The sequence below is a fragment of the Pseudomonadales bacterium genome (genome assembly GCA_024234215.1).
Taxonomy (GTDB): Bacteria; Pseudomonadota; Gammaproteobacteria; order Pseudomonadales; family UBA5862; genus JACKOQ01.
Genome location: JACKOQ010000005.1, coordinates 114,813 through 171,819 on the forward strand (window position 1 = coordinate 114,813; position 57,007 = coordinate 171,819).

57 protein-coding genes and 1 tRNA gene (1 of these 58 running past the window's edge) are annotated in these 57,007 nt (G+C 63.2%); 29 read left to right on the forward strand and 29 right to left on the reverse strand.

What is annotated here, in order from left to right; genetic code table 11:
- Positions 1-189 carry the 3' end of a phosphatidylserine decarboxylase gene (gene psd, locus H7A13_10065; protein ID MCP5333679.1) on the forward strand. It extends 657 nt beyond the left edge of the window, so the window shows 189 of its 846 coding nt (coding positions 658-846); its start codon lies beyond the left edge, outside the window; the stop codon is at positions 187-189.
- A gap of 13 nt (positions 190-202) precedes the next feature.
- Here the strand turns inward: psd and genX are convergent, their stop codons facing one another.
- Together genX and efp are read right to left on the reverse strand one after the other, a co-directional pair.
- A complete protein-coding gene (gene genX / locus H7A13_10070) occupies positions 203-1,180 on the reverse strand; it encodes an EF-P lysine aminoacylase GenX (GenBank protein MCP5333680.1) in 978 nt (325 codons plus the stop codon).
- Positions 1,177-1,746 (reverse strand): elongation factor P, encoded by a 570-nt coding sequence (gene efp, locus H7A13_10075; GenBank protein MCP5333681.1) that lies wholly within the window; start codon positions 1,744-1,746, stop codon positions 1,177-1,179. Before efp ends, genX begins: the two co-directional genes overlap by 4 nt.
- A gap of 40 nt (positions 1,747-1,786) precedes the next feature.
- On the opposite strand from efp, the gene epmB reads away from it, so the two are divergent.
- The 13 genes from epmB (at position 1,787) to H7A13_10140 (ending at position 21,534) form a co-directional block, all read left to right on the forward strand.
- Positions 1,787-2,848: an EF-P beta-lysylation protein EpmB gene (epmB, locus tag H7A13_10080; protein MCP5333682.1), complete on the forward strand. Its 1,062-nt coding sequence runs from the start codon at positions 1,787-1,789 to the stop codon at positions 2,846-2,848.
- Positions 2,849-2,997: 149 nt separating this feature from the next.
- Entirely contained in the window at positions 2,998-4,830 is a 1,833-nt protein-coding gene (locus tag H7A13_10085; protein MCP5333683.1) for a hypothetical protein, read from the forward strand.
- A 65-nt stretch (positions 4,831-4,895) separates the two neighbouring features.
- Positions 4,896-6,491 carry an EAL domain-containing protein gene (locus H7A13_10090; protein ID MCP5333684.1) on the forward strand — a complete coding sequence of 532 codons (1,596 nt, stop codon included), beginning with the start codon at positions 4,896-4,898 and terminating at the stop codon, positions 6,489-6,491.
- Positions 6,492-6,701: 210 nt separating this feature from the next.
- Entirely contained in the window at positions 6,702-7,295 is a 594-nt protein-coding gene (locus H7A13_10095) for an ANTAR domain-containing protein (GenBank protein MCP5333685.1), read from the forward strand.
- 313 nt (positions 7,296-7,608) lie between these two features.
- Positions 7,609-8,922 carry an ABC transporter substrate-binding protein gene (locus tag H7A13_10100; protein MCP5333686.1) on the forward strand — a complete coding sequence of 438 codons (1,314 nt, stop codon included), beginning with the start codon at positions 7,609-7,611 and terminating at the stop codon, positions 8,920-8,922.
- Between the two features lie 44 nt (positions 8,923-8,966).
- A complete protein-coding gene (locus H7A13_10105; protein MCP5333687.1) occupies positions 8,967-10,355 on the forward strand; it encodes an ABC transporter substrate-binding protein in 1,389 nt (462 codons plus the stop codon).
- Positions 10,356-10,470: 115 nt separating this feature from the next.
- Entirely contained in the window at positions 10,471-11,493 is a 1,023-nt protein-coding gene (locus H7A13_10110) for an ABC transporter permease (GenBank protein ID MCP5333688.1), read from the forward strand.
- A gap of 28 nt (positions 11,494-11,521) precedes the next feature.
- Positions 11,522-13,195 (forward strand): ATP-binding cassette domain-containing protein, encoded by a 1,674-nt coding sequence (locus H7A13_10115; protein MCP5333689.1) that lies wholly within the window; start codon positions 11,522-11,524, stop codon positions 13,193-13,195.
- A gap of 48 nt (positions 13,196-13,243) precedes the next feature.
- Positions 13,244-15,793 carry a nitrite reductase large subunit gene (nirB, locus tag H7A13_10120; protein ID MCP5333690.1) on the forward strand — a complete coding sequence of 850 codons (2,550 nt, stop codon included), beginning with the start codon at positions 13,244-13,246 and terminating at the stop codon, positions 15,791-15,793.
- Complete coding sequence (nirD, locus tag H7A13_10125; protein MCP5333691.1) at positions 15,790-16,158, forward strand: nitrite reductase small subunit NirD; 369 nt, start codon at positions 15,790-15,792, stop codon at positions 16,156-16,158. The genes nirB and nirD overlap by 4 nt, the downstream gene beginning before the upstream one ends.
- A gap of 16 nt (positions 16,159-16,174) precedes the next feature.
- A complete protein-coding gene (locus H7A13_10130; GenBank protein MCP5333692.1) occupies positions 16,175-17,419 on the forward strand; it encodes an NAD(P)/FAD-dependent oxidoreductase in 1,245 nt (414 codons plus the stop codon).
- A gap of 29 nt (positions 17,420-17,448) precedes the next feature.
- Positions 17,449-20,205 (forward strand): molybdopterin-dependent oxidoreductase, encoded by a 2,757-nt coding sequence (locus H7A13_10135; protein MCP5333693.1) that lies wholly within the window; start codon positions 17,449-17,451, stop codon positions 20,203-20,205.
- An 81-nt stretch (positions 20,206-20,286) separates the two neighbouring features.
- On the forward strand, positions 20,287-21,534 hold the full coding sequence (locus tag H7A13_10140) for an alginate export family protein (GenBank protein MCP5333694.1): 1,248 nt from the start codon (positions 20,287-20,289) through the stop codon (positions 21,532-21,534).
- An 83-nt stretch (positions 21,535-21,617) separates the two neighbouring features.
- On the opposite strand, the gene speD is transcribed toward H7A13_10140, so the two are convergent.
- The 11 genes from speD to H7A13_10195 form a co-directional block, all read right to left on the reverse strand.
- Positions 21,618-22,457: an adenosylmethionine decarboxylase gene (gene speD, locus H7A13_10145; GenBank protein MCP5333695.1), complete on the reverse strand. Its 840-nt coding sequence runs from the start codon at positions 22,455-22,457 to the stop codon at positions 21,618-21,620.
- A 31-nt stretch (positions 22,458-22,488) separates the two neighbouring features.
- Positions 22,489-22,884 (reverse strand): VOC family protein, encoded by a 396-nt coding sequence (locus H7A13_10150; GenBank protein ID MCP5333696.1) that lies wholly within the window; start codon positions 22,882-22,884, stop codon positions 22,489-22,491.
- On the reverse strand, positions 22,877-23,311 hold the full coding sequence (locus H7A13_10155; GenBank protein ID MCP5333697.1) for an OsmC family protein: 435 nt from the start codon (positions 23,309-23,311) through the stop codon (positions 22,877-22,879). Before H7A13_10155 ends, H7A13_10150 begins: the two co-directional genes overlap by 8 nt.
- Positions 23,312-23,393: 82 nt before the next feature.
- Positions 23,394-25,133, reverse strand: coding sequence for a single-stranded-DNA-specific exonuclease RecJ (recJ, locus tag H7A13_10160; GenBank protein MCP5333698.1), 1,740 nt, complete (start codon positions 25,131-25,133; stop codon positions 23,394-23,396).
- 16 nt (positions 25,134-25,149) lie between these two features.
- Positions 25,150-26,235, reverse strand: a complete 1,086-nt coding sequence (locus H7A13_10165) for a threonine synthase (protein MCP5333699.1) — start codon at positions 26,233-26,235, stop codon at positions 25,150-25,152.
- Between the two features lie 20 nt (positions 26,236-26,255).
- Complete coding sequence (locus H7A13_10170; protein MCP5333700.1) at positions 26,256-27,578, reverse strand: homoserine dehydrogenase; 1,323 nt, start codon at positions 27,576-27,578, stop codon at positions 26,256-26,258.
- Between the two features lie 437 nt (positions 27,579-28,015).
- Positions 28,016-28,714 carry an HNH endonuclease gene (locus H7A13_10175; protein ID MCP5333701.1) on the reverse strand — a complete coding sequence of 233 codons (699 nt, stop codon included), beginning with the start codon at positions 28,712-28,714 and terminating at the stop codon, positions 28,016-28,018.
- 491 nt (positions 28,715-29,205) lie between these two features.
- Positions 29,206-29,760, reverse strand: coding sequence for a hypothetical protein (locus H7A13_10180; GenBank protein ID MCP5333702.1), 555 nt, complete (start codon positions 29,758-29,760; stop codon positions 29,206-29,208).
- Positions 29,761-29,947: 187 nt separating this feature from the next.
- Positions 29,948-30,241, reverse strand: a complete 294-nt coding sequence (locus H7A13_10185; GenBank protein MCP5333703.1) for a hypothetical protein — start codon at positions 30,239-30,241, stop codon at positions 29,948-29,950.
- Positions 30,242-30,263: 22 nt separating this feature from the next.
- Positions 30,264-31,085, reverse strand: a complete 822-nt coding sequence (locus H7A13_10190) for a DUF1036 domain-containing protein (GenBank protein ID MCP5333704.1) — start codon at positions 31,083-31,085, stop codon at positions 30,264-30,266.
- Between the two features lie 173 nt (positions 31,086-31,258).
- A complete protein-coding gene (locus H7A13_10195) occupies positions 31,259-32,170 on the reverse strand; it encodes a response regulator receiver protein (protein ID MCP5333705.1) in 912 nt (303 codons plus the stop codon).
- 110 nt (positions 32,171-32,280) lie between these two features.
- Here H7A13_10195 and H7A13_10200 point away from each other — a divergent pair, with 110 nt between their 5' ends.
- Both H7A13_10200 and H7A13_10205 read left to right on the forward strand, forming a co-directional pair.
- On the forward strand, positions 32,281-32,460 hold the full coding sequence (locus H7A13_10200) for a hypothetical protein (protein ID MCP5333706.1): 180 nt from the start codon (positions 32,281-32,283) through the stop codon (positions 32,458-32,460).
- 252 nt (positions 32,461-32,712) lie between these two features.
- Entirely contained in the window at positions 32,713-33,135 is a 423-nt protein-coding gene (locus H7A13_10205) for a CBS domain-containing protein (protein MCP5333707.1), read from the forward strand.
- 30 nt (positions 33,136-33,165) lie between these two features.
- Here H7A13_10205 and H7A13_10210 read toward each other — a convergent pair whose 3' ends face one another.
- The 4 genes from H7A13_10210 to ubiG all read right to left on the reverse strand — a co-directional run bounded on the left by H7A13_10210 (position 33,166) and on the right by ubiG (position 36,558).
- The gene (locus H7A13_10210) at positions 33,166-34,110 is read right to left on the reverse strand and encodes a GGDEF domain-containing protein (GenBank protein ID MCP5333708.1); all 945 of its coding nucleotides are present in this window, start codon (positions 34,108-34,110) and stop codon (positions 33,166-33,168) included.
- Between the two features lie 229 nt (positions 34,111-34,339).
- On the reverse strand, positions 34,340-35,101 hold the full coding sequence (locus tag H7A13_10215; protein MCP5333709.1) for a YciK family oxidoreductase: 762 nt from the start codon (positions 35,099-35,101) through the stop codon (positions 34,340-34,342).
- A gap of 63 nt (positions 35,102-35,164) precedes the next feature.
- A complete protein-coding gene (locus H7A13_10220; GenBank protein ID MCP5333710.1) occupies positions 35,165-35,842 on the reverse strand; it encodes an HAD-IA family hydrolase in 678 nt (225 codons plus the stop codon).
- 5 nt (positions 35,843-35,847) lie between these two features.
- Positions 35,848-36,558, reverse strand: a complete 711-nt coding sequence (gene ubiG, locus H7A13_10225) for a bifunctional 2-polyprenyl-6-hydroxyphenol methylase/3-demethylubiquinol 3-O-methyltransferase UbiG (GenBank protein MCP5333711.1) — start codon at positions 36,556-36,558, stop codon at positions 35,848-35,850.
- A 316-nt stretch (positions 36,559-36,874) separates the two neighbouring features.
- Between ubiG and H7A13_10230 the strand changes: the two genes are divergently transcribed.
- From H7A13_10230 to H7A13_10250, 5 genes are all read left to right on the forward strand, one after another.
- Entirely contained in the window at positions 36,875-37,750 is an 876-nt protein-coding gene (locus tag H7A13_10230) for a xanthine dehydrogenase family protein subunit M (GenBank protein MCP5333712.1), read from the forward strand.
- 5 nt (positions 37,751-37,755) lie between these two features.
- Positions 37,756-38,238, forward strand: coding sequence for a (2Fe-2S)-binding protein (locus H7A13_10235; GenBank protein MCP5333713.1), 483 nt, complete (start codon positions 37,756-37,758; stop codon positions 38,236-38,238).
- A complete protein-coding gene (locus H7A13_10240) occupies positions 38,235-40,517 on the forward strand; it encodes a xanthine dehydrogenase family protein molybdopterin-binding subunit (protein ID MCP5333714.1) in 2,283 nt (760 codons plus the stop codon). Before H7A13_10235 ends, H7A13_10240 begins: the two co-directional genes overlap by 4 nt.
- 5 nt (positions 40,518-40,522) lie before the next feature.
- Complete coding sequence (locus H7A13_10245; GenBank protein ID MCP5333715.1) at positions 40,523-40,768, forward strand: hypothetical protein; 246 nt, start codon at positions 40,523-40,525, stop codon at positions 40,766-40,768.
- A 121-nt stretch (positions 40,769-40,889) separates the two neighbouring features.
- On the forward strand, positions 40,890-41,552 hold the full coding sequence (locus H7A13_10250; GenBank protein ID MCP5333716.1) for a DUF2238 domain-containing protein: 663 nt from the start codon (positions 40,890-40,892) through the stop codon (positions 41,550-41,552).
- A gap of 41 nt (positions 41,553-41,593) precedes the next feature.
- Here the strand turns inward: H7A13_10250 and H7A13_10255 are convergent, their stop codons facing one another.
- The 12 genes from H7A13_10255 to H7A13_10310 all read right to left on the reverse strand — a co-directional run bounded on the left by H7A13_10255 (position 41,594) and on the right by H7A13_10310 (position 51,820).
- Positions 41,594-41,983 carry a holo-ACP synthase gene (locus H7A13_10255; GenBank protein ID MCP5333717.1) on the reverse strand — a complete coding sequence of 130 codons (390 nt, stop codon included), beginning with the start codon at positions 41,981-41,983 and terminating at the stop codon, positions 41,594-41,596.
- Positions 41,980-42,720 (reverse strand): pyridoxine 5'-phosphate synthase, encoded by a 741-nt coding sequence (pdxJ, locus tag H7A13_10260; GenBank protein MCP5333718.1) that lies wholly within the window; start codon positions 42,718-42,720, stop codon positions 41,980-41,982. The genes H7A13_10255 and pdxJ overlap by 4 nt, the downstream gene beginning before the upstream one ends.
- A complete protein-coding gene (gene recO / locus H7A13_10265) occupies positions 42,707-43,504 on the reverse strand; it encodes a DNA repair protein RecO (GenBank protein ID MCP5333719.1) in 798 nt (265 codons plus the stop codon). The genes pdxJ and recO overlap by 14 nt, the downstream gene beginning before the upstream one ends.
- Complete coding sequence (gene era, locus H7A13_10270) at positions 43,501-44,412, reverse strand: GTPase Era (GenBank protein MCP5333720.1); 912 nt, start codon at positions 44,410-44,412, stop codon at positions 43,501-43,503. Before era ends, recO begins: the two co-directional genes overlap by 4 nt.
- Complete coding sequence (rnc, locus tag H7A13_10275; protein ID MCP5333721.1) at positions 44,409-45,092, reverse strand: ribonuclease III; 684 nt, start codon at positions 45,090-45,092, stop codon at positions 44,409-44,411. The genes era and rnc overlap by 4 nt, the downstream gene beginning before the upstream one ends.
- Positions 45,089-45,463, reverse strand: a complete 375-nt coding sequence (locus H7A13_10280; protein MCP5333722.1) for a DUF4845 domain-containing protein — start codon at positions 45,461-45,463, stop codon at positions 45,089-45,091. The genes rnc and H7A13_10280 overlap by 4 nt, the downstream gene beginning before the upstream one ends.
- Positions 45,464-45,491: 28 nt before the next feature.
- Positions 45,492-46,265: a signal peptidase I gene (lepB, locus tag H7A13_10285; GenBank protein ID MCP5333723.1), complete on the reverse strand. Its 774-nt coding sequence runs from the start codon at positions 46,263-46,265 to the stop codon at positions 45,492-45,494.
- On the reverse strand, positions 46,265-48,055 hold the full coding sequence (gene lepA, locus H7A13_10290; GenBank protein MCP5333724.1) for an elongation factor 4: 1,791 nt from the start codon (positions 48,053-48,055) through the stop codon (positions 46,265-46,267). Before lepA ends, lepB begins: the two co-directional genes overlap by 1 nt.
- Before the next feature lie 214 nt (positions 48,056-48,269).
- Complete coding sequence (gloA, locus tag H7A13_10295; protein ID MCP5333725.1) at positions 48,270-48,650, reverse strand: lactoylglutathione lyase; 381 nt, start codon at positions 48,648-48,650, stop codon at positions 48,270-48,272.
- 17 nt (positions 48,651-48,667) lie between these two features.
- Positions 48,668-49,882, reverse strand: coding sequence for an argininosuccinate synthase (locus tag H7A13_10300; GenBank protein MCP5333726.1), 1,215 nt, complete (start codon positions 49,880-49,882; stop codon positions 48,668-48,670).
- A gap of 22 nt (positions 49,883-49,904) precedes the next feature.
- Positions 49,905-50,681 (reverse strand): amidohydrolase, encoded by a 777-nt coding sequence (locus H7A13_10305; GenBank protein ID MCP5333727.1) that lies wholly within the window; start codon positions 50,679-50,681, stop codon positions 49,905-49,907.
- A complete protein-coding gene (locus H7A13_10310; protein MCP5333728.1) occupies positions 50,669-51,820 on the reverse strand; it encodes a pyridoxal phosphate-dependent aminotransferase in 1,152 nt (383 codons plus the stop codon). Before H7A13_10310 ends, H7A13_10305 begins: the two co-directional genes overlap by 13 nt.
- Positions 51,821-51,974: 154 nt before the next feature.
- Between H7A13_10310 and H7A13_10315 the strand changes: the two genes are divergently transcribed.
- The 8 genes from H7A13_10315 (at position 51,975) to H7A13_10350 (ending at position 56,635) form a co-directional block, all read left to right on the forward strand.
- A complete protein-coding gene (locus tag H7A13_10315) occupies positions 51,975-52,598 on the forward strand; it encodes a methylthioribulose 1-phosphate dehydratase (protein ID MCP5333729.1) in 624 nt (207 codons plus the stop codon).
- On the forward strand, positions 52,595-53,287 hold the full coding sequence (gene mtnC, locus H7A13_10320; protein MCP5333730.1) for an acireductone synthase: 693 nt from the start codon (positions 52,595-52,597) through the stop codon (positions 53,285-53,287). Before H7A13_10315 ends, mtnC begins: the two co-directional genes overlap by 4 nt.
- Positions 53,284-53,835, forward strand: a complete 552-nt coding sequence (locus H7A13_10325; protein ID MCP5333731.1) for a hypothetical protein — start codon at positions 53,284-53,286, stop codon at positions 53,833-53,835. Before mtnC ends, H7A13_10325 begins: the two co-directional genes overlap by 4 nt.
- 80 nt (positions 53,836-53,915) lie before the next feature.
- The gene (locus tag H7A13_10330) at positions 53,916-55,163 is read left to right on the forward strand and encodes an aspartate kinase (protein ID MCP5333732.1); all 1,248 of its coding nucleotides are present in this window, start codon (positions 53,916-53,918) and stop codon (positions 55,161-55,163) included.
- A gap of 81 nt (positions 55,164-55,244) precedes the next feature.
- On the forward strand, positions 55,245-55,433 hold the full coding sequence (csrA, locus tag H7A13_10335; protein MCP5333733.1) for a carbon storage regulator CsrA: 189 nt from the start codon (positions 55,245-55,247) through the stop codon (positions 55,431-55,433).
- Between the two features lie 135 nt (positions 55,434-55,568).
- A tRNA-Ser gene (locus tag H7A13_10340) sits at positions 55,569-55,659 on the forward strand.
- A 338-nt stretch (positions 55,660-55,997) separates the two neighbouring features.
- Complete coding sequence (locus tag H7A13_10345) at positions 55,998-56,243, forward strand: Arc family DNA-binding protein (GenBank protein MCP5333734.1); 246 nt, start codon at positions 55,998-56,000, stop codon at positions 56,241-56,243.
- Positions 56,240-56,635, forward strand: coding sequence for a type II toxin-antitoxin system VapC family toxin (locus H7A13_10350; GenBank protein MCP5333735.1), 396 nt, complete (start codon positions 56,240-56,242; stop codon positions 56,633-56,635). Before H7A13_10345 ends, H7A13_10350 begins: the two co-directional genes overlap by 4 nt.
- Positions 56,636-57,007: the final 372 nt, after the last annotated feature.

A 57,007-nucleotide genomic window follows, 5' to 3' on the forward strand; every position in this document is an offset into this window, starting at 1 on the left:
CCCGGGCGCGGCATCAGCCGCTGGCAGGGTGGCACGCCGGTGGCGTTGAAGCGGGGCGATGAGTTGGGTCGCTTCCGGCTCGGGTCGACGGTGATCCTGCTGTTGCCACCCGGGCGCATGCGCTGGAATGCCAACCTCACACAGCAGCCAGTGCGCATGGGGCAGGCACTGGGGCAGTTCAAGGGTTGAACTCTGGCGGCAGTCAGGCCCGCTCGAAGGTGAAGGCGAGCACTTCGTCGATCCTGCGCTGACCGGTCGCCGCCATCGCCAGCCGCTCCAGCCCGAGCGCCACCCCCGCAGTCGCTGGCAGGCCAGCGGCAAGCGCCGCCAGCAGCCGCTCATCGACCGGCAGTTGCGGCTGGCCCTGCTGCTGACGGCGCTGGTTGTCGGCGATGAAGCGGCGACGCTGTTCATCGGCATCGGTCAGCTCATCGTAGCCGTTGGCGATCTCGATGCCATCGAGGTAGAGCTCGAAGCGGGCCGCGACCCAGACGCCACACTCATCGCGCCGCAACCGCGCCAGTGCGGCCTGCTCTGGCGGGTAGTCATGGATGAAGAGGGCCGGAATCGACGCCAGCCGCGGTTCGATCAGATGGGTCAGCAGCAGGTCGAGCCAGAACTGCCGGTCGCCCGCCACGGTGGGGCCCAGGTCGATCTGGCGGCGGGCGGTGCGTTCCAGTTCTTCGGTCGGGGTGACGAAGGGGTCGAGATCGAGGTGGCGAGCAAACAGTGTGCGGTAGCTGAGCCGTTCGAAGTGGTGACGGCCGGTCAGCTCGGCCACCAGTTCGGCCACCTCATCCATCAGCCGTTCGAGTGAAAAGCCGGGCCGGTACCACTCCAGCAGATGAAACTCGGGGTTGTGGCGGGCACCGCGCTCATGCTGGCGGAAAGCCTTGGCGATCTGGTAGATGGGACCACTGCCCGCCGCCAGCAGTCGTTTCATCGCCAGTTCCGGCGAGGTTTGCAGAAAGCGCGGGAGCGGCTCGCCCTCGGTCACGACGAAACTGACAAGCTGCGGGTCGGTGGCGGTGGTGGTGCAGAGCAGCGGCGTGGTCACTTCGAGCAGCGCGCGCCGGGCAAAGAAGGCGCGCACCCGGCTCAACAACTCGGCCCACTGCCGCAGTGCGGCGAGGCTGGCACTCGGCTGCCAGTCGCCACCGGCAGCGGGTGCCTGACTCACTCCTTGACCCGGCTCTGGTAGTCGCCAGTGCGGGTGTCGACGCGGATCACCTCGCCCTGATTGACGAACAGCGGCACCTTGACCACGGCGCCGGTGCTGAGCCGGGCCGGCTTGGTGCCACCGGTGGCGGTGTCGCCACGGATGCCGGGGTCGGTTTCGACAATCTCGAGTTCGACGAAATTGGGTGGAGTGACTGCCAGCGGGGCGTTGTTCCACAGCGTGACGATGCAGACATCCTGCTCACGCAGCCACTGCACCGCATCGCCAACGGTGCGCTTGTCGACCGCGTACTGCTCGAAGCTGTCGTTGTCCATGAAGTGCCACTGCTCACCATCGGTGTAGAGGTATTGCAGGTTGCGGTCGGTCACATCCGCTGCCTCGAGCGTCTCGCCCGATTTGAAGGTGCGCTCCCAGACCCGACCGGTCTTGAGGTTGCGCAGTCTGACCCGGTTGAAGGCCTGCCCCTTGCCCGGTTTGACGAACTCGTTCTCGACGATCGCGCAGGGATCGCCATCGAGCATCACCTTGATGCCGGCACGAAATTCATTGGTAGAATAGTTCGCCATAAGCTCCTCTATTGATGATGTGTCGGACTGCGGGCAGTCGATGCGCGACCACAGCCGGAGATCATTGACCCCCTTGCCTGATTCAAAGCCGCCAATCATACCGCTATCGACCCACTGTTGGCACGGCCCATCCTGGCAGCAACTGCTGCGCGAAGCCCCGCTGTCGCTGCCCGAACTGGCGCGGCGGTTGAAGCTCGATCCGGCACAGTTGGCCGGCGATGCCGCCGCCCGGCAGTTCACCCTGCGGGTGCCCGCGCCCTACCTGGCCCGCATCGAGCCGGGCAACCCGGATGATCCGCTGCTGCGACAGGTGCTGCCGGTGGCCGAGGAACTGCTGGCACGCCCCGGTTTCACCAGCGATCCGCTCGACGAAGCGCACCACTCACCGCTGCCCGGTGTGCTGCACAAGTACCGTTCGCGGCTGCTGATCGTCACCACCGGCGCCTGTGCGGTTCACTGCCGCTACTGCTTTCGCCGCCACTTTCCCTATCAGGCACACCAGCAGGGACGCACCGGCCAGCAGGCGGTGCTGGAGTATCTGGCTCACCACCCCGAGATCTCCGAAGTGATTCTGAGTGGCGGCGATCCGCTGTCGCTGAGTGACACCGTGCTGGAGCGCTGGATCGAACAGCTCGCCCGCCTGCCCCAGCTACTCCGATTGCGGCTGCACAGTCGGCTGCCGGTGGTGATTCCGCAGCGGATCACCGCCGAATTGCTGGATATTCTCACCGGCAGCCGCCTGACCACGGTGATGGTGCTGCACAGCAACCACCCCAACGAGATCGACGGTGACGTGGTCAGCGCGGCGCAGCGGATGCGTGCTGCCGGCATCACCCTGCTCAACCAGAGCGTGCTGCTGCGCGGGGTGAACGACGATGCCGGAACCCTGGCCGAGCTGAGCGAGAAGCTGTTCGTGGCAGGCATTCTGCCCTACTACCTCCATCTGCTCGATCCGGTGGCCGGCGCGGCCCATTTTGCCGTGCCGGAACCCGAGGCCCGGCAGATCCACCAGTCACTGCTGGCGCGGGTGAGTGGCTATCTGGCACCACGGCTGGTGGTCGAGGTGCCGGGAGAGCGCAGCAAGCGCCCACTGGGCAGTTGAGCGATGACAACAGCTCACTCGGCACGCTGCCACTGATGAGAATCGGCACGGCCGCGTCCGGCGCGCTGCACAAAGCGGCCTATACTTGAAACAGCAACTCCCACCGCAGGCGGTTCGACCGGCTGTCCCCCTTCAGTGAGCGCCCGATTTTGGACTCGAAGCACCACATCAACGACCAGGTTCACTTCACTGTCGGCAAGCCCTCACGCGAGCGGCTCTCATTCTGTGCGGTCAATGAGGCGGCCATCGCTGATTGGATTGCCCATCTGCCCCTCACCAGTGTCGGCACCAGTGCGCGGCAAGTGTTCAATGCCTTGACTGAGCTCAACCAGCTGGTGACCACGGCGGCCGTCCGGCTGGCACTGCTGGAGCTGCTGCGGCCACCGACCCAACAGCTGAGCATGCTGCTGGAACGGCACTTCAGCAATCAGCCGCTGCAGCTGCGCAACGCCGCACTGGAGACCGCCCGATTGGCGCAGGCGATGCAAGCGCTGTTGTGGCGCGGTTACCGGCAGGTGCTGGTCGATGCCGACAACGAGGGGCTGCTCACCCCGGGCAGATCGGCCGCTGTTCCGGCGTTGGTGGTGAGCGCCATCGCGCGCGCCATCGCCGCCCAAAGCGAGATTCTGCTGCGCAGCAGTCAACTCTATGCCCCGACGCCAGCCGGTTTCTGGCAGGCGCTGCATCAACTCCATCTGCTGGCCGAACGGCTCGACTGCACGGCCGTGGAGGTGCCTGACCCACTGCTGCAACAGCGCAGTGGCCTGTCGATCGAGGCCGCCTACCTGCGTGTGCTGCTGTTCGACATCGCCCAACCTCAGCAGATGCGCCAGCAGAGTTGCCTGCCACTGTACCGCGCGCTCGAACTGTGGAGCCGCGAGGCGCGCTTGCTGCCACTGCAACAGACGCCTGCCAGCCACCACTTCCGGGTCGATCTGCAGAGCGACCTGCCGGCAATCTACACCGACCATGAGCGGCCGATCACGCCCGGTACATGGCGACTGCTCGACCTCAAACCGATTCTGGAGCGGCTCGAACAGATCGCTGCGACACCAACCGATCAGCCTGGCCCGATCGAGCGCGAGCTTGTCGATCAACTGTTTGTCAGTTGGGGCGCGCGGGCAACCCGCCGGTTTCAACGCATCGAGAGCCATGAGCAGGTCGAGATCATCATTGGCCTGCCGAGCATCCATTTTCACTGCGCCAACCGGCTCGATTTCAGCGAATGGCTCAACCGCCTGCTGCCGCGGCTGGAGCTGACGCAATTGCCCCCTGAGAAAGGCTCCCCCTTCGCTGCACCATCCGCGGATGTCTGGGATGGTGCCTTTGATGCCAGAGAGAAGTTCAATCCGCTGATCCATCTGCCGTTGCCGCCAGTGCTGGAGTTCACGCGTCCCGTGACTGCGGCTGCCGAGCAGACGCTCCCACACCAGCCCAGCTACCCGATTCATCAGGTGCAGGTCGCCAACAGCAGTGTCAATGGCTACCGCCTGCGTTGGCACCAGTCGATTCCGGAGCGCATCCAGAACGGTACCCTGCTTGGCATTCGCACCGAGCCATCACTGCCCTGGAGCATCGCCACCGTGCGGTGGACTCAGCTCGATGAGCGCAGTCAGGCCCATGTCGGCGTCGAACTGCTGGGGCCCAATGCGACCGCCTGTGCGGTGCGCCTGGAGGGCAAACGGGGGGAGGTCACCGAATTCATGCGCGGCCTGCTGCTGCCAACGCTGCCGACCACCGGCCAAGCGGCCTCATTGCTGCTGTTCTGCAAGCCATTTCGCAGCAAGGACAAAGTCACACTCATCCAGCCCGGCCAAAGAAACAGCATCAAGCTGGTGCGCCAATTGCGTAAAAACCACACCTTCGCCCAGTTCGAATTCCTGGCGCTGCAAGCCTGCGCACGCACCGAGAACACGGAAAAAATCGAGCGGAATCTGCCAACTCCTGCATCCGGTTTCGACCAGCTATGGCAGATTCTCTGATCCGGCGCGCGAAGCTGCGCCACCCTCTCTCCAGCTCTGCGCGCCGGTCATGACGGTCACGCGGCATGGTTGAACGCACCCTTTTGCGGCTGTTGGTGCTGGATGGCGAGGATGACTTCGCCCAACTGGCCATCAACCGCCTGCGCAAAGCGGGGCAGCCGCTGCGTGCCCAGCGCATCGAAGATGAAACCCAGCTCGAGCGCGCATTGATGCAGCCCGATGAGTGGGATCTGCTGCTGGCCCCCGAGCACTGCCCATTCGTCGACCCCGCTGCATTGACTGGCCTGCTGGCGGGTCGACAGATCGATCTGCCAGTGCTGCTCGAGAGCGCCAGCGATGAGTCGGCCCACATCACCACCTTGCTGCAACAGGGCATTGCCGAAGTGATTCCGGCTGGTGATGACCTTCGGCTGAACCTGCTGATGCAACGCCAGCATCAGCAACTGCTCGACCGGCGGGCCGCAAAGTCTCTGGCGCAACAGCTGCAAGTGGCCGAACGCCGTGCCGAACATCTGGCCAACCTCGCCGCCCTGCCGCTGGCCTATCTGCAGGATGGCATGCACATGCAGGCCAACCCGATCTACAGCGCACTCTTTGGCCAGATTGACCACGAAGAGCTGCTGGCCACCCCCTTTCTCGACCTGATCGCGCCCCGGAGCGTGGAACCGTTCAAGGCCCATCTGCGCCTGCTCAACGAGGCCGACGAACAACAGGTCATCCCACCGCTGACGCTGACACTGCAAACCGTCGATGGCCGCGATTTCACCGCCCTCCTGCACTTTGCACCCACCCGTTATCAGGGCGAATCCTGCCTGCAGCTCTGGGTAGAGCCCAAAGTTGCCCCGCCACTGGCCGCACCCGAACCACTGGAGGTCGCTGAAGAAACGGCGGCTCGATCCACTGACAGCGAGGCGATCTGCGCCACGCTGATTCGGACGCTGGAGCAGGCCATCGACGGCCATCTGCTCAGCCTGCTGTTCGAACCGATCGTCGGACTGCATGGTGCCGGCACCGAACTGTACGAATGCCACCTGACCCTGATCGATCAGCAGGGCGTCGAGCATCCCTGCAGCAGCCTGTGGAGCTGGGCCGATGCCGGCGGATTGGCACGCAAGCTGAACCACTGGCTCCTGCTCAATGCGATCAAGCGACTGGTGGAGCACCGCGACCAGGGCCATCAGGCAGCGCTCTTCGTCAACCTGCCCGCCAGCGCACTGCTCGATGAAGGGCTGACCGCCTGGCTCAGCGTTGCCCTGCGCGCAGCCGACCTGCCCGCCCACAGCCTGGTGATCCAGATCGATGAACAGGACACCGCCCACCACCTGAAAGAGAGCATCGCCTTCGCCGAACGGCTGAAGATGCTCGGCTGCCCCCTGTCACTGCGGCAGTTTGGCCGCAGCGAAGACCCGTTCCGCGCCTTTCGCCAGATCAATCCCGACTATGTGCAGATCGCACCCGAACTGCTGCAAGACGGCGAACGGCTGCAAAAGCAGGTGCGCGAGCTGCAAAGCCAGGGCAAGCTGATCATCGTGCCTGCCGTGCGCAGCGCCACCGTGATGCCGATGCTGTTCCAGCTCGGCATCAACTTCATCGAGGGCAGCTACCTGCGACCACCGATGAGCCGGATGGATTTCGACTTCGGGCTGGACGAAGCCGTGTGACCCGGCAACCCCTTCCGACCCACGCTCTGCCCGGACCGGACGATCCATTCAAAATGTCAGACTTGACTGCGGCCTGACCATCCCCCACGCTGCGCGGCGCCCGCACCCGGGCGCGAAACGGCCCGGCAATCACCGACGATAGAGCACGATTGTTGCTTGACCTTGCTGGCGCATGCCCGCTCCTTTCAGCTTTCAGCCACTTTGCAATTCATGACTCCAACCAAGCCGACACTGCGCATTCTGGTGATCGACACCTCGCCGGCCCGCTCCAGTGCCCTGCTGCAGGCGTTGGAGTCGGCCGGCTATCAGGTGGTGGCACTGCTGCACAGTCACCAGCTGCTGCGCGAGCAGATCGAACGCCATCAGCCCGATGTGATACTGATCGACATGGAGTCACCCGACCGCGACACCCTGGAATCGCTGCATGAGGTGCATTGCAACCAGCCGCGACCGATCGTGATGTTCAGCGATGCCAATGACAGCGCGCTGATCGAAGCGGCGGTGCAGGCCGGCGTCAGCGCCTATGTGGTCGACGGCATGCAGCCGCATCGATTGCGCCCGATCATCGAAGTGGCCATCGCCCGCTTCCGCGAATTTCAGGCGCTGCGCGATGAACTGCAACAGACCCGCAACAAACTGGCCGAACGGCGCGAGATCGAAAAGGCCAAGGGCATTCTGATGAAACAGAAAGGAATGGCCGAAGAGGAGGCCTACCAGGCGCTGCGCAAACTGGCGATGGACCAGGGATTGAAGATCGGCGAGGTGGCGCGCCAGTTGATCAGCATCGCCAAACTGCTGGGTTGATGCACCAAAAGACGGCACCTGCACAGTGCACAGCCATATTGCTGTGCGGCCACTTCGGCCGACACCCGCAAGGTCAGGAAGGCAATGCATTGATTTACGGGCATTTCAACTGAAAACCCATCTTTTACTAAGTTGGCCTCCGTTTTGCTTTTGAAATGGCAGAGTGGATGGCACTCCGATTGATCCAACGCAGGATCGACCACAGGAGCGCCAGCAGGCCAACGGCGGTCTGACCCAGCTCAAGAATTGACAAAGGCGTCATCAAGCAGCGTTCGGCTGTCTTGCTGGCGCCTTTTTTCGTTCTGGACTTTTTATCTGGAGAGCCAACAACGTGTCGACCGACCTGGAAAAACGCAGACTCAAGCTGGGATTCCTCCCACTGACCGACTGCGCGCCGCTGGTGGTCGCTCATGAGCTGGGTCTGTTCGAGGAGTTTGGCCTCGAGGTCGAGCTGGTCCGCGAGGCCTCCTGGGCCAGCCTCCGCGACAAGGTCGCCTTCGGCCTGCTCGATGGCGCGCAGATGCTGTCGAGCTTGCCGATTGCCACCACCCTCGGCCTCGGCGGCATTCAGAAGACGATGCTGACCGGCTGCTGCCTCAGCCTCAACGGCAATGCCATCACCGTCTCGAACACCCTGTTCCAGCGACTGCTGGCCGTCGATGGCTCGACGTCGCAGAGCGATGCGGTCGACCATGGCTGGCGGTTGCGGCAGTTGATCGAGCGCGATCGGCAGGCCGGACGGCCACCGCTGCGCTTTGCCCATGTCTTTCCCACCTCCAACCACCACTACCAGCTGCGTCACTGGCTGACCGCGGCCGGCATCGATCCCGATCGCGACCTGAGCCTGCTGGTGATTCCTCCGGCGCGCATGGTCGAGCATCTGCGCGATGGCAGCATCGATGGCTGCTGCGTCGGCGAACCCTGGGGTTCACTGGCGGTCTGCGAAGGAGTGGGCCAGCTGCTGACCAGCGGCCATGCCATCTGGAACAACAGCCCGGAGAAGGTGTTTGGGGTCACCGCGCAGTGGCACCAGCAGCATCCCGCCAGCCACCATGCGCTGCTGAAGGCGCTGCTGCTGGCCTGCGACTGGCTCGACCGTCCGCGCCACCGCAACGAGGCGGCGCAGCTTCTCGCCCGCCCGGAGTACGTGGATGCCCCGGCCGAAGTGCTGGAGATGGCGTTGACCGGCAATTTCCGCACCGGACAGCAGAAGAGCGCCCTGAATTGCGGCGACTTCATCGTCTTCAGCCGCTACGCCGCCAACTTTCCCTGGCTGAGCCATGCCGAATGGCTGCTGACGCAGATGTACCGCTGGGGACAGCTCGATCAGGCACTCGATCTGCGTGAACTCGCGGGGCAAGTCTATCGACCCGATCTGTTCCGCGCCGCCGCCACCGAATTGGGATTGCCGGTTCCGACCATCGATCGCAAGAGCGAGGGCAGCCATGCCGGCCACTGGATGCTGAGCGAAGCCTCCACACCGCTGCTGATGGGGCCAGACCAACTGATCGATGGCAGCCGCTTCGATCCTGCACAGCCGATCGCACAGCTGCTGACCCAGCCACCACCGGCACAGCTGCGGGTCGATCTGGCCGCACTGGCCGCACTCAACCACATCCCGCATTGAGCAGCACACATCCGTTTTCCATCACCCTGCAAGGAGATCCATTGATGTCCCGATCCAATCACCTCTCATCCCGCCCACTCTGGCAGCGGATCATCACCACGGTGGCACTGAGTGCAGCCGGCCTGCTGCCGGTCACGCTGGTAAGCGCCGCCGGTCCCGCCGCCGAGAAGAGCGAGCTGAAGTTCGGCTTCATCAAGCTGACCGACATGGCACCGCTGGCGGTGGCCTATGAGAAGCGCTATTTCGAGGATGAAGGCCTCTACGTCACCCTCGAACCCCAGGCCAACTGGAAAGTGCTGCTCGACCGGGTGATCGATGGCCAGCTCGATGGCGCCCACATGCTGGCCGGGCAGCCGCTCGGCGCCTCGGTCGGCATCGGCACCAAGGCCGAGGTGATCACCGCCTTCAGCATGGACCTCAATGGCAATGGCATCACCCTCTCCAACGAGGTGTGGCAGAAGATGAAACCGGCGCTGCCGCTCGGCGCCGATGGCAAGCCGCTGCATCCGATCAAGGCCGACGCGCTGAAACCGGTGGTGGCCGAGTTCCGCGCCCAGGGCAAGCCGTTCAAGATGGGCATGGTGTTCCCGGTGTCGACCCACAACTACGAGCTGCGCTACTGGCTGGCCGCCGGCGGCATTCACCCGGGCTACTACAGCGCGAATGACCCAGCGGGTCTGACCAGTGCCGAGGTGCAACTGGCGGTGACGCCGCCGCCGCAGATGCCGGTCACCCTCGAAGCCGGCACCATCAATGGCTACTGCGTCGGTGAGCCCTGGAACCAGCAGGCGGTGTTCAAGGGCATCGGCGTGCCGGTGATCACCGACTACGAGATCTGGAAGAACAACCCTGAGAAGGTCTTTGGCGTCACCAAGACCTGGGCCGAGCAGAATCCGGTCACCCACAAGAAGGTGCTGAAGGCGCTGATTCGCGCCGCCATCTGGCTCGACGAGAACAACAACGCCAACCGCGCCGAAGCGGTGAAGATGCTGTCGCGTGCGGAATATGTCGGTGCGGATGCAGCGGTGATCGCCAACAGCATGACCGGCACCTTCGAGTATGAGAAGGGCGACAAACGTGCCGTGCCCGACTTCAACGTCTTCTTCCGGCACCAGGCGACCTACCCCTTCTACTCCGACGCGATCTGGTACCTGACCCAGATGCGCCGCTGGGGCCAGATTGCCGAGCAGAAACCGGATGAGTGGTACGCGCAGACCGCCAAACAGGTCTATCGCCCCGATCTCTATCTGGCGGCGGCCAAGGAGCTGGTCAGCGAGGGCCATGCCAAGCAGGAAGATTTCCCCTGGAGCAGCGACGGCTACCGTCCCGCCCAGAGCGACTTCATCGATGGCGTGCGCTATGACGGCAAGCAGCCCAACGCCTACCTGGAGCAGTTCAAGATCGGACTCAAGGGCGCACAGAGCGCGCAGTGATCTGTACGGCGTCGGGGTGGCATGACCGCCACCCTGACCTCCGGAATGAATCGATCCACCCAAGCAAATCAGCCAATTTGCCCAACCCAAGTCCAAAATGGCAGGAGTTTGAACCATGACGGCACGCCTCGTTAGATTCTTCGACCTCATCGGTCTGCAGTTCATGGTCCCGATGACCCGGCTGGCCGCGGGCGAAAGCCCAAGGCAGCAGGCACGTGAGCTGTGGATGATGGTGGGTGTGCCGCTGGTGGCGCTCGGCATCTTCCTGCTGCTGTGGCACCTCGGCGCCGCGCGGATTCAGACCAGCCTCGGCACCATTCCCGGACCACTGCAGGTGTGGACGGAGTTCACCGGGCTGCTCGACGAGCACCGCGCCGAGCGCCTGCGTGAAACCGAATTCAAGCAGCGCCAGATCGAGCGCAACAAGGCACTGCTGGCCGAAAACCCGCAGGCCAAACCCGCCCCGCTGCGTGCCTACACCGGCAAGGCGACCTACCTCGACCAGATCGCGACCAGCCTGATGACGGTGTTCGCCGGTTTTCTGCTCGCCACCCTGCTGGCGGTGCCGATCGGCATCCTCTGCGGTCTCAGCCGGGTGATCAACTCGGCACTCAACCTGCTGATCCAGATTTTCAAACCGGTCTCGCCACTGGCCTGGCTGCCGATCGTCACCATCGTGGTCAGCGCGCTCTATACCAACACCTCGGGCGGCTGGATGTCGAAGTCCTTCATCGTCTCCTCGATCACCGTCACCCTCTGCTCGCTCTGGCCAACCCTGATCAACACCGCGATGGGGGTGGCCTCGATCGACAAGGATCTGATGAACGTCGGCCGCATGCTGCGCCTGAACTGGTTCACCCAGGTGCGCAAGATCGTCATGCCCTCGGCGCTGCCGCTGATCTTCACCGGCCTGCGGCTGTCGCTGGGGGTGGGCTGGATGGTGCTGATCGCCGCCGAGATGCTGGCGCAGAACCCGGGTCTTGGAAAATTCGTCTGGGATGAGTTCCAGAACGGCAGCTCGCAATCGCTGGGGCGGATCATGGTGGCGGTCTTCACCATCGGCATCATCGGCTTTGCGCTCGATCGGCTGATGCTGACGCTGCAAAAGCTGTTCTCCTTCGGCCAGAACACCCCCTGAACCGACACATCCAGCGGAAGCAACCACCATGTCACTGCTCAATCTGCGCAACATCAGCAAGAGTTTCGGCACCGGCAGCCAGAAGAGCGAGGTGCTCAAACAGATCAACCTCAGCATCGACGAGGGGGAGTTCGTCGCCATCGTCGGCTTCTCCGGCAGCGGCAAGAGCACGCTGATCAACACCATCGCCGGGCTGATCTTCCCCGACAGCGGCGAGGCACTGGTCCGCGACGAGAAAATCCGTGGCCCCGGCCCTGAGCGCGGCATGGTGTTTCAGAGCTACTCGCTGATGCCGTGGCTCAGCGTCTATGACAACGTCGCGCTGGCCGTCAACCAGGTGCACAGGAGCTGGTCAAAGGCGCAACGCGACGCCCACATCCGCAAGTACATCGCTCTGGTCAACCTGACGCCAGCCACCGAAAAACGGCCGGCCGAGCTCTCCGGCGGCATGCGCCAGCGGGTCGCCGTGGCGCGGGCACTGGCCGCCAGCCCCGACATCCTGCTGCTCGATGAACCGCTGTCGGCGCTCGATGCCCTGACCCGCGGCAATCTGCAAGAGGAGATCCTGCGCATCTGGGAAGAGGAGAAGAAGACCGTCATCCTGATCACCAACGATGTCGACGAAGGGCTGCTGATGGCCGACCGGGTGATTCCGCTGACGCTGGGCCCCGGCGCCACCTTCGGCCCCGAGTTCGTCGTCGACCTGCCGCGGCCGCGCGACCGCGTCGAGATGAACCACAACGCCCGCTTCAAGGCGCTGCGTGGTGAAATCACCCAGTACCTGCTCGCGCTCGGCCAGGGCAAGCAGGAACAGGGCAGTCGCAACGAGATCCAGCTGCCGCCGGTGCGCCCCAACACCAGCAACGACTTTGCCCGTGACCTGTCGACGCTGAAAGAGAGCCCACGCAACCTCGGTCAGGCGCGTTACCTCGAATTCGCCAACCTCAGCAAGATCTACCCGACTCCGAAGGGGCCGGTGGCGGTGGTCAAGGGGTTCGACCTGCTGATGAAGAAAGGAGAGTTCGTCTCCATCATCGGCCACTCCGGCTGCGGCAAGTCGACCGTGCTGTCGATGGCGGCCGGGCTCAATGACATCAGCGAAGGCGGCATCGTGCTCGATGGCAAGGAGATCGACGGCGCCGGCCCCGACCGCGCGGTGGTGTTCCAGGCCCCCAGTCTGTTCCCCTGGATGAGCGCCTTCGACAATGTCGCGCTCGGCGTCGAGCAGGTCTATCCCCATGCCACACCGAATGAGCGCGACGACATCGTCGAGTACTACCTGACCCGTGTCGGATTGGCCAATTCGATGCACAAGCGCGCCAGCGAGCTTTCCGGCGGCATGAAGCAGCGGGTCGGCATCGCTCGCGCCTTTGCCCTCTCGCCCAAGCTGCTGTTGCTGGATGAGCCCTTCGGCATGCTCGATTCGCTGACCCGCTGGGAGCTGCAGGAGGTGCTGATGGAGGTGTGGAGCCGTGCCCAGCTCACCGCCATCATGATCACCCACGATGTCGACGAAGCCATTCTGCTCGGCGACCGGGTGGTGATGATGACCAACGGCCCCGAGGCCCGCGTCGGCAAAATTCTCGAAGTCGACCTGCCCCGACCGCGCAGCCGGCGCGAACTGCTGAGCCATCCCCGTTATTACGAACTGCGTGAATCGCTGATCCAGTTTCTGGCCGAGTGTGACCATGCCAGACATTGATCGAACCATTCCATCACATCACGCCTGCACAACCATCGGAGCAGAGCCATGAAAAAACAGAACCTCGTCGTCATCGGCAATGGCATGGTCGGGCAGAAGCTGCTCGATCAGCTGGCTGAATCGGGTGCGACGGCGCGCTACGCCATCACCGTGCTGTGCGAGGAGCCCCGCCCGGCCTATGACCGGGTGCAGCTCACCGCCTACTTCTCCGGCAGCAGCGCCGCCGATCTGGCGCTGGTCGAGCAGACCTTCTTCGACACCCATGGCATTGCCCTGCAGCTCAACTGCCGCAGTGTCGCCATCGACCGCGACAAGCGGCAGGTGCACAGTGCCGCGGGCGCCTGCTTCGACTATGACAAGCTGGTGCTGGCCACCGGCTCCTACCCCTTCGTGCCACCGATTCCGGGCCATGACCGTGACGGCTGCTACGTCTATCGCACCATCGAGGATCTCGACGCGATCCGGCAGGGGGCCAGTGGCCGCAGCAGCGGCGTGGTGGTCGGCGGCGGATTGCTCGGCCTCGAAGCGGCCAAGGCATTGAAAGATCTCGGCCTCAAGACCCATGTCGTCGAGTTCGCGCCACGGCTGATGGCGGTGCAGGTCGATGAAGGCGGCGGCCGCATCCTGCGTGGCAAGATCGAGGCGCTCGGGGTGACCGTCCACACCGAGAAGAACACCCAGGAGATCGTCGATGGCAGCGGCATGCGCCACCGGATGCGCTTCGTCGATGGCAGCGAGCTCGAAAGCGACCTGATCGTCTTCTCCGCCGGCATCCGTCCGCGCGACGAACTGGCACGCCAGGCCGGCCTTGAAGTCGGTCCACGCGGCGGCGTGGTGATCAACGACTGGTGCCAGACCTCCGACCCCAATATCTACGCCATCGGCGAGGTGGCGCTGTGGGATGGCCGCATCTTCGGTCTGGTGGCACCGGGCTACCAGATGGCGCGGGTCGCAGCCAGCCACCTGCAGGGCAGCGAGGTGGTCGCCTTCACCGGCGCCGACATGAGCACCAAGCTCAAGCTGATGGGGGTCGATGTCGCCAGCATCGGCGATGCCCACGCCCGCACCCCGGGTGCGCGCAGCTACACCTACATCGACGAAGCCAAGGAGATCTACAAACGCATCATCGTCAGCGGTGATGGCAAGAAGCTGCTCGGCAGCGTGCTGGTCGGTAACAGCGATGAGTATGGAACGCTGTTGCAGCAGGTGCTGAACGACATTCCGCTGCCGGAGAACCCCGACCAGCTGATTCTGCCCAGTTACGACGGCAGTGCCGCCAAGGGCCTCGGCGTCGACGCCCTGCCCGACAGCGCCCAGATCTGCTCCTGCAACAATGTCTCCAAGGGCGCGCTGTGCGGTGCCATTGCCGGCGGCGGGGTGACACTGGCCGAGCTCAAGGCCACCACCAAGGCGGCCACCAGTTGCGGTGGTTGCAGTGCGCTGGTCACCCAGGTGCTCAATGCCGAACTGGTCAAGCAGGGCATCGAGGTCAAGCGCGACCTCTGCGAGCACTTCCCCTACTCGCGCCAGGAGCTCTACCACCTGGTGCGGGTCGGCGAGATCCGCTCGTTCAGGGCGCTGATCGGCAAACATGGCCGCGGCCTCGGCTGCGACATCTGCAAGCCGGTGGTGGCGTCGATTCTCGCCTCCTGCTGGAACGACCATGTGCTCGATGGCCAGCACGCCGTGCTGCAGGACACTAACGACTACTATCTGGCCAACATGCAGAAGGATGGCAGCTACTCGGTGGTGCCACGGGTGGCCGGTGGCGAGATCACTCCGGACAAACTGGTGGCGATCGGTCAGGTGGCAATGAAGTATGACCTCTACACCAAGATTACCGGCGGCCAGCGCATCGACCTGTTCGGTGCCCGTGTCGAGCAGTTGCCGCTGATCTGGAAAGATCTGATCGAAGCCGGCTTCGAATCGGGCCATGCCTACGGCAAGGCGCTGCGCACGGTGAAATCCTGCGTCGGCAGCACCTGGTGCCGCTATGGAATGCAGGACAGCGTCGGCATGGCGATTCTGGTCGAGAACCGCTACAAGGGGCTGCGCGCGCCGCACAAGCTGAAGATGGCGGTCTCCGGCTGCACCCGCGAATGCGCCGAGGCCCAGAGCAAGGATGTCGGCGTCATCGCCACCGAACGCGGCTGGAGCCTCTACCTCTGCGGCAATGGCGGCATGAAACCCCGTCACGCCGACCTGTTCGCCACCGATCTGGACGACGCCGCGCTGCTGCGCGCCATCGACCGCTTCCTGATGTTCTACATCCGCACCGCCGACCGGTTGCAGCGCACCTCGGTCTGGATGGACAACCTCGAAGGCGGCATCGACTACCTGAGGGCAGTGATTCTCGATGACAGCCTCGGCATTGGTGCCGAGCTGGAGCAGCAGATGCAGCTGATCATCGACACCTACCAGTGTGAATGGAAGAGCGCAGTCGAGGATCCAGCCAAACTCAAACGCTTCCGCCACTTCGTCAACAGCGATGCCGGCGACAGCAACATCCGCTTCGTGCAGGAGCGCGGGCAGAAACGTCCGATCAGCGAGCGCGAGCGCAACCTCGAAAACAAACCCAGGATCAAACTGGTCCAATGAGCATCCACACCATGAGCACCCCCCTCTCCCAACAGTGGCATCCAGTCTGCCCACTGGAAGAAATTCTGCCCGACAGCGGCATCTGTGCCGCGATCGATCAACGGCAGATCGCCCTCTTCCGCGTCGGTGACGGCAGCGACCTGTATGCCCTCGACAACTACGATCCGATCGGCAAGGCCAACGTGCTCTCCCGCGGGCTGGTCGGCGACCTGCGCGGCACCCTGGTGGTGGCCTCGCCGCTCTACAAGCAGCACTTCAGCCTGGCCAGCGGCCGCTGTCTCGAACAGGAGGAGGTGGCAGTCGCCACCTATCCGGTGCGGGTCAACGACGGTTGGGTCGAAGTGGCGTTGACCACGGCGGAATGACGGGGAGCTACCAACGATGCAACCGGAACGTCTGATCATCATCGGCAATGGCATGGTCGGCAGCCGCCTGCTGGAGGAGCTGCTCAAGCGTGACCGCGATCGCTACCACATCACCCTGTTCGGCGCCGAACCCCACGTCGCCTACAACCGCATCCTGCTCTCCTCGCTGCTTGCCGGCGACAAGAGCGAGGCGCAGATCATGTTCCATGACCGGAGCTGGTACCAGCAGCAACAGATCACGCTGCATCTGGGTGAGACCGTCACCACCATCGACCCGATCAAGCACCTTGTGCGCAGTGACCGCGGCACCTGCCTGCACTACGACAAGCTGGTGCTGGCAACCGGCTCCAGGCCCATGGTTCCGCCGATTCCCGGCCATGATCTGCCCGGCGTCATCGCGCTGCGCACGCTCGATGACACCCGCAGACTGCTCGATGCCTGCACAGATCGGCGCCATGCGGTGGTGATCGGCGGCGGTCTGCTTGGCCTGGAGACCGCCCATGGCCTGTTGCGCCAGGGCATGGCGGTGACGGTGGTGCACAACAGCACCCATCTGATGAACCGACAGCTCGACGAAACGGCCGCACGACTGCTGCAGGGCCATCTCGAACAGCAGGGCATCCGCTTCATGCTGAATGCCGACACCCGTGTCATCGAGGGCGATCCACTGCAAGGCGTCAGTGGAGTGGCCTTTGCCGATGGCAGCCGCATCGATGCCGATCTGGTGGTGATGGCGATCGGCATTCGACCCAATGTCGATCTGGCCCGCCAGACCGGTCTCGCCATCGGCCGTGGCATCACCGTCGATAGCCAACTGCGTAGCTCCGACCCGGCCATCTTCGCCGTCGGCGAGTGCGTCGAACTGCATGGCGAACTGTTCGGACTGGTGGCGCCGCTCTATCAGCAGGCCCGCGCGCTGGCCGAACATCTGACTGGCGGCAGTGACGACCACTTCGTTCCAGCGGCCACCTCGACCCAGCTCAAGGTGACCGGCGTCGACCTCTTCTCGGCCGGAGATTTCACCGAGAGCACACAACGGCAGACGCTGCTCTACTCCGACCTGGCCTGCGGCATCTACAAGAAACTGGTGCTGCAGGATGATCGACTGATCGGCGCCGTCCTCCATGGTGCCGTGAAGGATGGCAACTGGTACTTCGATCTGATCCAAAACGGCACATCGGTGGCCGGGCTGCGTGAGCTGCTGATCTTCGGCAGCGCCTTCTGCGCCCAGGAGGGCGCCGGCACGCTGCAGGCCGCCTGAAGCTGACATGGCAATCCGCGGGAGCCATCGTGAACCATCCTCCTGATCAACCCAACCGCACTCGCACCACCTGCGCCTACTGCGGTGTGGGCTGCGGCCTCGAGGTCAGCGTCGCCGCCGGCAGTGCCGGACAACCTGTCCCCCGCGTCGAGCTGCGCGGCGATGCCGCCCATCCGGCCAATCATGGCCGCCTCTGCTCCAAGGGGTCGGCGCTCGGCGAGACCCTCGGCCTCGACAACCGTCTGCTCCATCCGCAGATCGGCGGCCTGCGTGCCAGTTGGAATCTTGTCATCGACACCATCGCCAACCGGCTGCGCGACATCATTGCCGAGTCAGGTCCAGAAGCCGTGGCCTTCTACGTCTCCGGCCAGTTGCTGACCGAGGACTACTATGTCGCCAACAAGCTGATGAAGGGGTTCATCGGCGCCGGCAACATCGACACCAACTCCCGTCTTTGCATGTCCTCGGCCGCCTCGGCCCACAAGCGCGCCTTCGGCAGCGACAGCGTGCCGGGCTGCTATGAAGATCTGGAGCTGGCTGACCTGATTCTGCTGACCGGCTCCAACACCGCCTGGGCCCATCCGGTGGTCTATCAGCGCATCGTCAAGGCCAAGGCCGAGCGACCGCAGTTGAAGGTGGTGGTGATCGACCCGCGCCGCACCGCCAGTTGCGACCTGGCCGACCTGCATCTGCCGATCGCCCCGGGCAGCGATGCACTGCTGTTCAACGGACTGCTCGCCGACCTGGCCCGCCGCGACCGACTCGATCCGGCCTACATCGCGGCCCACACCGAAGGTTTCGAGGCCGCACTGGCTGCCGCCCAGGCCAGCGCACCCGACCGGGCCAGCACCGCCGCCGCCTGTGGCGTCGACGAAGCCGCCATTGCCCGTCTGTTCGACTGGTTCGGCGACACCACGCGGGTGGTCACGCTCTTCTCGCAGGGGATCAATCAATCCTCCAGTGGTGTCGACAAGGGCAATGCCATCATCAACTGCCACCTCGCCAGCGGCAAGATCGGCAAACCGGGCGCGGCACCGTTCTCGATCACCGGCCAGCCCAATGCGATGGGCGGCCGCGAAGTGGGCGGCATGGCCAACACCTTGGCGGCGCACATGGAGTATGAGAATCCGGCCGACCTCGACCGCCTGCGCCGCTTCTGGGATGCACCGGCACTGGCGCATCAGCCGGGACTCAAGGCGGTGGAGCTGTTCCAGGCGGTGGCCGACGGCCGCGTGCGTGCGCTCTGGATCGCCGGCACCAACCCTGCCGTCAGCCTGCCCGAGGCCAACCGGGTGCGGCAGGCGTTGCAACAGTGCGAATTTCTGATCGTCTCCGACTGCGAAGGGCGCACCGACACCAGTCAACATGCCCATGTGCTGCTGCCAGCGGCCGCCTGGGGCGAGAAGGATGGCACCGTCACCAACTCCGAACGCCGCATCTCGCGCCAGCGTGCCTTTCTGCCACTGCCGGGCGAGGCCAGACCCGACTGGTGGATCTTCACCCAGGTGGCGCGCGCGCTCGGTTTCGGGAGCGCCTTCGACTACGACACACCCCAGCAGATTTTCCGTGAACATGCGCGGCTCTCCAGCTTTGAAAACGACGGCCAGCGCGACTTCGACCTCAGCGGCCTGAGCATGCTCGACGCGGCGCAGTATGACGCTCTGCAACCGATCCAGTGGCCGGTCACGCCGACGCACCCCGATGGCTGCGCCCGGCTGTTCAGCGATGGCCGCTATTACACCCCGTCGGGCCGGGCCAGACTGATTCCGATCACGCCACACCTGTCCGTCGCCCGACTCGATGCACCCCATCCGTTTCTGCTCAACACCGGCCGCATCCGCGACCAGTGGCACACCATGACTCGCAGCGGCCGCTCGGTGCGTCTGCTCAGCCACATCGCCGAGCCCTTTGTCGAGATTCACCCAGAAGATGCCAAGACCCTTGGCGTTGGTGAGCGGGCGCTGCTCCAGGTTCACAATCATCACGGCAGCGTGACGCTGCGGGCACAGATCAGCGACGCGGTGCAACGCGGTCAACTGTTCGCGCCGATTCACTGGAACGACCAGTTCGCCTCGGCCGCCCGCATCGGCAGCCTGGTGGCTGCCGTCACCGACCCGATTTCCGGCCAGCCGGAGTTCAAGCAGAGTGCGGTTGCAGTCGAGCCTTTCGCTGCGACCTGGCATGGATTCGTGCTCAGCCGCGAGCCGTTCACCACCGACCAGATCGACTACTGGTGTCGCGGGCCGATCGAAGGAGGACACTGCCATGAACTGGCCGGCAAGCAGCCCATCAATGACTGGCGCGGCTGGTTCACCGCACGACTGCCTGCCACTGATCCGATGCTGGAGAGCAGCTGGATCGAGTTCCAGGATGCCGAAGCCGGCCGCTACCGCGCTGCGCGCTTCATTGGCGGACGGCTCGACAGCCTGATCTTCATCGACCGCACACCGCAGCCCGCCGAACGCACCTGGCTGCTGGAGCGCTTCGCCTGCGGCCAGATCGAGCCGTCAGCCCGCCCGGCGCTGCTGGCAGCCCGTCCGGCCGTGGCCCAGCCCGATGCTGGCCGCACGATCTGCGTCTGCTTCAATGTCGGCCTCAACACCATCGAACAGGCCATCCACAGCCAGCGACTGTGCACCGTAGAGGTGATCGGCAACCGGCTGCGTGCCGGCACCAACTGCGGCTCCTGCCTGCCGGAGCTGCGCGCCATCCTCAGTCGATCGGCAACACCGTCTGCCGCGACGCAGGATTGTCAAGCCCAAAACAGGCACACAGATCAATGCTGAATTGTTGTTGATGATTTATAAGCAACCCGCGGATTTGTTGAATTTTTTAGCGATTTTCTTTCAGCCCTCAAGGAGATCTTCATGACCCAAAGTCACCTTAACCCACCGGTGATCCGCACCCTGGTCAGCGGCATGACCGCACTGCTGCTCTGCCTGCACGGCAGCAGCAGTTCGGCCGCCGCCACCTCGATTGCCGAGGCCATCAGCCAAGGGCAGGCCAAGCTCAACCTGCGCTACCGCTATGAAACCGTCGATGAGCAGAACAAGGCACGCGAAGCGGCCGCCTCGACGCTGCGCACCCGACTCAATTTCACCACCGCCGCCTATCAGGGCTTCACCGGTCAGATCGAGGTCGATGATGTCAGCGCCATCGGCGGTGAGACCTACAACAGCACTGTCAATGGCCGCACGCTCTATCCGATCGTGGCCGATCCGACCGCCACCGAGGTCAACCAGGCCTGGCTCGCCTACAAGTTTGGCAAAAACGACCTCAAATATGGCCGGCAGCGCATCAACCTCGACAACCAGCGCTTCGTCGGCGGCGTCGCCTGGCGTCAGAACGAACAGACCTTCGACGGCATCACGCTGACCAACACGAGCATCGACAAGCTCAACCTCTTCTACGGTTACATCACCAACGTCAACCGCATTTTCGGCCCCGATGATGGTGTCAACCTGGCCGACCTGCCCGGCGAGGTCCACCTGATCAATGTCGGCTACGAAGGGCTGCCGATCGGCAAGCTGAGCGGCTATGGCTATCTGCTCGACTTCGACGATACGGCCTCGGCCGCGCTGTCGAGCGCCACCTATGGTGTGCGTCTGGCCACCGCCAAGCCACTGACCGACTACAAGCTGCTCTATGCCCTGGAGTATGCCAGCCAGTCGGACCACGGCAGCAACCCAAATGAGTTCGAGCGTGACTACATGCTGGTCGAAGGCGGCGTGGCGCTGCCGCTGGCCACCGTGAAACTCGGCTATGAACTGCTGGGCTCCGACAACGGCACCGGCTTCAGCACCCCACTGGCCACGCTGCATGCGTTCCAGGGCTATGCCGACCGCTTTCTGACCACCCCGGCCAATGGCGTGGAAGATCGTTACCTCAGCATCGGCGGCAAGATCGAGCAGGTTGATCTAACCTATATCTATCATGACTACCGTTCGGACACTGGCGGCATGGACTATGGCAACGAAAGCGACCTGGTCATCTCCAGAAAGTTCGGCAAGCACTACAGCCTGATGCTGAAGTATGCCAACTACAGCGCCGACACCGTCAACGCCAGCCTGTTCGACACCGAAAAGCTCTGGCTGATGGCCTCGGCCGACTTCTGAGGTGAGTGGGACCGATTTGATTTGAGTGGGAGTGTAGTGCGTTTCCGCCATTGTGGCCTCGGCCACAATGGCGGTTTTTTTGCTCAGCAGATGTTGCGACCGTAGAAGATCTCTTGCATCTCCCGATGCAGTTGCTTGCGAATCTCGGCCTGCTCGCGCTCGCTCAGCTCGCTCGATCCGGTACCGAACAGGTAGTTGTCCAGATTGAACTCCTTGAGCAGCATCTTGGTGTGAAAGATGTTCTCCTGATAGACATTGACATCGATCATCTGATAGCGGTCGAGGGTGTCATCGGAGAAGTAGTTCTGGATCGAGTTGATCTCGTGGTCGATGAAGTGCTTGACGCCATCGACATCGCGGGTGAAGCCGCGTACCCGGTAGTCGACCGTGACGATGTCCGATTCAAAGGCGTGAATCAGGTAGTTCAGCGCCTTCAGCGGTGAGATCAGCCCGCAGGTGGCGACATCGATGTCCGCGCGAAAGGTGCTGATCCCCTCGTCGGGATGGCTCTCCGGATAGGTGTGCACGGTCAGATGGCTCTTGTCCAGGTGGCCCAGCACTGTGCGCGGCATCGGACCGGGCGCCTCGGTGATCAGATGTTCGGACGGCGGTGTGGTCGGGTCGGCCACCAGCATGGTGACACTGGCCCCCTGCGGATCGTAATCCTCTCGCGAAATATTGAGCACGGTGGCGCCGATGATCTCGACCACCCCTTCGAGGATGGTGGTCAGCCGGTCGGCGTTGTAGAGCTCATCGATGTACTCGATGTAGGCGCGCTTCTGTGCCTCGGTCTTGGCGTAGCAGATGTCGTAGATGTTGAAACTCAACGCCTTGGTCAGATTGTTGAACCCATGCAACCGCAGTCTGTTTTCGTTCAACCGAGGAACCCTCCTTCTCGATAACAGGTGGAAGTGGCCCCGCATGCGGAGCCGGTGATATTCAATGGAAAGATTGTTACAGGGCCAGCGGCGGGTGGTGGATCAACTGCACCAGACCGCCATCGGGGTCGCGGCAGTAGAGGCTGCGTGCACCATCGCGGTGGGTGCGCGGCGGCTTGACGATCTCGACACCGGCCTGCTGCAAAAAAAGATGCCAGGCATCGACATCCTCGGCCCGCGCCAGCATGAAGCCGATGTGGTCGAGCCGACCATCGCCGGCGGCCTGACCCTCGGCAGCGCGGTGCAGCGCCAGATTGTCATGCCCCGAAGTCAGGTAGACATTGTCGGAGTCGGGGCGCCACTCCACCTTCATGCCGATCAGCTCGACATAGAATCGCTCGGTCGCATCGAAGGCCCGCACGAACAGCGCGACATGGCGCATTCCGCGGGTGGCAGCGGGTCGCTCAGCCATGGCTGCTGTCCAGTTCGATGATCTGATACCCGTGCGTCACTTCGACGCCGGCCCGGCCCAGCATGATCGACGCCGAGCAGTACTTTTCGGCGGAGAGCTCGACCGCCCGCTTCACCTGTGCCTCCTTGAGGCCATGGCCGGTGACGATGAAGTGCAGGTGAATCTTGGTGAAGACCGCTGGCACCTCGTCGGCACGTTCGGCGGTAAGTTCCGCAACGCAATCGGTCACCTGCTGCCGCGACTTGCGCAGAATTGACACCACGTCGTAAGAGGAACAGCCACCAACCCCCATCAGCAGCAGCTCCATCGGCCGGATGCCGACGTTGCGGCCACCCTGCTCCGGCGGTCCTTCGAGCACCACTGCATGACCACTGCCCGACTCGGCCACGAACATGACGTCGCCCGCCCACTTCACCCGCGCTTTCATCAACCTCGCCCCCCGCAAAGAGGCGCAAAGGGTACCATAAACCACGCCCGACAAGATGACATTGCGCTGATCGAACTGCCGCCTAGGTCGCTTCCCAATGCTCGACCACCAGTTGCAACCGCGTCTCGCCCCGATAGCGGTTGAGGTCGAGCCGGTAGGCCAGTCGCAGCCGGTTCGGCAGCTGCTCCAACTGGTCGAGATCGAAGCGAAAGGCGATGGCATCGAGCGGCTCTCCACCCTCAGCTGAGGCCAGCAGCATCTTCAGATGGTGACCCCCGACGATGCGTCGCTGCAGCAGCTCGAACTCCCCCTCGAACAGCGGCTCGGGAAAGTGCTGCCCCCAGGGGCCGCCATAGCGCAGCTGCCGTGCCACCTCCAGTGTCAGCGCGGCGACCGGCAGAATGCCATCGCTCAGCACGATCCCTTCGAGCACTTCGGGCGCGATCCATTGACGTGCCGTCTGATCGAACAGCGTGGCGAAACGGGAATAGTCGCCGTCGGCGATGCTGAGCCCCGCCGCCATCGCATGGCCGCCAAAACGGCGGATCAGATCGGGCTGCGCCGTCGCCATCGCATCGAGCAGGTCGCGGATGTGCAGGCCGGGAATCGACCGTGCCGAACCCTTGAGCTCACCCTCACCGCCCTGCGCGAAGATGATCACCGGCCGGTGGTAGCGCTCCTTGAGCCGCGAGGCCAGAATCCCGATCACGCCCTGATGCCAGCCGGGACGGTAGAGCGCCAGACCGACCGGCAGCGCCTCGGCAGCGAGCTCCCCCTGCTGCTCCAGTTCGAGCAGTGCCTCTTCATGCATCAGCGATTCGGTTTCACGCCGCGACTGATTGAAGCGGTCGAGCAGTTGCGCCAGTTGCCGCGCCCGGGCTGGATCGGGCGCCAGCAGACATTCGATGCCGAGGGTCATGTCATCCATCCGCCCGGCCGCGTTGAGCCGCGGCCCCACGGCGAAGCCCAGATCGCTGCTGACCACGCTGTCGCTCGGACGCCCACTCACCTCCAGCAGTGCCTGGATGCCGGGGCGGGCACGGCCAGCACGGATTCGGCGCAGACCTTGCTCGACCAGAATGCGGTTGTTGCCATCCAGCGGCACCACATCCGCCACCGTGCCCAGCGCCACCAGATCGAGCAACTCGGCCAGATTCGGCGCCTGCACACCGGCACCGAACCAGCCCTCATCGCGCAGTCGACCACGCACCGCCAGCAGCAGGTAGAAGATCACCCCAACCCCGGCCAGGGCCTTGGAAGCAAAACGGCAACCGGGCTGATTCGGGTTGACGATGGCATCGGCCGGCGGCAACTCGGCGCCGGGCAGGTGGTGGTCGGTGATCAGCACCCGGATGCCGGCCGCCTGCGCCTGCAACACGCCCGCCATGCTGGAGATGCCATTGTCGACAGTGATCAGCAGATGAGGCGCGGAGCGGGCGGCGATGGCGACGATCTCGGGCGTGAGGCCATAGCCGAATTCGAAGCGGTTCGGCACCAGATAGCCCACTTCGGTGGCACCCAGCAGCCGCAGCCCGGTCACGGCCACCGCGCAGCTGGTGGCGCCATCGGCATCGAAATCGCCGACCACCAGAATGCGCCGTCCCTGGGTGATGGCATCGATCACCAGTTCGACGGCCGCATCGATGCCTTTCAGATCAGCCGGCGGCAGCAGACCAGCCAGCTCCAGCGGCTGATTCACCGCGCCTTCGCCCAGACCACGGTGCCGATACAGAGCGGCCAGCAGCGCCTCGGGTTGCGCCGGCAGCAGACCATCCCTGGTCGCGCCGGCGTGGCGTTGAATTCGTCGGCGCAATGCAGCCATTCGGATTCCCGCAGGGTCAGCCGATTCGCTCCAGAATCACCCGGCGCACGGCATCGAGGGTGGCATCGACCGTCAGCAGCGTCTCGGTGCCCTGACACTGGGCGATGGCGCTGTCAGGATCCTTCAGTCCGTGGCCGGTCAGGGTGCAGACCACCTTGCTGCCTTCGGGAATCTTGCCAGCGCGGATGTCGCGCATCGCACCGCCGACCGAGGCCGCCGACGCCGGCTCGCAGAAGATGCCCTCATGCATCGCCAGCAGCCGCTGCGCCTGCAGAATCTCCTCGTCGCTCAGCGCGTCGAACCAGCCCTGCGACTCGCGCTGCGCACTCCAGGCCTTGTCCCACGACTGCGGGTGGCCGATGCGAATCGCGGTCGCGACCGTCTCCGGTGCGTCGACCATCTGCCCAGTGACGAAGGGGGCCGCTCCGGCGGCCTGATAGCCCAGCATCCGCGGCCGGCTGTTGATGATGCCATCGTGCTGGTATTCGCTGTAGCCGATCCAGTGGGCAGTGATGTTGCCGGCATTGCCGACCGGCAGACAGTGAAAGTCGGGTGCCAGCCCCAGCTCCTCGACGATTTCAAAGGCGGCGGTCTTCTGTCCCTGCAGACGATAGGGGTTGATCGAGTTGACGATGGTGACCGGTGCCTCATCCGCCACCTGCTTGACCAGCGCCATACCGACATCGAAATTGCCACGGATCTGGATGATGGCAGCCCCGTACATCATCGTCTGTGCCAGCTTGCCCAGCGCGATCTTGCCTTCCGGAATCAGCACGAAGGCGGTGATGCCGGCGCGGGCGGCATAGGCGGCCGCCGACGCCGAGGTGTTGCCGGTCGAAGCGCAGATGATCGCGCGGCTGCCGCCCTCGACCGCCTTGGTGACCGCCATGGTCATGCCGCGGTCCTTGAACGAGCAGGTGGGATTCAGCCCCTCATATTTGACATAGATGTCGACCTCCCTGCCCAGCAACCTCGGCAGATTGTTGAGCCGGATCAACGGTGTATTGCCTTCGCCAAGGCTGATGAAACGGGTGTCGTCGTGCACCGGCAGGCGGTCACGGTAGCGGTCGATCAGGCCGACATAGCGGCTGGATGTGGCCATTTGGGCTCCTTTCTCGGCAATTATTCGGTGGCGAGGTACTCGACGCGGATGCGGCAGACCGGTTCGAGCACTTCGTCGAGCTGCTCGATTTCGGCAATCGCCTGATTCAGCTCACGCTCCACCACATGGTGGGTCAGCATGATGATCGGCACGGCGATCTCCTGCGACTCGGGAATGATTGGCGGCTCCTTCTGAATCAGCGCCTCGATGCTGATGCCACGCCGGCTGAGAATGGTCGCCACCTTGGCCAGCACACCGGCCCGATCGAGCGCATGGATGCGCAGATAGAAGGGTGATTCGACCGCTTCGATCGGCACCATCGGCAATTCGACCAGCGCATCGGCATGGAAGGCCAGTGAGGGCACCTGCCGTCCGCAGTCGGCCCCGAGCTGGCGGGCCACATCGACCAGATCCGCGATCACTGCCGAGGCGGTCGGTTCAGCGCCGGCGCCGGCACCATAGAACAGCGTCGGCCCCACCGCATCGCCCTGAATCATCAGGCCATTCTTGACCCCGTTGACATTGGCCAGCAGTCGCCTGGCCGGGATCATCGTCGGATGGACACGCAGCTCGACCCCCTTGGCACTGCGCCGGGCAATGCCCAGATGCTTGATGCGATAACCCAGCTCTTCGGCATAGGCGACATCCATCGGCGTCAGACGGCTGATGCCCTCGGTGTAGACGGCCGGAAAGTTGAGCGGAATGCCAAAGGCGATCGAAGCCAGAATGGTCAGCTTGTGCGCCGCATCGATGCCTTCGACATCGAAGGTGGGATCGGCCTCGGCATAGCCCAGCGCCTGCGCCTCTTTCAGCACATCGTCAAAAGCGCGCCCCTTGTCGCGCATCTCGCTCAGAATGAAGTTGCCAGTGCCATTGATGATGCCGGCCAGCCATTCGATGCGATTGGCACTCAGCCCCTCGCGCAGCGTCTTGATGATCGGGATGCCGCCCGCCACCGCCGCCTCGAAGGCGACCATCACACCGCGCTCGCGGGCCGCGGCGAAAATCTCGTTGCCATGCAGCGCAATCAGCGCCTTGTTCGCCGTCACCACATGCTTGCCGGCCGCAATGGCCTCGAGAATCAGACTGCGCGCGGTGTCGCAGCCACCAATCAGCTCCACCACCACATCGACCTCCGGGTCGCGCACCACGGCGAACAGATCACGGCTGACGCGGTAGGCCGAAGTGTCGCAGCCCGGGTGGTCCCGCCGCGCACCGATGTGGGCAATGTGCAACGCAGTGCCGGCGCGGCGGGCAATTTCGCCGCCATTGCGCTCCAACACCCTGATCACGCCCGTCGCGACCGTTCCCAGGCCGCAAATTCCCAGATTGACTCTGCTCAAAAGGCACCACCCGCTTTGTCGCCGAAAGCGCGCATTGTAGCCGCGGGCCATGGCATCCAGAAGCCTTGCCACGGCAGAGGTGGCTGGCAGAGCGTTGAAAACTCCGATCTCACCACGTCATGCGATCGCGATCACGCTGTTGAGGCGAGCCTGGCGATGCGGAATCTTTCCGGCTCCCAAACCGACCGTTCAACCCTCTGCGCCTGCGAATCGGGTGGCTGACAGCATGGATGAAGTGCTTCGACGCCCTGCCCTGCGCTCGCCATCACTCGACAGCGCTGCCCGGCTGCTGCTGGCGCAGATGGAGCGCGACCCGCTGTTGCATCACTCCACTGGTTTGTCGGTATGATCTGTTGCGGATAAGCAATCGACCTTGGTCAGGACTGGGAAACCGTGGTCTGTCCCCAAAAAGCTCACAGGTCGCCTCGAACGCAGGGTTAGAGATCATGGGTTCCCTTTCCGCGATTGCATTCAAAACAGAGTGTCCACAAGTTGTCCTCGCCGTTTGTGCCACCCTTTGCGACTGCGATCTTGTGGTCAACTTCCAGTCTGCTGCCTTCTTCGGCGGACGCCCCACAAATGCAGCACCGATATGAATCACGCTTGAAGATCGCGAACCGCTGAGTAACGGATATACCGGCCCGCACCTTTCCCTTCGCTCTAAATTCGGTGCAAGCTTCATCGAACGCGAGAATGGCTTCAGGTGCGGCATGCCTGAGGAGCAAGTAGCTTCTTATGTTTTCGAGGGAACTCGTTGTCCGCGGGAATGATCGGTCACGCTCCACATCACAGGCAAAATCACCAACCGGGTCGTCGCGCTTAGTTTGGCGAAGAAGCCAACGATAGAGTTGACTCCTTGCGGCCTTTTCAGCCTTGACGTCAGCGGCTGCCAGTTCGGCAATGATGTTTTTGGCATCTGATGGTCGGAAAAACTTTGTGTTTGGTTTCTTCGCGTAGCGCTCCCACGATTGAAGTGACTGCGCGTATCTCTGTGCACGAGTTGAAACGTGGTCGGGATCTTCAAAGTGCTGCGCAGGCTCGAACAAGTCGCAACGCGCACAGTAGTACATGTTTGGCGTTTCTTCATGATGGTCGCCATGAACGTAATAGCGAGTGCGTGCGGAGTGCCGGATCATGATGATCTCTAACGTAGAGCTAACCGGCGCTGCGCGGCTTTATCGCGCAGCGTCCAGCGACCAAAGGGAGCGAGGTTGAGCGCCATGTTGGGCATGCACTAGTTCTTACTTTTTCTTGCGCTACACAATGTCGTTGAGAGACCGCGATTCAATTTTATTTCTGTGCCCGCCTTAACGTAGCAAGCAATGGTCTTTTCCGAATTTACCGAACCGGCGCAGAGTTCAACGGCGATGCCGCGAATAATGCCTTCATCTATTTTGGAAATGAGTCCATAGCACTTTGCGGGCTCGGGCGTCCATGCTCCGGAGCAAAGCTCAGTCCCCGACCCGATATTGATCTCAGGGTCTATTTTGGTGACATCGTTCAAACAGTCGATTGGGTCATAAGCGAACGCGGCAGTACTGTAAACCATTGCGAAAGTAAGACAAATAGCGCTTAGAGCTCCGGTTCTGGGCATTTATCGTTCCCTCCTTATTTGCATGCCCAACGTTCAAGGTAACCGGCCTTGCGCGGCTTTATGCGCAAGGTCCGGTTGACCGCAGGGTTCGGCCCCAACGGATATTTCACTGAGCCGTTCTTCGGTGAATTTCCAAGCCGTAGGAATTCGGTCAATTGTTCCCGCCGCCTTGGCACGGCTTGTCCAGATGTGCTCCTCATACAAGATGGTGTCACCGCGCCCGGCTGCGGCCGCCTTCAACCACGAAGCAATTTCAGTTGGGGTGGCGAGATACATGCGAGGTAGCGCATCAATCGCGACGCCGCGAAATTGAACGAGGCAGAAGACGGTCTTCTTCGAATGCTTCTTCAACCAAGCATCTACGGCACCGTGGTAGTCGGCGTTGGCGATGTGTGACTGCGTGAGGCCCCACCCACCGTCTTGGCTTCCTTTCACGGAAACTTTCAACATGCGTTCGCCGGAAACGGCGACCAGATCGTACTCGGGTTGATTAGCTCCGTACTGCACGGACACATCCCATCCACAGCGCGCAAACTGCGCGGCTGCAAATGCCTCTGCTGCTGTAGCAACCTGCCAAGAAGTAATCATGTGCGTGTTGGGGCCGAACGTTCGAGTTAACCGGCCCGCGGAGGCAGGCACCGTAAGGCCGGGCTGAGATGATGCACCATGTCCCTCAGCCCGGCCTTGCGGTGCCTGCCGTAGCGGGTCCGGTTGAACGAGGGGTTAGGCGTCGCCCGGGTGTGGACGAACGGCGACAGTCTCTTCCTATCGATTGCTAAAAGCTTACCGAATCTCCGGGCGCGATCCACGGCACACCGTACGGCGTTCCCTGCTCAACGGTGATTTCGATTTCTGCAAACTTCCCATCGGTACTGTAGGCCGTAATCGTTTGGCACGCATCGCGTGCCACGGCCCCTTCAAACAACTTCTTCATATTGGCCTTTTTGTCCTTTATTACGACAGTTTTTGTCCCTGTGCCGAACTTGTTGCACAACGAAAACGAGACGTCTGCGGCCATAGCAGGCGTTGCCGAAAGCACCAAGGCAAGTACACCAAATAGGTATTTCATTTTGCTTCTCCTTGAGTAATCGTCAATCGTAATTTGCCATCCATTTACTGTACCAGTCGCGATGACAATAGTTGTCGTAGGTGCGCGGCACCAGTTCTGAGCCTGCATATACTCGATAGACGTAAGCAGGAATCCAGTTGGAACCCTCGACTTTGATTCGACGGTCCGGATTGCGGTTTACGAGAACTATGCAACCGTCTCTTTGCTGAATTCTAAGGTCCTCGCACGCGTTGCCGCTGCACGGGCCGCCTGCCGCGGGGCCTCCCCCTGACGACTGAGTAGTGCGTGATGGTGGTGGCGGTGGTGGAGGCGGCGTTGGGCTTTGATCGCCTCGGCCGCTGCGGCCCCTATTAGTGACCCCTGGCGGAGCAACGCCAACTGGTGGTGACACTTCTCCCGGCCGCACGATTGGTTCGTACCCAGGTTGCCCCGGTTGAAATGCGATTCCGTAAGATGTTTTTCCGGCGCCTCGATCAATGGAGATGAAGTCCTCCATGTCGTATTCGTTCTGGTTCACCTGACAATATTTTTCTGTCTTGATTCCAGAGGTGTTCTCGACTCGGACACAGAAGTTCGGACCATCGCCGGACCACTTGCGACTAGGCGATCGGGCGAATATGTACAGATATCGATTCTTTAGTACTTCGGTGATGATCTCCTTGCAGCTGGCGCCCTCCACGCGTCGATTCATGTACGTCACCCACTCTTCGTTGACATACATTCGTACGGACACATAGATGGCCTCCGCATTTCGATTGCAGACGTTAAGTTGCGCATGTCCAGAAGTAGCGGCTAGCATGGCGAGCGCGCCTATCGTCTTGCCGGACCATCCCTTGCAGTGCATGAGCCCTCCCGATGTTTAGTTGGAGAAAGCGGTGGATTGCGACGCCTAACGTTCGAGCTAACCGGCCAGCGGAGGCAAGCGCCGTATGCCCGGGCTGAGATGATGCACCAAGTGCCTCAGCCCGGGCTTACGGCGCTTGCCGTAGCGGGTCCGGTTGAGCGAGGGGTTAGGCTTCACCAGCCGTAGTACCTCGATAGTGCGTTTGTCAGTAGGCCACCGGCGACACCAATTTCGACCTGCCACGCTGCATTGATGGCCTTGTCCATCATTCGGGAGAGCCACGACCGGGTTTGCGGACCAAAGCTCTTCTCTGCAACCTCCGTACTCGTGGAGTCCGCGGCTATTGCCTGCTGCAGCGCGGCAACGTCGGATTCCTGCACTTGCTTTGCGCGCAGGAACGCGGCGAGTGAATCAAAGTCTCCGCGCTCGACTGAATTGCGAACAGTTTGCTGATTATTGTGGCCGACCAAGATGGTCACGTTGTCGCCGAAAATGGCGTTGTTGAACATTGATCCTGTCTCGGGTGACTGTGCTACGCGCTTGACCGCTTCGTCCGACATATCTGCTCCAACCTTTTCACTCACGTCAAGCAGGAAGTCCAGGAGCTTCGACCGCACCTGAGCCGTGATTTGTGCAAACCGACCAATCCCAATATCGCACCAAGCTTGCTGTACCTTGTAGCCGCCAGAGAGTGCTTTATTGAAGAACGCTGCATACTCCACCGGCAACGGGCGCTGAAGGCCCTTCGTATCGTGCTTGGCCAAACCCTCCAAGACGGCAATGGAATCGCGCATCTCGAGTTCTTCAAGACGCTTCCTTTGCTCCTTGGTTAGGTGCATTGTAGGTAGCGGGTGGTCAGAGTACGAGTATGCGTTGTTTGTGACATTGCCCTTGACATGGGCTGGGATGACGCGATAACTCGGAAGTGGAGCGTCGTCAGGATACCCGTTGATCTCGTTGTTAACCCAATCAACCAAGTCGCGCCGACCAACCCTGTGGAGAAGAACTTTCGTCTTCACGAGTGCGTCGATCAAACTCGGCTGGGGCTCCGAGAGTTCGGAAATTAGATCGGTGAGGAGCTTCATAGGTGGATTGTGAAGCCTAACTATAAATGGACACCCCAAAAGGTGGCTTGTTTTACACCTTACGGGTGTCTAATATTTTGCCAGGCAAGGCTATACCGAGGTTAAGCGTCATGTCAAACGTGGTAGTACACCCCAAAACGATTGTCGACCACGCCTCCGGCGGGGCATCCACGCCGAAGCTGCTGGATGAGGTACGCGCCCACATCCAGCGGTTGAACTACAGCATCCGGGAGAATTGGGGACAGACCACGGTTTCCTGGTTTCTGCTCCGCTTTGGCAGAAAACCGTAACGGGAAACCATGGTCTGTCCCCAATTCTACAGGTGTTGGCGTGACATTCGCTGGTTGCTGCAGGGCAAAAAAGGCAGAGGACTTTCGTCAGATGAGCCAGTCCGGAGACAGCGCGTGACCCACAGTTCGCTGAGAAAATGAAGCCAGACTGACGCCCGTTTCAGCACCCGGTCGTGCTCGATCAATGCTGCACAGCAAAGCTGAGGCTGGCGGCTAGACTTTGCTGTGTGACTGCGTCTTCAGGGGGCAACAGTGAAAGTCAGCGCGATCATGTCTTCACCGGTGGTGACAGTGCACCTCGACGACAGGCTGTCGGCAGTGCGGGAGATTTTCAGCCGGACCAGATTCCATCACTTGATCGTGGTCGAGCATGGCAAGCTGTTCGGCGTCGTCTCGGATCGGGATTTGTTGAAGGCGATCAGCCCGAATATCGGCAAAGGGGCGGAGCGTGATGCAGACACCGCGACCCTCAACAAGCGGGTTCACCAGATCATGAGCCGCAAGCCGATCTTTTTGCAGGAGGAGAGCAGCGTGCTCGATGCCATCAGGCTGTTTGACGAACACGCCGTCTCATGCATTCCAATCGTCAACCCCGACAACACGCCTGTGGGCATTCTCAGTTGGCGCGACATCATCAAGGCGATCCGGGCCGTCAGTCAAAAAGAGAAGCCGTAGCAGCAGTCGAGCGACAGCGGCAAAAACCGGTTACCGAGACAATTGATCTGCCGCTGCTTCCTCGGCCATGCAGACGCGGTTGCGCCCCTCGTGCTTGGCCCGGTAGAGCGCTTCATCGGCGCGCCGCAGCAGTTCAGCCGCTGAGTCGTCGTGCAGCGTGGCGATTCCCAGGCTGACCGTGAAGTTCAGCACGCTGCCGCGGTAGGTGACCTCGAGTTTGGCCGCCGCCCGGCGGATGCGCTCTGCGGTGATCAGTGCCCCTTCGGCCGGTGTGTTGTGCAGCAGCAGTGCGAACTCCTCACCGCCATAGCGATAGAGCAGGTCGGTCGAACGGGCCGCCCGGCCGATCTCGGCAGCCAGTTCGCTCAGCACCTGGTCACCGGCCGGGTGGCCATGGCTGTCATTGATCCTTTTGAAGTGGTCGACATCGATCATCAGCAGCGACAGCGGCTGACGATGCCGTCTGGCCAGATCGACCTCGCGGCGCATCGCGCTCTCGAATGCCTGACGGTTGCCGACCTGGGTCAGACCATCGGTGAGGGCCGTGCGCAGCGTCTTGCGGTGAATCAAGGCGTTGCGCAACGGAAAGATCAGCGTGGAGAGCAGGGTTTCGAGCAATTCGGTCTCGGCCTCGCTGAAGGGGTGGTTGCGATGCAACCCGATCTCACCCAGCGCCATCTGTTCGATCGCCAGTCGGTAGTTCAACTGGATGCAGCCATCTCCCTCCCAGGCGAACTCGATCTGCTCATCCTCGTGCCGATAGCCCAGGCCAGTGATCGGCATGATCTTGCTGACCCAGTCGGCAAAAAAGGTGAGCAGTTGCTCCACTTCGAGCGAAGTCTGCAACAGCCGGGCAAGACCGAGCTGCAGATTCAGCTCCGCCAGTTCGGCGGCAATGGCGTCGGCGGTACCGCCCCCACTTCCCGGCAGGGATGCGTCGCGCGAAGGGGTCGGAATCGATAACACTGCGGACATGGATTCATCACTCCAGAGAGTCTTGGCTTGATCCGGGCGTCACGCTGATGGGCGCCTCGTTGACACGACTGCTTTAGCGAAAGCCGTGCCAACTATCAAGAGACTGTTTTCCAAGCTCAAAACTGTTTTTCAGCCGGTTTATTGGCCAGAAACGGCAGGAGTGGTGGTTTTTTGACCAGAAAGCCGCCGCTGCCCTCCTTCGCTCGGCGGGTGATCAGTCAAAATACTGTCATCCGGGTTGTCCGTCGCGCGTCTGCGCATCCAGCGAAACACCGTTGAGATGGCGGCTCTGCGGCCCCATCAGGTAGAGGTAGAGCGGCATGATTTCGTCCGGAGCCGGATTGCGGTCCGGATCTTCGCCGGGATAGGCGTCGGCCCGCATCCGGGTGCGGGTCGCGCCCGGATTGATGCTGTTGATCCGCACCTGACTCACCGCGCCCAGCTCCTCGGCCCAGACCTGCGCCATGCCCTCGACGGCAAACTTGGTGACCGCATAGGCACCCCAGTAGGCACGTCCGCGTCGGCCAACGCCCGACGAAGTAAAAATCACTGAAGCATCATCGGCTTGCATCAACAGCGGCAGCAGCGCCTGCGTCATCATGAAGGCGGCAGTCAGATTGACCTGCAGCAGTTTCTGCCACTCATCGAGCGGGTACTGCCCAAGCGGCGTGCGCCGGCCCAGCAGCGCGGCATTGTGCAGCACACCATGAAGCTGGCCGAACTCCCGCTCCAGGGTCGCGGTCAGATCCTGGTGGTCGCGCAGGGTGGCGCCCTGCAGATTCATCGGATAGATGGCCGGCTCGGGTCCACCGGCGGCGACGATCTCGTCGTAGCACTCTTCGAGATGCTTGACCGTGCGCCCCAGCAACACCACGGTGGCGCCGTGGCGCGCGTAGCAGTTGGCCGCGGCCCGGCCGATGCCGGCACCGGCGCCGGTCACCAGAATGAAACGCCCCTGCAACAAGTCGGAAGGTGGTTGATATTCAAACATTTGCTGTGGCCTCCCAGAGACTCGGTAAATTCGCGAACACGGCAACTCCCTGCCGCCCGGGTTTCAGTCGGCGGAGAGCCGTTGCCGCAGCCACGATGCCATCTCATCGACGCTGCGCACCAGGTGGTCGGCCTGCCACTGCTCGGCCGGATCGGCCGGATGCACGTAGCCGTAGGCGGCCGCCATCGTCAGGGCGCCGGCGGCCCGGCCGGCCTCGATGTCGCGGCGGTGGTCGCCGATGTAGAGCGTATGCGCCACCGGGCGGTCAAGTTGACGACAGGCAAGCAGGATCGGTTCGGGATCGGGCTTGCGTCGCGTGACATGGTCAGGGCAGACCAGAGTGCGGCAGCGCGGCAGCAGATCGAGCCCCTGCATCAATGGCACCGCATAGTGACTCGGCTTGTTGGTCACCACGCCCCAGGCAATGCCCGTTGCATCGAACCAGTCGAGCAGTTCGGCCAGGCCGGCGAAGAGCCGGGTTCGCGCATGGCCGTTGCGCTGGTAAAGATCGAGCAACTGCTGGCGCAGCGGCTCGAACTCGGCTGCATCGGGCGCATGGCCAAAGCCCAGAGTGATCAGCGCGCCCGACCCCTCCGACACCGTCTCACGAATCGCCTTGTCACTGAGCAGGCGCTGACACTGCCGCTGCTGCATCAACTGGCGCAGCACCACGATGAAGTCGGGGGCGGTATCGAGCAGGGTGCCATCGAGGTCGAACAGCACCGTGGAGAGCGTCCGCATCGGCTTCACGCCCCCTTCACCGCATGGAGCAGATAGTTGACGTCGACATCGCGGTCGAGCCGGTAGCGCCGGGTCAGCGGGTTGTAGACCATGCCGGTCAGGTCATCCAGCCGCAGATCGGCCATTCTGAGCCAGCCGGCCAACTCGGCCGGGCGGATGAAACGGGTATATTGATGGGTGCCGCGCGGCAGCAGACCCAGCAGATATTCGGCGCCAACGATGGCGAACAGAAAGGATTTCGGATTGCGGTTGATGGTCGAGAAGAACAGATGACCGCCCGGCTTCACCAGCCGGGCCGCGGCCCGAATCACCGACAGCGGATCGGGCACATGCTCGAGCATCTCCAGACAGGTGACCAGGTCAAAGGCGGCCGGCTGCTCATCCGCCAGCGCCTCGGCGGTCACCCGGCGGTAGCTCAGCCCTTCCAGTTGCGATTCGAGCCGATGCAGCTCAGCCACCGCCAGTGGCGCCTCGCCCATGTCGATGCCCAGTACCTCGGCGCCGCGCACTGCCATCCCCTCCGCCAGCAGGCCGCCGCCGCAGCCGATGTCGACCACCCGCTTGCCGGCCAGCCCTGCCCGCTCGTTGATGTAGTTGAGCCGCAGCGGATTGATGTCATGCAGCGGCTTGAACTCGCTGTCGGGGTCCCACCAGCGGTTGGCCAGGGCTTCGAACTTGGCGATCTCACCCAGGTCGACATTGTTGGCGTGCTGCATGGGGGCTCCTGTGGCTGTGCAATGGTGGCATGATACCGCAGCCCCCAGCCATCGCGTCACTCAGCGTCGGTCGCACCGTGCACTTCGCCGGCCCTTTTCGCCGGCCGATTTCTGTTTATATAATGCGGTGTCCTCGAGCTGGAACCGCTGCGCGCGATGCGTGGCGTTCCCCCATCCTTGCTGCCGAACAGAACAACCGATTCAGAGCGACGCACTTTCGCTCCGATCGCGGATATAACAACGAGCGCGCGGCCTGGTCTGGATCAATATGCCCGACGCCGCTGTCGCTCGACCACAGGCTCATTAGGGAGGCTTCATGCAACCTTTCGACTATGTGGCGCCCACTTCACTGGCCGCGGCCACTGAACTCCTCAAGAGCGCCTCATCCGTGCCCACTCGTATCCTGGCCGGCGGGACTGACCTGCTGGTGCAGATGCGTGCCGGCGCGCGCAGCACTTCGCGCGTGCTCGACATCAAGAAGATTCCGGAAACCAGCGTGCTGGAGATCGGCACCAGCCACCTGCGCATCGGTGCGGCCATCAGCGCCGCGCAAATTTGCGGGCATCCCGAGCTGCGCAAGCTGTTTCCCGGCGTGGTGGAGTCTATCGAACTGATCGGTTCGACCCAGGTGCAGGGCCGGGCCACGCCGGTCGGCAACCTCTGCAACGCATCACCCGGTGCCGACAGTGTGCCGGCACTGGTGGCCGTCGGCGCCGAGGCGCGTGTGGTCAGTGCCAGTGGCGAGCGCTGGCTACCGGTGGCCGAGCTGCCCGCTGCGCCAGGACGCACGACGCTGGCGCCGGAGGAGTTCGTCGTCGAACTGCGGCTGCCGCTGCCGGCCGCACGCAGCTCCGATGCCTACCTGCGCTTTACGCCGCGTGCCGAGATGGACATTGCCGTCGTCGGTGTCGGTGTTGCGCTCACCCTGGATGAACAGGGCGTCTGCCGCGCGGCGCGTGCCGCCGTCGGCGCCGTGGCCGCAACGGTACTGCTGGCGCCCACCGTGGCCGACGCCATCATCGGTTCGAAGATCGATGACGAGTCGCTGGCACGGGCCGCCCAGGCCGCCACGCGGGTGGGCAATCCGATCAGCGACAAGCGAGGCACCGCGGAATTCCGCCGCCACATCGCCGGGGTGCTGGCCAAGCGCGCCATCCGCGCCGCGGCACAACGGGCGCAACAACAGGGGTAATGAAGATGGCGAAGCAACATGTCTCCACCACCATCAATGGTGAAGCGATCGAATTTCTCTGTGAGCCGCAGCAGAGCCTGCTGGAGGTGCTGCGCGACGAGCTGGGGTTGACCGGCACCAAGGAGGGTTGTGCGACCGGCGACTGTGGCGCCTGCTCGGTGCAGCTCAATGGCCGGCTGATCTGCTCCTGCCTGATGCTGGGCGTCGAGGCCCAGGGACAGCAGATCGGCACCATCGAGGGCATCGCCAAGCCGCATGAGCTGCACCCGATCCAGCAGAAGTTCCTCGAACATGCCGCCCTGCAGTGCGGCATCTGCACGCCCGGCTACATCGTGGCGACCAAGGCATTGCTGGAACAGAACCCCGATCCGACCGAGCAGGAGGTGCGTTACTGGCTCTCCGGCAACCTGTGCCGTTGCACCGGGTATGACAAGATCGTGCGTGCGGTGCTCGATGCCGCCGCGGAACTCAAAGGAGCGACACCATGAGCGAGCAGAGCACTCCCAAGACCTACCGATCGATCGGCACCTCCCCGGTCCGCCCCGATGGCATCGACAAGGTGACCGGGCGCGCCAACTACGGTGCCGACCGCCACCTGCCCGGCATGCTGCATGGCAAGACGCTGCGCAGCCCGCATGCCCATGCGCGCATTCGCTCGATCGATGTCAGCGAGGCCGAAAAGCTGCCGGGCGTCATGGCGGTGGTGACCGGTGCCGACTTCCCCCATCTGAAATCGGCGATGGAAGAGGCCGGCGAGTCGCAGATCGATGTGTGGGATCTGGCCCGCAACGTCATGGCGCGCGACAAGGTGCTCTACCACGGCCATGCGGTGGCCGCGGTGGCGGCCACCTCCGATGCAATCGCCGAGGCGGCACTGGCAAAGATTCGGGTCGACTATGAAGTGCTGACACCGGTGATGGACATCGAGGCCGCCATGGCCGACAACGCACCGTTGCTGCATGATGAGATGCGCACCCAGGGGCTGCCCGCTGCGGCCGATCGCGCCTCCAACGTCGCCACGGTGATCAAGCTGGCGCGTGGCGACCTTGCCGCCGGCTTTGCAGCGGCCGATGTGGTGATCGAGCGTGAATTCTCGACCCCCACCGTCCACCAGGGCTATATCGAGCCCCATGCCGTCGTGGCCGACTGCCGCGAAAATGGTCAGGCCACGCTCTGGTGCTGCACCCAGGGCCCCTTCGTGGTCCGCACGCTGACCAGCAAGGTGCTGAATTGGGATGTCTCCCGCATCAAGGTGATTCCGAGCGAAATCGGCGGCGGCTTCGGTGCCAAGACCACCGTCTATCAGGAGCCGGTCGCGATCATGCTGTCGCTGAAGTCGGGCCGTCCGGTCAAGATGGTGATGAACCGCGAAGAGGTGTTCCGCGCCACCGGTCCCACCTCGGCCAGCCGCATCCGCATCAAGCTTGGCGCCAACCGCGCCGGCAAGATCATGGCCGCCGAGGCCGAGCTGAAGTACGAAGCGGGCGCCTTCAAGGGCTCGCCGGTGATGCCCGGCTGCATGTGCGTGTTCGTCTCCTACGAGATGCAGAGCTTCAGCATCACCGGCTATGACGTGGTGGTCAACAAGCCGAAGGTGGCGGCCTATCGGGCACCGGGAGCGCCGATGGCGGCCTTCGCGATGGAGTCGATGATCGACGAGATGGCGCACAAGTTGGCGATCGATCCGATCCAGTTCCGCCTCGACAACGCCGTGCGTGAGGGGTCGCAGGCGGTCTATGGTCCAAAATTCCCCGCCATCGGCTTTGAAGCCTGCCTCAAGCAGGCCGAGAGCCATCCGCACTACCGCGCACCACTCGGCGCCAACCAGGGACGCGGCGTGGCGGCCGGCTTCTGGTTCAACGTCGGCATGCAGTCGAGCGCGACGGTCAATGTGCAGGAGGATGGCAGCGCGATCGTGATCACCGCCAGCCCCGACATTGGCGGTTCGCGCGCCTCGATGGCACTGATGGCCTCCGAAGAGCTGGGCATTCCTTACGAGCGCATCAATGCCCTGGTCGGCGACACCGAGACCGCCGGCTATTGCGATGTCACCGGCGGCAGCCGCACCACCTTTGCCACCGGCATGGCGGTCATCCAGGCATCAAAAGATGTGATCCGGCAGATGCGTGAGCGCGCGGCCAAGGTCTGGAACGTCGAGATCGATCAGGTGAGTTGGGTCGATGGTGCGGCAGTGCCGGCGGCAGAGGTGGCTGCCGAAAAGGATCTGAAGCCGCTGAGCTTCGCCGAGCTGGCCAGAAATGCGGCCCACACCGGTGGTCCGATTGCCGGACGCGCCTCACTGATGGCACAGGGCGCCGGCGCCGGCTTCGGTGTGCACCTCTGCGATGTCGAAGTCGATCCGGAAACCGGCAAGGTCGACATCATCCGCTACACGGTGATTCAGGATGCCGGCAAGGCGATCCACCCTGCCTATGTCGAAGGGCAGTTGCAGGGCGGCGCCGTGCAGGGCATCGGCTGGGCGCTGAACGAGGAGTATGTCTACAACGCCCAGGGGGTGATGGAAAATCCCGCCTTCCTCGACTACCGGATGCCGGTCGCCCTCGACCTGCCGATGATCGATGCGGTGATCGTCGAGGTGCCGAATCCGTCGCACCCCTATGGCGTGCGCGGTGTCGGCGAGACGCCGATCGTGCCGCCGCTGGGTGCGGTGGCCAACGCGGTGCATGACGCCACCCAGGTGCGCTTCTGCCACCTGCCACTCAATCCGCCACGGGTGCTGGCAGGCTTGCAGGCCGCCGGAGCCTGAACCGGTTGGCCCGGGTGCTGCTGTCGAGCGAACTGCAACCCCTCGCCGGAGGGGTTGCAGAGTTGAATCTGGCTGCCGTTGACGTGCGCGAACTGTTCGAGCAGTTGCGCCGTCACTGCCCGGCGCTGGCGGAACATGTGCAACAGCATTCGGCGCTCGCCATCGATGGTGTCATCTACCAGAGGCCCTTCGCCGAACCACTGGCGCCCGACTGCGAGATCTACTTCATCCCCCGCATTGCCGCTGGCTGAATCCGGCACATCGGCCACCCATTCAGAGCCGGCGAATGGCTCTGTCGGCGGTCGAACTCCCTGCTCACGGTCAGGATCACGGCATTCAGACTGACCACTTCAGCCGCACGTCCGAGTACCCATGACCTTTCTGCTCCGACATGAACGCAGCCTGCTGCTGCTCGCCACCCTGCTGGTGCTGCTGGGCTCCGGCTGGCAACCCCATGACCGCGCCACCTGGTGGCTCGAGGTGGCACCGGTGCTGATTGCGCTGCCGATCCTGCTTGCCACCCACCACCGCCACCCCCTGACACCGCTGCTGTATCGGTTGCTGTTTCTGCATGGGGTGATCCTGATGGTCGGTGGCCACTACACCTATGCGCGAGTGCCACTGGGCTTCTGGTTTGCCGACTGGTTCGATCTGACCCGCAACCACTATGACCGCCTCGGCCACCTGGCGCAGGGTTTTGTTCCGGCGTTGCTGGCGCGGGAGATTCTGCTGCGCGCCACCCCGCTGCGTGGTGCCGGCTGGATCTGGCTGCTGGTCACGGCAGTGGCGTTGGCCGTCAGCGCGCTCTATGAACTGCTGGAGTGGGCGGTGGCGCTGATCAGCGCCGAGGCGGCGGAGTCCTTTCTGGCGATGCAGGGTGATGTCTGGGACACCCAGTGGGACATCTTTCTGGCGCTGATCGGCGCCCTGCTGGCGCAGTGGCTGTGTGGCCGGCAGCATGACCGCGAACTGGCGCGGCTGCGGCAGCGGTCAATCACCAATCCGTCACCCCAGTCTGCCCCTGAAAAGCACTGAATTTCTGCGCGCAGCATGAAAGTACGCCGATCACCTCACCATCAGACCGGGAGCGGAGCGCGGCTCAGCACCACGAAGGCCAGCGCGTAGTCACGTTCGTCGCTCAGCGAGACCTGTGCCTGGGCATCGAGCGCTGCCAGCCGCTCGGCGGCGGCGCCGGAGAGTTGCAGGCAGGGGGCACCGGCGCTGTCATGCAGCAGCGCGATCTGCCGGGGTGCCACGCCATTGCCGAACCCGCAGCCGAGCGCCTTGACCACCGCCTCCTTGACCGCGAACCGCTTGGCCAGAAAGTGGGCGGGTGCCGCAGCGGTTGGCAGCTCCAGCAGTTCGCTGGGGGCAAGGATGCGCCGGGAAAAGGCATCGCCATAGCGCTGGTGCAGCCGGGCGATGCGGGCGACGCTGACCAGATCGGTGCCGATGCCGAGGATCATGGCCGCCGTGCGTTGCGCATCAGTGCCTTGATGTCGCGCACCGCCTGCTTGAGACCAGTGAAGAGCGCGCGGGCGATGATGGCGTGGCCGATGTTGAGTTCGTTGAGTTCGGCAATGGCGGCGATCGGCTCGACGTTGTGGTAGTGCAGGCCATGGCCGGCATTGACGATCAGTCCGAGCTGATGGGCTTGGGTGGCCGCCTGCTGCAGCCGTTGCAGTTCGGCACTGCTCTCGCCAGCAGGGAGTTCGGCATAGTGGCCGGTGTGCAGTTCGATGGCCTTGGCGCGACAGCGCACGGCAGCGTCGATCTGCGCCGGATCGGCATCGATGAACAGCGACACCTCGATGCCGACCGCCTGCATCCGGCCGACCGCCGCAGTGATGCGCGCTTCGTGGGCGAGCAGGTCGAGCCCACCCTCGGTGGTCAGCTCCTGCCGTTTTTCCGGCACCAGGCAGACATGGGCCGGCCGCAGATCGAGCGCAAAGTCGACCATCTCGTCGGTCACCGCCATCTCCAGGTTGACCCGGGTCTGGCAGAGCTGCTGGATCAGCCGGACATCCCGCTCCTGGATGTGACGGCGGTCTTCGCGCAGATGGAGGGTGATGCCGTCGGCACCCGCCTCCTCGGCCTCGAACGCGGCCTGCACCGGATCGGGATAGCGGGTGCCACGCGCCTGGCGCAGGGTGGCGACATGGTCGATGTTGACACCCAGAAGCAGAAGGTCAGTGCTGGTCATGGAGGCCTTGTGTGTCTCGGTCGGCACCCATCGACAGCGCCACTCTGGCACGTCGATAGAGCGCCCGGGTTTGCAGGGGACGCCCGCGCAGGTGCGGCGCCAGCGCCAGTTCGTTCAGCCTTTTTGCCGCCTGCAGCGCTGCCGACTCGCTCAGTCGATCATGTGCCAGCGCCAACAGGATGGCACCACTGAAGCAGTCATGGCCGCTGGCTGCCTCGTGGCGGGCCAACTCGATGAAACCCACGGCCGGGTCGAACCGGTAGCTGCTGGCCACATCGATTTGCAGTGCGCCGTCCAGGGTGTGGTCGAAGGAGATGGCGTAACCCAGTTCGGTCAGCAGCCGCCATTCGAACCGGCGCAGCAGCGGCGCCACCGCCTCGTCACCAGCCAGCGCGGTCACTGTGCGGCCATAGGCCTGGAACAGCGCCGGATGGGGGTCGAATGGACTCAACAGCCGCAACAGGAGCTCGTTCAGGTAGCAGCCGCTCCACCAGCGTTCGCCGCGCAGGGTCAGTGCCATGCCGCTGGCTTCGGCGGCGGTCAGGCTCTTCAGTTCGCCGCGCCCGCTCCAGGCCAGCCGCAGCGGTGCGAAGGGTTGCAGCAGCGCGCCCAGCAGCCGCCCGTTTCTGCTGCCGCCACGGCTGCCACGGGCCACCAGCCGCAGCAGACCCGCTTCGCGCGTCAGGCAGTCGAGCAGTTGGCCATGCTCCTGATAGGGTCGATGGTGAAGCACGAACGCCGCCTCGGCCGTGCCATCTCCGGGACGGGTCGATCCCAGTGTCATTCCCGCTCCTGATACCCCAGACTCTTCAGGGCCCGCTCGTCATCCGACCAGCCCCGTTTGACCTTGACCCAGGTGGTGAGCATCACCCGGTTGCCGAACAGCCGCTCCATGTCGAGCCGCGCCTCCTGGCCAATGCGCTTCAACCGTTCGCCACCCTGGCCGATCAGAATTTTCTTCTGCCCTTCACGCTCGACGTAGATCAGCGCATTGATGTGGACGATCTCATTCTCGACCACAAAGCGCTCGATCTCGACTGCCACCTGGTAGGGGATCTCCTCGCCCAGTTGACGCATGATCTTCTCGCGGATCAGTTCGGCGGCCAGAAAACGTTCGCTGCGGTCGGTCAGCTCTTCGTCGCCGTAGAGGTGGTCGGCCAGCGGCAGTCGCTCGGCCACTGTCTGTTCCAGCAGCTCGATCTGCTGCCCCTGTTTGGCCGAAACCGGCAGCAGCGCGGCAAAGGCAAAGCGCCTGCTCAGCGTGTCGAGATAAGGCAGCAGCAGCCCCTTGTCGGAGAGCCGGTCGATCTTGTTCAGCACGGCAATGACCGGCACCTGGCCCTGCCGGAGCCCTTCGAGCACGCTCTCATCCTCTTCGGTGAAGAGACCGGCCTCCAGCACCCAGAGCACCAGATCGACCTCGAGCAGTGCCGAACGCGCCTCCCGGTTCATGAAGCGGTTGATCGCACGGGTCGGCTTCTGTTGCAGGCCCGGCGTGTCGATGTAGATGGCCTGTACCGGCCCGTCGGTCTTGATGCCGAGAATGCGGTGACGCGTGGTCTGCGGCTTGCGTGAGGTGATGCTGAGCTTCTGGCCGAGGATGCGGTTGAGCAGGGTCGACTTGCCGACATTGGGCCGGCCGACGATGGCGACCAGACCGCAGCGGCTGGCAGTCGTGCCGTGGTCACTCATGTTTCGATGGCCTCCAGTTGCTTCAGGGCAGTGCTGGCCGCCATCTGCTCGGCCAGCCGGCGGCTGTTGCCGCTGCCAAGCGCCGGTTCTGCCAGCAACGGATGGTGGCACTCGACATGGAAGGTCTGGGCGTGCGCCTTGCCTTCGACCCGCACCACCCGGTAGTCGGGCAGTGGCTGGTGCCGGGCCTGCAGATGCTCCTGCAGGCGGGTCTTGGGGTCCTTCTGCGGATCATCGAGCGACAGTTGCGACAGCCGCGGTTCGAACCAGTTGAGCAGGTGACGGCGGCACTCATCGAAACCCGCCTCCAGATAGATGGCGCCAATGACTGCCTCCATCGCGTCGGCCAGAATCGAATCACGGCGAAACCCGCCGCTCTTGAGCTCTCCGGGTCCCAGCCGCAGGTAGTCGCCCAGTTCGAACTCCCGCGCCAGCTCCGAGAGGGTCTGCCCCCGCACCAGCCGGGCGCGCAGCCGGGTCAGCTTGCCTTCACGCGCGCTCTTGAAGCGGTTGAACAGCTCCTCGGTGATGACGAAGCCGAGCACCGAGTCACCCAGCAGTTCGAGCCGCTCGTTGCTGCCACTGGCATGGCTGCTGTGGGTCAATGCCTCTTCGAGCAGTCGCGGGTCGTTGAACAGATAACCAAGTCGCTGCTGGAGACTGGAGAGCGGTCTGTTCAAGGGCGCCGGGCTTCGAAGTGGTTCTTGAAATGGACCAGCGCCTCGACGTTGGCGATGATCGGCACCGCCACGTCGTAGTTGACATCGACCACCAGCTTTCCATCGACCTCCTCGACCTTCACCGCCTTGCCGTCGACATTGCGGATGTTGTTGATCTGAAAGCGGGTCATCAGCAGGTTTTTCACTTCACTGGGCGATTTCTGGCTGATCTGCGGCACCTCTTCGAGCGACTTCACCGCCGCCGCGACAAAGGAGTTGTCGAGATAGAGCGGTACCAGCCTGAATGCCAGCAACAACAGAAAACCGGTGACGGTCAGAAAATAGAGCATCGCCAGCATCGATGCGCCGCGCTGCCGGGTGAGTGTCGTCATCGCTGTTCCTCCGAAGCTGAAACCCAACTCAATGAATCAGACCATCGCGGCCAAAACTCGGAATCGACCAGAAGCTCGGCCAGTGCATCCAGATCACGAACGCCTTGCCCACCACCAGTTCATCGGGCACCAGACCCCAGACGCGGCTGTCGCTGCTGTTGTCACGGTTGTCGCCCATCACGAAGTAGTAGCCTTGCGGAATGACCCACTCGCGCACCCGCCCCTGAAGCGGCGCCGTGTGCTGGATGGCATAGCTGACGCTGCCGAGTGTCTCCTGCAGCAGTTCGAGCTGCGGCGCCTCGACCGGCAGGGCGGCGACGAACCGTTGCGGAACCGGCTGGCCATTGATCGTCAGTCGCCGGTTCTCGTAGCGCACCGTATCGCCACCCACGCCGATGACCCGCTTGATGAAGTTGGTGTCAGGCTTGTGCGGCGGCCTGAACACCATCACATCACCCCGCTGCGGATCACCCACCGCAACCACCTTGGTGCCGACCACCGGCAGGCGGACGCCGTAACTGTACTTGTTGACCAGAATGAAGTCGCCCACTTCGAGCGTCGGAATCATCGAACCGGAGGGAATCTGGAACGGCTCGAACAGGAACGAGCGCAGCACCAGCACGATCAGCAGCACCGGAAAAAAGGATTTCGAATACTCGACCCAGACCGGTTCACTCGGCGCGGCGGCCACCGATGTCGCCTGGGCCTGGCGGCGCGCAGCCAGCCAGAGCCGGTCGGCCAGCACCACCAGACCGGTCACGGCGGTGCCGACCACCAGAATCAGCGGCAGATCGATGTTCATCACTTGTCCACCTTCAACACGGCCAGGAAGGCCTCCTGTGGCACCTCGACCGAGCCAAGCTGCTTCATGCGTTTTTTGCCTTCTTTCTGTTTTTCAAGCAGTTTGCGCTTGCGCGACACATCGCCTCCATAACATTTGGCGGTGACATTCTTGCGCAACGCCTTGACCGTGGTGCGGGCCAGCACCTGTCCGCCGATCGCTGCCTGAATCGCCACATCGAACATCTGCCGCGGAATCAGCTCGCGCAGCTTCTCGGCCACCTGGCGACCGCGCTGCTGCGCCTGCTGCCGATGCACGATCACCGCCAGCGCATCGACCTTGTCGCCATTGATCAGGATGTCGAGCCGCACCACGCTGGCCGGCTCGAAACGCTCGAAGCCGTAGTCGAGCGAGGCATAGCCACGGCTGACCGACTTGAGCCGGTCGAAGAAATCGAGCACCACCTCGCTCATCGGCAGTTCATAGACCAGCGAGGCCTGGTTGCCGTGGAATTGCAGATCCTTCTGCACGCCGCGCTTCTCGACGCAGAGGTTGATCACGCCGCCGAGATACTGCTGCGGCACCAGAATGTTGGCGCGGCAGATCGGTTCGCGCACCTCCAGGATCTGGTTGGGATCGGGCAGCTTGGAGGGGTTGTCGACCAGCACCACCTTCTGCTCCTTGGTCAATACCTCATAGACCACCGTCGGCGCCGTCGTGATCAGGTTGAGGTCATACTCCCGCTCCAGCCGCTCCTGGATGATCTCCATGTGCAACATGCCGAGAAAACCGCAGCGAAAACCGAAACCGAGCGCATCCGAACTCTCCGGCTCGTAGAACAGCGAGGCATCGTTCAGGGTCAGCTTGGACAATGCCTCACGAAAGGCCTCGTAATCCTCGGAGTTGACGGTGAAGAGCCCGGCATAGACCTGCGGCTTGATGCGGGCGAAACCGGCCAGCGCCTCCACCTCGGGCGTCGCGGCATGGGTGATGGTGTCACCGACCGGCGCGCCCTTCACCTCCTTGATGCCGGCCACCACATAGCCGACCTCGCCGGCGCTCAGCAGTCCGGTTTCGGTGCGCTTGGGGGTGAAGATGCCGATGCCCTCGGCCTGGTGGCTGCGGCCCACCGACTTGATCAGAATCTTGTCGCCCTTTTTGATCTGTCCCTGCATCACCCGCACCAGCGACACCACCCCCAGGTAGTTGTCGAACCAGGAGTCGATGATCAGGGCCTGCAGCGGTGCCGCGGCATCGCCGACCGGTGGCGGCATCACCTCGATCAGCTTTTCCAGCAGCTCCTCGACCCCCTGACCGGTCTTGGCGCTGACCAGCACCGCCTGATGGGTGTCGATGCCGATGATCTCCTCGATCTCGCGGCAGACCCGTTCGGGATCGGCCTGCGGCAGGTCGATCTTGTTCAGCACCGGCAGCACCTCGAGCCCCTGCTCGATGGCGGTGTAACAGTTGGCCACCGATTGCGCCTCGACCCCCTGTGCGGCGTCGACCACCAGCAGTGCCCCTTCGCAGGCGGCCAGCGAACGTGACACCTCATAGGAGAAGTCGACGTGGCCCGGCGTGTCGATCAGATTGAGCTGATAGGTCAGCCCATCACGCGCCTTGTAATGCAGCGTGACGCTCTGCGCCTTGATGGTGATGCCGCGCTCGCGCTCGATGTCCATCGAGTCGAGCACCTGCGCGGACATCTCCCGCTCGCTGAGACCACCGCAGATCTGGATGAAGCGATCCGCCAGCGTCGATTTTCCATGGTCGATGTGGGCGATGATCGAAAAATTGCGTATCTGCTGCATGCTCACGTCGATCGGTTCACCGGCGGTGGGGTTAAAGGAGGGATGGACCGGCAAACGGCCCATAAAAGCTGCGGGATGCTAGCAAAGGCAGGGGAATTTTGCCATGCAAACCGCCCCACTCACTGCCATCCCGGTGTGGCTGACATGGCTGAATAACGGCTCCGGCAGGTCGGACGCCGATTCAGTGGAGCATGAAGCGGCATCCTCTGGGACGTCACCCCGCTCCCAGCAGTTCGATCGAATAGCCGTCGGGGTCCTTGACGAAGGCGAGCAGGGTCGAGCCATGCTGCATCGGTCCCGGTTCACGGCTGATCACGCCGCCGGCAGCGCGGATGCGCTCGCAGGCGGCGTGGACATCCTCGACCTCGATCGCGATATGGCCATAGCCGTTGCCCAGCTCGTAGTGGTCGGTGTCCCAGTTGTGGGTCAGTTCGATCTGGGCGCCGGGGTCATCGTCGAAGGCGAGAAAGGCCAGCGTGAAGCGCCCCTGCGGATACTCCTTGCGGCGCAGCAGCCGCATGCCGAGCACCCGCTGATAGAAATCGATCGACCGATCGAGGTCGGTGACACGCAGCATGGTGTGCAGAATGCGCATGGTTTGGCGCTCCTTGGTCAAAGTTTGCGGCCACGGCGCGCGGCGATCCGCAGCCGCAGCGCATTGAGCTTGATGAAACCGCCGGCATCGGCCTGGTCGTAGGCGCCCTGGTCATCCTCGAAGGTGGCGATGCTGGCGTCGAACAGCGACTCATCCGAAGCGCGGCCAACGACGCTGACGTTGCCCTTGTAGAGCTTCAGCCGCACCTTGCCGTTGACATGCTGTTGCGACTGGTCGATCAGCGCCTGCAGGCAGAGCCGTTCGGGCGACCACCAGTAGCCGTTGTAGATCAGCGAGGCATAGCGCGGCATCAGCTCATCCTTGAGGTGGGCCACCTCGCGGTCGAGGGTGATCGACTCGATGGCGCGGTGCGCCTTGAGCAGGATGGTACCAGCCGGGGTTTCGTAACAGCCGCGCGACTTCATGCCGACATAGCGGTTCTCGACGATGTCGGTGCGCCCTACCCCATGGGCACCCCCCAGCCGGTTCAGCTCCAGCATCACCTCGGCGGCCGATTTGGCGACGCCATCGATCGCCACCACGTCGCCATTGACGAAAGTGAGCTCGACTTCGACCGCATGGTCGGGCGCCAGCTCCGGCGAGACGCTCCAGCGCCACATGCCCTCTTCCGGCTCGGCCCAGGGATCTTCGAGCACGGCGCCTTCGTAGGAGATGTGCAGCAGGTTGGCATCCATCGAGTAGGGCGAGGCGTTGCCCCGCTTCTGCTCGACGGCGATGCCATGTTGTTCGCAGTAGGCGAGCAGCTTTTCGCGCGAGTTGAGCGTCCACTCCCGCCATGGTGCGATCACGCGGATGCCCGGTTTGAGTGCATAGGCACCCAGTTCGAAACGGACCTGGTCATTGCCCTTGCCGGTGGCGCCATGGGAGATGGCATCGGCGCCGGTCTCCTCGGCGATCTCGACCAGCCGGCGGGCGATCAGCGGCCGGGCGATCGAGGTGCCGAGCAGGTACTCGCCCTCGTAGAGGGTGTTGGCGCGGAACATCGGAAAAACGTAGTCGCGAGCAAAGGTTTCGCGCAGATCCTCGATGTAGATCTCCTTGATGCCCATCGCCTGGGCCTTGGCGCGGGCCGGTTCGAGCTCTTCGCCCTGCCCCAGGTCGGCGGTGAAGGTGACCACCTCGCAGTGGTAGGTCTCACGCAGCCAGTGGGCAATCACCGAGGTGTCGAGACCGCCGGAATAGGCCAGTACCACTTTTTTGATCGCAGACATGGGGCTCCTCAATCAGGGATGTTCAATGGGTGAATTCAAAGGGGTCGGCATCGAGATGGGCCGGAAAACCGGCCCGGAACCGCTGCAGTGCCGCCAGATCGAGCGTCGCGGTCAGCAGCGCCTCTTCGCCGGGTGCAGCCGCCAGCAGCGGTTCACCCAGCCAGTCGTAGAGTGCGCTGTCGCCGCTGTAGGCGTGGCCCTTGCCATCCAGACCGACACGATTGACCGCCGCGACATAGCTGAGATTCTCGATCGCGCGCGCCGGCAGCAGCCGTTGCCAGGCACTGCTGCGCGCTGCCGGCCAGTTGGCGACGCACAGCAGCAGGTCGTAGTCGTCGCGGTTGCGACACCAGACCGGAAAGCGCAGGTCATAACAGATGATCGGTCGAATCCTGAAACCGTTCAGTGACATCACCACCGCCGATTCGCCGCTGCGGTAGTGGTGATGTTCGCCAGCCATGCGAAAACAGTGGCGTTTGTCGTAGTGGTGCAAGGCTCCATCAGGGGTGGCCCAGACGAAGCGGTTGTAACAGAGACCCTGCTCCTCGATCGCCAGCGAACCGCAGACGACGGCGTTGCGTGCCTGGGCGGTGGTGCGCAGCCAGGCGATGCCGCGGCCAGCCATGGGTTCGGCCTGCTGCTGACTCGCCATCGTGAAGCCGGTGGTGAACATCTCCGGCAGCACGATCAGGTCGACCGCCGCGAGCGGCGCCAGCAGCTGATCGAAGTGGGCCAGGTTGGCCTCGATGTCATGCCAGGCGAGATCGGCCTGCACCAGCGCCAATGTCAGAGTCGACATAGCCGCTCCGCCGCCTGCAGCAATACCGCATCACTCTTGGCGAAACAGAAGCGGACGATGCGGGTCGCCGGTGGTGTCTGATAGAAGACCGACACCGGAATCACCGCCACCTTGGCCTCCCGGGTCAGCCACTGGGCGAACTCGACATCGTTCAGGTCGACGATGGCATCGTAGGCGGCCAGTTGAAAGTAGGTGCCCCGGCACGGCAGCAGCTCGAAGCGGCTCGGCTTCAGCGCGGCGGCAAAGAGGTCGCGCTTTTGCTGGTAGAAGGCCGGCAATCCGGCCAGATGCTCGGGCTGGGCGCGCAGGGTGTCGGCGATGGCCCACTGCGCCGGCGTGAAGCTGGCGAAGGTCAGAAACTGATGCACCTTGCGGAACTCCGCCGACAGCGGCGGCGGCGCGATGCAGTAACCCAGCTTCCAGCCGGTGATGTGAAAACTCTTGCCGAAGGAGGAGATGATGAAGCTGCGCGCCGCCAGCTCGGCATGACGGTGAAAACTGGCATGGTCGAGGCCATCGAAGTGGATGTACTCATACACCTCATCGGCGATCAGCCAGATGTCGCGCTGGCGCACCAGCGCTGCCAACTGCTGCAGATCCTCGCCCGCCAGCACCGATCCGGTGGGGTTGTGTGGCGAATTGATGATGATCAGCCGGGTTCTGTCACTGATGCAGTCGGCCACTCGATTCCAGTCGATGCGAAACTCCGGCGCTTCGAGGGCAATGTGGCGGGCAGTGCCACCGCTCAATTCGATTGCCGGTTCGTAGGAGTCATAGGCCGGATCGAACAGGATCACCTCATCGCCGGGACGCACCACGGCGGTGATGGCGGCATAGAGCGCCTCGGTGGCGCCGGAGGTGACGGTGACCTCCTGCTCGGCATCGACCCGGCGCCGATAGCGGCGCGCCACCTGCTCGGCGATCGCCTCACGCAGCGTCGCCACGCCGGTCATCGGTGCATACTGATTGTAGCCCTGCTCGACATAGTGATGCAGCCGCTCGCGCAGCAGTGCCGGCCCATCGAAATCGGGAAAGCCCTGCGACAGATTGATGGCCCCGCACTCGGCAGCCAGCGCCGACATGCGGGTGAAGATGGTGGTGCCCACCTGGGGCAGCTTGCTTGGCAGTGGCCGGATCATGGGCAAGGTCATCGCTGTCTCGATCAAAGCCCGTCGGCGGTGCGCACGGGCGGTGCAGAACATCGGGTCGCCGTCGGAATGCAGGCCATGCGGCGCTGCGGCTTTCGGGCTATCATCGCCGCCACCCGAGGCAGCCAACACGAGGCCGGCAAGCATGGCACAACCTGACGACGTGGATCAACTGGCCGAACGGCTGGTCGAGACGGTGCGCTTTTTTGCCGAAAATGGCCACTGTCCCGCCACCGGCGGCAACTTTTCGCTGCGCAGCGGCGATCGGGTGCTGATCACCGCCTCCGGTGTCGACAAGCGGAGCCTGACCCGCGCGCAACTGCTCGGCCTCACGCTCGATGGCCAGTTGTGCGCACCGGGCAAGCCCTCGGCCGAAACCGAGCTGCATCTGGCGCTCTACCGTGCCGACGCCGACATCGGCGCGGTGCTGCACATCCACTCCGTCGCCGCCACCGTGCTGTCGCGGCTGATCGACGGCGACACGCTGCCCCTGCACGGCTACGAGATGCAAAAGGCGATCAGTGGCATCGACAGCCATCAGCAGACGTTGCTGCTGCCGCTGGTCGACAACAGCCAGCAGATGGCCTGCATCGCCGAGCAGATCGAACGGCAATGGTCCACCGCCCAGCGTGCCCATGCGGTGCTGGTGCGTGGTCATGGCCTCTACGCCTGGGGTCATGATCTAGCAGCGGCCCGCCGCCACCTCGAAGGGTGGGAGTTCCTGCTCCAGTGTGAACTGAACCGACGGCTGCTGGAGCGAAACCCATGACGCTGCGCGCCATCGTCACCGACATCGAAGGCACCACCACCGACATCCACTTCGTCCACCGGGTGCTGTTCCCCTACGCTGCCGAACGGCTCGAAGGGTTCATCCGCCAGCATGGCGATGAGGCCGAGGTGGCCGCCCTCCTCGACCAGGTGCGTGAGGAGATCCGCCAGCCGCAGGCCACGGCTGCCGCATTGGTCGACACCCTGCAACAGTGGATCAAACTCGATCTGAAGCTGACCCCGCTGAAAAGCCTGCAAGGGCTGATCTGGCGCGAAGGTTACCAGCAGGGCCACTTCACCGCCCACATCTACCCCGAGGTGGCCGCTGCCCTGCGCGACTGGCAGCGGCATGGCTTGGCCCTCTATGTCTACTCCTCCGGCTCGGTCGAGGCACAGCGACTGCTGTTCGCCCACACCCAGGATGGCGACCTCACCCCGCTCTTCAGCGGCTACTTCGACACCCGCATCGGCGCCAAACGCGAACGCTCGAGCTATGACAGAATTGCCGAACGGATCGGCCTTGCCGGTGACGAAATCCTGTTTCTGAGCGATGTCGAGGCCGAACTGGATGCCGCTGCCGCCGCCGGTTTTCACACCTGCCTGCTGCTGCGCGATGGCGCCAACGGCAGCGGCCACCATCCATCCGCCCACGATTTCGAGCAGATTCCACTCCTGCAGGAGCAGCCATGAGCCACCTGACCCGCTACCACCAGGACCGACCCGAACAGCCACTCGGCAACACGAGCGACGCCGAGGAGATTCGCGCGCTGCTGGCCGAGGCCGGCGTGCGCTTCGAGCGCTGGCGCGCCGACCGGCCGCTGCCGGCCGATGCCGATCAGGCACAGATCGGTGCCGCCTACCGCAGCGAGATCGACCGGCTGATGCGCGAAGGCGGCTACCAATCCTGGGATGTGATCTCGATGCGGCCCGACCACCCCGACCGGCTGGCGATGCGGCAGAAATTCCTCGACGAACACACCCATGCCGAAGACGAAGTGCGCTTCTTCGTCGCTGGCGAAGGGCTGTTCAACCTGCACCTCGGTGAAACCGTTTTTGCGCTGCTCTGCCAGCGCGAAGACCTGATCAGCGTTCCGGCCGGCACCCGCCACTGGTTCGACATGGGCGATCAGCCCGACTTCATCGCCATTCGCCTCTTCACCAATCCCGAAGGCTGGGTGGCGCGGATGACCGGCGACGGGATCGGCCGCCGCTTTCCGTCCATCGACCACTACCGCTGAGCTGTGGTGCGTCATCGGCTTGTAATGCCGCGATGCTTGGAGTCTAATCTCGCCCTTTTTCCTTCGAGAGCGGCGTAACCATGGCACTTTATGTGCAAAAATTTGGCGGCACCTCGGTTGGCACCCTGCCCCGCATCGAGGCGGTTGCCGAAAAAGTGGCCAGCTACCGCAACCAGGGACACGATCTGGTGGTGGTGGTCTCGGCCATGAGCGGCGAGACCAACCGCCTGCTGGGTCTCGCCCGGGATCTGGCCGATCCGGCCGACCCCCGCGAACTCGATGCATTGGTCTGCACGGGTGAGCAGGTCACCGCCGCACTGCTGGCCATGGCGCTGATCAAACGCGGCTGCCCCGCCCGCTCGATGAACGGCGCCCAGGTGCCGATTCTGACCGACAACGCCTTCACCAAGGCCCGCATCGACCGCATCGACGACCAGGCGCTGCGCGCCGCGCTGGCGGCTGGCGAAGTGGTGGTGGTCACCGGATTTCAGGGGGTCGATGCCGAGGGCAACGTCACCACGCTCGGCCGGGGCGGCTCCGACACCACCGCCGTGGCGCTGGCCGCCGCCCTCAAGGCCGATGAGTGCCAGATCTACACCGATGTCGATGGCGTCTACACCACCGATCCACGGGTGGTTGAACGCGCGCGACGGCTGGAGCGGATCACCTTCGAGGAGATGCTGGAGATGGCCAGCCTCGGCTCCAAGGTGCTGCAGATTCGTTCGGTCGAATTCGCCGGCAAGTATGCCGTCCCGTTGCGGGTGCTCTCCAGCTTCGTGGAGGGCTCCGGCACCCTGATCACCCTGGAGAACCCGAACATGATGGAAAATCCGATCATCTCCGGCATCGCCTTCAACCGCGACGAAGCCAAGGTCACCGTGCTCGGCGTGCCCGATGTGCCCGGCGTGGCCGCACGCATCCTCTGCCCGATCAGCGACGCCAACATCGAGGTCGATGTCATCGTGCAGAATGTCGCCGCCGACAGGAGCACCGACTTCACCTTCACCGTGCATCGCAACGACCTGCAGAAGGCGCTGGCAATCCTCAACGCCCAGGCCGGAGCACTCAATGCCCGTGAAATCAAGGGCGACAGAAGCGTGGTCAAGGTCTCGCTGGTCGGGGTGGGCATGCGCTCGCACGCCGGTATCGCCAGCAAGATGTTTGCTACACTTGCCGAGGTTGGGATCAACATCCAGATCATCACCACCTCGGAAATCAAGATTTCAGTGGTGATCGACGAGAAGTACCTGGAACTGGCAGTTCGCTCCCTGCACACCGCATTCGGGCTGGACGCGCCCGAAGAGATTGCCGTCGTCGAAGAGGGCTGAAAGCCCCGCCCAGACACTGGGTGCATGGCACCGCCCTTGAGCGGAACAAGATTCAAGAACGGAACAACGAGGAGAAACGCAATGTTGATACTGACCCGCCGGGTTGGCGAAACCCTGATCATCGGTGATGACATCACCGTCACCGTGCTGGGCGTCAAGGGCAACCAGGTGCGCCTGGGCGTCGACGCCCCCAAGGAAGTCTCGGTGCACCGCGAAGAGATCTACCAGCGCATTCAGGCCGAAAAACGGCAAGGCCACGACGACGAATGAGGTCGATTCACGCTGCCGTGCGTGTTATCATGTCGCCCGCTTCGCGGCGGGTCTGACACCATCAGGCCGCGAATCTTCAAACCTGCCAGATCAGAACCGCAAGCCGTTCGTCCGCTGCGCTGTTCGACGTTTTCCGGAGAGGTGGCCGAGAGGCCGAAGGCGCTCCCCTGCTAAGGGAGTATGGGTCAAAAGCTCATCGAGGGTTCGAATCCCTCCCTCTCCGCCACATCGCCATGCCAATGCAATCTCTTTCGCTGATCGGCTGGATCTTGCCAGTCCATCACCTGATGATTCCGGCAACACCATACAAATCATGCTCTTGACTCGAAATCGGGCAAGCTGTTCTGACCAAGAACGGGAAACCGTGGTCTGTCCCAGATCCTTCGAAAACCGTCTCTTCACGTCCAACCTCCGTCGTCTGGGGGATTGGACTCCAAACTACCGCACTACTCAAAATCGGGGGGACATCGGCACTTCGGGTGCAACGAAGGGTTAGCCCGCAGTAGCTTGACCGAGCCCGATACTTTAACCATAATGGAACCATTTTGGTTGGAGTGCCACACAATGCCTACGACGCTGACCTTGAAGAACATTCCGGATGAGGTGTACGAGCGGCTCAAGCTCTCGGCTGCAGCCCACCGACGCAGCATGAACAGCGAGGCGATTGTGTGCCTGGAGACAGCGCTGCTGGCGAACAGGCTTGCTCCTGCCGAACGGCTTGCGCGAGCACGGACACTACGCGCGGCGTTGCCGAAGGGGAAGTTCCGAGCGACGGACATTGACGCCATGAAGCAAGAGGGCCGCTCGTGATTGTGGTGGACTCGAATGTGGTTGCGTACTTGTACTTGCCCGGCGAGCACACCGCCAAGGCGGAAGCCCTGCTCGAGCAAGACCCGGACTGGGCGGCGCCGGTACTGTGGCGCAGCGAGTTCCGCAACATACTTGCCGGATACCTGCGGCGCAAGATCCTGACCTTCGACCAGGCCTGCAGCCTTCAAAGTGAGGCTGAAGAGCTATTCGCTGGATCGGAGTTCGAGGTTGACTCGAAGGCAGTGCTTGAACTGGTACGCGACAGTGACTGCTCAGCGTATGACTGTGAGTTCATTGCGCTGGCGAACAAGCTGCAGGTCAAGCTGGTGACGATGAATGCCAAGCTTCTGAGGGCCTTCCCAAAGCGAACGATCTCGCTCGCTGCGGGATAACGAGGCTGGAGAATTGGGGACGAGAATTGCGACGAGAATTGGGGACAGACCACGGTTTCCTGGTTTCTGCTCCGCTTTGGCAGAAAACCGTAACGGGAAACCGTGGTCTGTCCCCAATTCTCCCAATTCTCCTAACGGGAAACCGTGGTCTGTCCCCATTTCTCCCTTTGAAGATGTCGTAGTATTTAGGTCTGGGTTCAGAAGAGTCGCGGAAGTACGCGATTGCATCAATGAGGAACAGCTCCGTAAGCTCTGGATCGAGCGAGATGGTGTCGTGCGGATCGCGATCAGCATGCTTGAAGAAGTTTTCTGGCTCATTCAAGGCTTTGATGACCGCGGCTCGTCGAGATTCTGGTAAGGAGTCAATGTAGT

Bases quoted from the DNA above. Each gene is read 5' to 3' on its own strand.
- efp (MCP5333681.1), bottom strand. From the start codon at position 1,746: ATGGCGAACTATTCTACCAATGAATTTCGTGCCGGCATCAAGGTGATG.
- epmB (MCP5333682.1), top strand. From the start codon at position 1,787: ATGCGCGACCACAGCCGGAGATCATTGACCCCCTTGCCTGATTCAAAG.
- H7A13_10090 (MCP5333684.1), top strand. From the start codon at position 4,896: ATGGTTGAACGCACCCTTTTGCGGCTGTTGGTGCTGGATGGCGAGGAT.
- H7A13_10095 (MCP5333685.1), top strand. From the start codon at position 6,702: ATGACTCCAACCAAGCCGACACTGCGCATTCTGGTGATCGACACCTCG.
- H7A13_10105 (MCP5333687.1), top strand. From the start codon at position 8,967: ATGTCCCGATCCAATCACCTCTCATCCCGCCCACTCTGGCAGCGGATC.
- H7A13_10110 (MCP5333688.1), top strand. From the start codon at position 10,471: ATGACGGCACGCCTCGTTAGATTCTTCGACCTCATCGGTCTGCAGTTC.
- H7A13_10115 (MCP5333689.1), top strand. From the start codon at position 11,522: ATGTCACTGCTCAATCTGCGCAACATCAGCAAGAGTTTCGGCACCGGC.
- nirB (MCP5333690.1), top strand. From the start codon at position 13,244: ATGAAAAAACAGAACCTCGTCGTCATCGGCAATGGCATGGTCGGGCAG.
- nirD (MCP5333691.1), top strand. From the start codon at position 15,790: ATGAGCATCCACACCATGAGCACCCCCCTCTCCCAACAGTGGCATCCA.
- H7A13_10130 (MCP5333692.1), top strand. From the start codon at position 16,175: ATGCAACCGGAACGTCTGATCATCATCGGCAATGGCATGGTCGGCAGC.
- H7A13_10140 (MCP5333694.1), top strand. From the start codon at position 20,287: ATGACCCAAAGTCACCTTAACCCACCGGTGATCCGCACCCTGGTCAGC.
- speD (MCP5333695.1), bottom strand. From the start codon at position 22,457: ATGCGGGGCCACTTCCACCTGTTATCGAGAAGGAGGGTTCCTCGGTTG.
- H7A13_10150 (MCP5333696.1), bottom strand. From the start codon at position 22,884: ATGGCTGAGCGACCCGCTGCCACCCGCGGAATGCGCCATGTCGCGCTG.
- H7A13_10155 (MCP5333697.1), bottom strand. From the start codon at position 23,311: ATGAAAGCGCGGGTGAAGTGGGCGGGCGACGTCATGTTCGTGGCCGAG.
- recJ (MCP5333698.1), bottom strand. From the start codon at position 25,133: ATGGCTGCATTGCGCCGACGAATTCAACGCCACGCCGGCGCGACCAGG.
- H7A13_10165 (MCP5333699.1), bottom strand. From the start codon at position 26,235: ATGGCCACATCCAGCCGCTATGTCGGCCTGATCGACCGCTACCGTGAC.
- H7A13_10175 (MCP5333701.1), bottom strand. From the start codon at position 28,714: ATGATCCGGCACTCCGCACGCACTCGCTATTACGTTCATGGCGACCAT.
- H7A13_10180 (MCP5333702.1), bottom strand. From the start codon at position 29,760: ATGATTACTTCTTGGCAGGTTGCTACAGCAGCAGAGGCATTTGCAGCC.
- H7A13_10185 (MCP5333703.1), bottom strand. From the start codon at position 30,241: ATGAAATACCTATTTGGTGTACTTGCCTTGGTGCTTTCGGCAACGCCT.
- H7A13_10190 (MCP5333704.1), bottom strand. From the start codon at position 31,085: ATGCACTGCAAGGGATGGTCCGGCAAGACGATAGGCGCGCTCGCCATG.
- H7A13_10195 (MCP5333705.1), bottom strand. From the start codon at position 32,170: ATGAAGCTCCTCACCGATCTAATTTCCGAACTCTCGGAGCCCCAGCCG.
- H7A13_10200 (MCP5333706.1), top strand. From the start codon at position 32,281: ATGTCAAACGTGGTAGTACACCCCAAAACGATTGTCGACCACGCCTCC.
- H7A13_10210 (MCP5333708.1), bottom strand. From the start codon at position 34,110: ATGTCCGCAGTGTTATCGATTCCGACCCCTTCGCGCGACGCATCCCTG.
- H7A13_10215 (MCP5333709.1), bottom strand. From the start codon at position 35,101: ATGTTTGAATATCAACCACCTTCCGACTTGTTGCAGGGGCGTTTCATT.
- H7A13_10220 (MCP5333710.1), bottom strand. From the start codon at position 35,842: ATGCGGACGCTCTCCACGGTGCTGTTCGACCTCGATGGCACCCTGCTC.
- ubiG (MCP5333711.1), bottom strand. From the start codon at position 36,558: ATGCAGCACGCCAACAATGTCGACCTGGGTGAGATCGCCAAGTTCGAA.
- H7A13_10230 (MCP5333712.1), top strand. From the start codon at position 36,875: ATGCAACCTTTCGACTATGTGGCGCCCACTTCACTGGCCGCGGCCACT.
- H7A13_10235 (MCP5333713.1), top strand. From the start codon at position 37,756: ATGGCGAAGCAACATGTCTCCACCACCATCAATGGTGAAGCGATCGAA.
- H7A13_10240 (MCP5333714.1), top strand. From the start codon at position 38,235: ATGAGCGAGCAGAGCACTCCCAAGACCTACCGATCGATCGGCACCTCC.
- H7A13_10250 (MCP5333716.1), top strand. From the start codon at position 40,890: ATGACCTTTCTGCTCCGACATGAACGCAGCCTGCTGCTGCTCGCCACC.
- H7A13_10255 (MCP5333717.1), bottom strand. From the start codon at position 41,983: ATGATCCTCGGCATCGGCACCGATCTGGTCAGCGTCGCCCGCATCGCC.
- pdxJ (MCP5333718.1), bottom strand. From the start codon at position 42,720: ATGACCAGCACTGACCTTCTGCTTCTGGGTGTCAACATCGACCATGTC.
- recO (MCP5333719.1), bottom strand. From the start codon at position 43,504: ATGACACTGGGATCGACCCGTCCCGGAGATGGCACGGCCGAGGCGGCG.
- era (MCP5333720.1), bottom strand. From the start codon at position 44,412: ATGAGTGACCACGGCACGACTGCCAGCCGCTGCGGTCTGGTCGCCATC.
- H7A13_10280 (MCP5333722.1), bottom strand. From the start codon at position 45,463: ATGACGACACTCACCCGGCAGCGCGGCGCATCGATGCTGGCGATGCTC.
- lepB (MCP5333723.1), bottom strand. From the start codon at position 46,265: ATGAACATCGATCTGCCGCTGATTCTGGTGGTCGGCACCGCCGTGACC.
- lepA (MCP5333724.1), bottom strand. From the start codon at position 48,055: ATGCAGCAGATACGCAATTTTTCGATCATCGCCCACATCGACCATGGA.
- gloA (MCP5333725.1), bottom strand. From the start codon at position 48,650: ATGCGCATTCTGCACACCATGCTGCGTGTCACCGACCTCGATCGGTCG.
- H7A13_10300 (MCP5333726.1), bottom strand. From the start codon at position 49,882: ATGTCTGCGATCAAAAAAGTGGTACTGGCCTATTCCGGCGGTCTCGAC.
- H7A13_10305 (MCP5333727.1), bottom strand. From the start codon at position 50,681: ATGTCGACTCTGACATTGGCGCTGGTGCAGGCCGATCTCGCCTGGCAT.
- H7A13_10310 (MCP5333728.1), bottom strand. From the start codon at position 51,820: ATGATCCGGCCACTGCCAAGCAAGCTGCCCCAGGTGGGCACCACCATC.
- H7A13_10315 (MCP5333729.1), top strand. From the start codon at position 51,975: ATGGCACAACCTGACGACGTGGATCAACTGGCCGAACGGCTGGTCGAG.
- mtnC (MCP5333730.1), top strand. From the start codon at position 52,595: ATGACGCTGCGCGCCATCGTCACCGACATCGAAGGCACCACCACCGAC.
- H7A13_10325 (MCP5333731.1), top strand. From the start codon at position 53,284: ATGAGCCACCTGACCCGCTACCACCAGGACCGACCCGAACAGCCACTC.
- H7A13_10330 (MCP5333732.1), top strand. From the start codon at position 53,916: ATGGCACTTTATGTGCAAAAATTTGGCGGCACCTCGGTTGGCACCCTG.
- csrA (MCP5333733.1), top strand. From the start codon at position 55,245: ATGTTGATACTGACCCGCCGGGTTGGCGAAACCCTGATCATCGGTGAT.
- H7A13_10345 (MCP5333734.1), top strand. From the start codon at position 55,998: ATGCCTACGACGCTGACCTTGAAGAACATTCCGGATGAGGTGTACGAG.